This is a genomic window from Lacticaseibacillus suibinensis (genome assembly GCF_003946175.1).
In the GTDB taxonomy this organism is placed as follows: domain Bacteria; phylum Bacillota; class Bacilli; order Lactobacillales; family Lactobacillaceae; genus Lacticaseibacillus; species Lacticaseibacillus suibinensis.
Map to the genome: position 1 here is coordinate 115,215 of NZ_RHOK01000003.1, position 56,839 is coordinate 172,053.

At 54.0% G+C, this 56,839-nt stretch carries 51 protein-coding genes and 1 riboswitch (1 of these 52 running past the window's edge); of the genes, 40 read left to right on the forward strand and 11 right to left on the reverse strand.

The window, feature by feature from the left end; translation table 11 throughout:
* From EKM90_RS02445 to EKM90_RS02455, 3 genes are all read left to right on the forward strand, one after another.
* Nucleotides 1–275: the 3' portion of a VanZ family protein gene (locus EKM90_RS02445; RefSeq protein WP_125579468.1), read on the forward strand. It extends 880 nt beyond the left edge of the window; the window shows 275 of its 1,155 coding nt (coding positions 881–1,155); the start codon falls outside the window, past its left edge; its stop codon occupies nucleotides 273–275.
* 176 nt (nucleotides 276–451) lie between these two features.
* The gene (gene glmU, locus EKM90_RS02450; RefSeq protein ID WP_125579469.1) at nucleotides 452–1,852 is read left to right on the forward strand and encodes a bifunctional UDP-N-acetylglucosamine diphosphorylase/glucosamine-1-phosphate N-acetyltransferase GlmU; all 1,401 of its coding nucleotides are present in this window, start codon (nucleotides 452–454) and stop codon (nucleotides 1,850–1,852) included.
* Between the two features lie 227 nt (nucleotides 1,853–2,079).
* Nucleotides 2,080–3,048, forward strand: coding sequence for a ribose-phosphate diphosphokinase (locus tag EKM90_RS02455; protein WP_125579470.1), 969 nt, complete (start codon nucleotides 2,080–2,082; stop codon nucleotides 3,046–3,048).
* Nucleotides 3,049–3,090: 42 nt separating this feature from the next.
* On the opposite strand, the gene mscL is transcribed toward EKM90_RS02455, so the two are convergent.
* From mscL to EKM90_RS02470, 3 genes are all read right to left on the reverse strand, one after another.
* Complete coding sequence (gene mscL, locus EKM90_RS02460) at nucleotides 3,091–3,462, reverse strand: large-conductance mechanosensitive channel protein MscL (RefSeq protein ID WP_125579471.1); 372 nt, start codon at nucleotides 3,460–3,462, stop codon at nucleotides 3,091–3,093.
* 234 nt (nucleotides 3,463–3,696) lie between these two features.
* A complete protein-coding gene (locus tag EKM90_RS02465; protein WP_125579472.1) occupies nucleotides 3,697–6,426 on the reverse strand; it encodes a YhgE/Pip domain-containing protein in 2,730 nt (909 codons plus the stop codon).
* 205 nt (nucleotides 6,427–6,631) lie between these two features.
* Nucleotides 6,632–7,642, reverse strand: a complete 1,011-nt coding sequence (locus tag EKM90_RS02470; RefSeq protein WP_125579521.1) for a YdcF family protein — start codon at nucleotides 7,640–7,642, stop codon at nucleotides 6,632–6,634.
* 121 nt (nucleotides 7,643–7,763) lie between these two features.
* On the opposite strand from EKM90_RS02470, the gene EKM90_RS02475 reads away from it, so the two are divergent.
* Nucleotides 7,764–8,207 (forward strand): NUDIX hydrolase, encoded by a 444-nt coding sequence (locus EKM90_RS02475; protein WP_125579473.1) that lies wholly within the window; start codon nucleotides 7,764–7,766, stop codon nucleotides 8,205–8,207.
* On the opposite strand, the gene EKM90_RS02480 is transcribed toward EKM90_RS02475, so the two are convergent.
* Together EKM90_RS02480 and EKM90_RS02485 are read right to left on the reverse strand one after the other, a co-directional pair.
* Nucleotides 8,208–9,557 (reverse strand): HD domain-containing protein, encoded by a 1,350-nt coding sequence (locus tag EKM90_RS02480; protein WP_125579474.1) that lies wholly within the window; start codon nucleotides 9,555–9,557, stop codon nucleotides 8,208–8,210.
* 2 nt (nucleotides 9,558–9,559) lie between these two features.
* Nucleotides 9,560–10,366: a lipoyl protein ligase domain-containing protein gene (locus EKM90_RS02485; protein WP_164507820.1), complete on the reverse strand. Its 807-nt coding sequence runs from the start codon at nucleotides 10,364–10,366 to the stop codon at nucleotides 9,560–9,562.
* A gap of 166 nt (nucleotides 10,367–10,532) precedes the next feature.
* On the opposite strand from EKM90_RS02485, the gene EKM90_RS02490 reads away from it, so the two are divergent.
* The 5 genes from EKM90_RS02490 to EKM90_RS02510 all read left to right on the forward strand — a co-directional run bounded on the left by EKM90_RS02490 (nucleotide 10,533) and on the right by EKM90_RS02510 (nucleotide 15,962).
* On the forward strand, nucleotides 10,533–10,979 hold the full coding sequence (locus EKM90_RS02490) for a DUF1934 domain-containing protein (RefSeq protein ID WP_125579476.1): 447 nt from the start codon (nucleotides 10,533–10,535) through the stop codon (nucleotides 10,977–10,979).
* 50 nt (nucleotides 10,980–11,029) lie between these two features.
* Nucleotides 11,030–11,662: a DNA-directed RNA polymerase subunit delta gene (rpoE, locus tag EKM90_RS02495; protein ID WP_125579477.1), complete on the forward strand. Its 633-nt coding sequence runs from the start codon at nucleotides 11,030–11,032 to the stop codon at nucleotides 11,660–11,662.
* Nucleotides 11,663–12,357: 695 nt separating this feature from the next.
* Nucleotides 12,358–13,956 (forward strand): CTP synthase, encoded by a 1,599-nt coding sequence (locus tag EKM90_RS02500; protein WP_125579478.1) that lies wholly within the window; start codon nucleotides 12,358–12,360, stop codon nucleotides 13,954–13,956.
* 368 nt (nucleotides 13,957–14,324) lie between these two features.
* Nucleotides 14,325–15,617 carry a UDP-N-acetylglucosamine 1-carboxyvinyltransferase gene (locus EKM90_RS02505; RefSeq protein WP_125579479.1) on the forward strand — a complete coding sequence of 431 codons (1,293 nt, stop codon included), beginning with the start codon at nucleotides 14,325–14,327 and terminating at the stop codon, nucleotides 15,615–15,617.
* Nucleotides 15,618–15,710: 93 nt separating this feature from the next.
* Nucleotides 15,711–15,962 (forward strand): type B 50S ribosomal protein L31, encoded by a 252-nt coding sequence (locus tag EKM90_RS02510; RefSeq protein ID WP_125579480.1) that lies wholly within the window; start codon nucleotides 15,711–15,713, stop codon nucleotides 15,960–15,962.
* 142 nt (nucleotides 15,963–16,104) lie between these two features.
* Here EKM90_RS02510 and EKM90_RS02515 read toward each other — a convergent pair whose 3' ends face one another.
* Nucleotides 16,105–18,822 carry an ABC transporter permease gene (locus tag EKM90_RS02515; RefSeq protein ID WP_164507822.1) on the reverse strand — a complete coding sequence of 906 codons (2,718 nt, stop codon included), beginning with the start codon at nucleotides 18,820–18,822 and terminating at the stop codon, nucleotides 16,105–16,107.
* Nucleotides 18,823–18,833: 11 nt separating this feature from the next.
* Complete coding sequence (locus tag EKM90_RS02520; RefSeq protein ID WP_125579482.1) at nucleotides 18,834–19,538, reverse strand: ABC transporter ATP-binding protein; 705 nt, start codon at nucleotides 19,536–19,538, stop codon at nucleotides 18,834–18,836.
* 130 nt (nucleotides 19,539–19,668) lie between these two features.
* Between EKM90_RS02520 and EKM90_RS02525 the strand changes: the two genes are divergently transcribed.
* The 9 genes from EKM90_RS02525 (at nucleotide 19,669) to EKM90_RS02565 (ending at nucleotide 26,801) form a co-directional block, all read left to right on the forward strand.
* Complete coding sequence (locus EKM90_RS02525) at nucleotides 19,669–20,310, forward strand: TetR/AcrR family transcriptional regulator (RefSeq protein ID WP_164507823.1); 642 nt, start codon at nucleotides 19,669–19,671, stop codon at nucleotides 20,308–20,310.
* Between the two features lie 55 nt (nucleotides 20,311–20,365).
* Nucleotides 20,366–22,024, forward strand: a complete 1,659-nt coding sequence (locus EKM90_RS02530) for a MutS-related protein (protein WP_125579484.1) — start codon at nucleotides 20,366–20,368, stop codon at nucleotides 22,022–22,024.
* Nucleotides 22,021–22,434 carry a hypothetical protein gene (locus tag EKM90_RS02535; protein ID WP_125579485.1) on the forward strand — a complete coding sequence of 138 codons (414 nt, stop codon included), beginning with the start codon at nucleotides 22,021–22,023 and terminating at the stop codon, nucleotides 22,432–22,434. Before EKM90_RS02530 ends, EKM90_RS02535 begins: the two co-directional genes overlap by 4 nt.
* Nucleotides 22,435–22,792: 358 nt before the next feature.
* Entirely contained in the window at nucleotides 22,793–23,458 is a 666-nt protein-coding gene (locus tag EKM90_RS02540) for a hypothetical protein (RefSeq protein ID WP_125579486.1), read from the forward strand.
* Nucleotides 23,459–23,551: 93 nt separating this feature from the next.
* Nucleotides 23,552–23,923: a GntR family transcriptional regulator gene (locus EKM90_RS02545; RefSeq protein ID WP_125579487.1), complete on the forward strand. Its 372-nt coding sequence runs from the start codon at nucleotides 23,552–23,554 to the stop codon at nucleotides 23,921–23,923.
* Complete coding sequence (locus EKM90_RS02550) at nucleotides 23,916–24,782, forward strand: ATP-binding cassette domain-containing protein (RefSeq protein WP_164507824.1); 867 nt, start codon at nucleotides 23,916–23,918, stop codon at nucleotides 24,780–24,782. The genes EKM90_RS02545 and EKM90_RS02550 overlap by 8 nt, the downstream gene beginning before the upstream one ends.
* A complete protein-coding gene (locus EKM90_RS02555) occupies nucleotides 24,772–25,431 on the forward strand; it encodes a hypothetical protein (RefSeq protein WP_125579489.1) in 660 nt (219 codons plus the stop codon). Before EKM90_RS02550 ends, EKM90_RS02555 begins: the two co-directional genes overlap by 11 nt.
* Nucleotides 25,428–26,132, forward strand: coding sequence for a hypothetical protein (locus EKM90_RS02560; RefSeq protein ID WP_125579490.1), 705 nt, complete (start codon nucleotides 25,428–25,430; stop codon nucleotides 26,130–26,132). The genes EKM90_RS02555 and EKM90_RS02560 overlap by 4 nt, the downstream gene beginning before the upstream one ends.
* Before the next feature lie 12 nt (nucleotides 26,133–26,144).
* Entirely contained in the window at nucleotides 26,145–26,801 is a 657-nt protein-coding gene (locus EKM90_RS02565) for a hypothetical protein (protein ID WP_125579491.1), read from the forward strand.
* Between the two features lie 79 nt (nucleotides 26,802–26,880).
* On the opposite strand, the gene EKM90_RS02570 is transcribed toward EKM90_RS02565, so the two are convergent.
* Nucleotides 26,881–27,513 (reverse strand): SMI1/KNR4 family protein, encoded by a 633-nt coding sequence (locus EKM90_RS02570; protein WP_125579492.1) that lies wholly within the window; start codon nucleotides 27,511–27,513, stop codon nucleotides 26,881–26,883.
* A gap of 98 nt (nucleotides 27,514–27,611) precedes the next feature.
* Here EKM90_RS02570 and EKM90_RS02575 point away from each other — a divergent pair, with 98 nt between their 5' ends.
* The 8 genes from EKM90_RS02575 (at nucleotide 27,612) to EKM90_RS02610 (ending at nucleotide 35,595) form a co-directional block, all read left to right on the forward strand.
* Nucleotides 27,612–28,370 (forward strand): hypothetical protein, encoded by a 759-nt coding sequence (locus tag EKM90_RS02575; RefSeq protein ID WP_125579522.1) that lies wholly within the window; start codon nucleotides 27,612–27,614, stop codon nucleotides 28,368–28,370.
* A gap of 59 nt (nucleotides 28,371–28,429) precedes the next feature.
* The gene (locus EKM90_RS02580) at nucleotides 28,430–29,818 is read left to right on the forward strand and encodes a UDP-N-acetylmuramoyl-tripeptide--D-alanyl-D-alanine ligase (RefSeq protein ID WP_125579493.1); all 1,389 of its coding nucleotides are present in this window, start codon (nucleotides 28,430–28,432) and stop codon (nucleotides 29,816–29,818) included.
* 144 nt (nucleotides 29,819–29,962) lie between these two features.
* Nucleotides 29,963–30,805, forward strand: coding sequence for a helix-turn-helix domain-containing protein (locus EKM90_RS02585; RefSeq protein ID WP_125579494.1), 843 nt, complete (start codon nucleotides 29,963–29,965; stop codon nucleotides 30,803–30,805).
* Between the two features lie 438 nt (nucleotides 30,806–31,243).
* Nucleotides 31,244–32,740 carry a DEAD/DEAH box helicase gene (locus tag EKM90_RS02590; protein ID WP_125579495.1) on the forward strand — a complete coding sequence of 499 codons (1,497 nt, stop codon included), beginning with the start codon at nucleotides 31,244–31,246 and terminating at the stop codon, nucleotides 32,738–32,740.
* A gap of 668 nt (nucleotides 32,741–33,408) precedes the next feature.
* Complete coding sequence (gene acpS / locus EKM90_RS02595; protein ID WP_125579496.1) at nucleotides 33,409–33,765, forward strand: holo-ACP synthase; 357 nt, start codon at nucleotides 33,409–33,411, stop codon at nucleotides 33,763–33,765.
* Nucleotides 33,766–33,767: 2 nt separating this feature from the next.
* A complete protein-coding gene (gene alr, locus EKM90_RS02600) occupies nucleotides 33,768–34,901 on the forward strand; it encodes an alanine racemase (protein WP_125579523.1) in 1,134 nt (377 codons plus the stop codon).
* An 86-nt stretch (nucleotides 34,902–34,987) separates the two neighbouring features.
* The gene (locus tag EKM90_RS02605; protein WP_125579497.1) at nucleotides 34,988–35,230 is read left to right on the forward strand and encodes an antitoxin; all 243 of its coding nucleotides are present in this window, start codon (nucleotides 34,988–34,990) and stop codon (nucleotides 35,228–35,230) included.
* Nucleotides 35,231–35,241: 11 nt separating this feature from the next.
* Nucleotides 35,242–35,595 (forward strand): type II toxin-antitoxin system PemK/MazF family toxin, encoded by a 354-nt coding sequence (locus EKM90_RS02610; RefSeq protein WP_125579498.1) that lies wholly within the window; start codon nucleotides 35,242–35,244, stop codon nucleotides 35,593–35,595.
* A gap of 98 nt (nucleotides 35,596–35,693) precedes the next feature.
* On the opposite strand, the gene EKM90_RS02615 is transcribed toward EKM90_RS02610, so the two are convergent.
* Nucleotides 35,694–37,619, reverse strand: a complete 1,926-nt coding sequence (locus tag EKM90_RS02615) for a DUF3800 domain-containing protein (protein WP_125579499.1) — start codon at nucleotides 37,617–37,619, stop codon at nucleotides 35,694–35,696.
* Between the two features lie 142 nt (nucleotides 37,620–37,761).
* Nucleotides 37,762–37,807, forward strand: a riboswitch (PreQ1 riboswitch).
* A 7-nt stretch (nucleotides 37,808–37,814) separates the two neighbouring features.
* Here EKM90_RS02615 and EKM90_RS02620 point away from each other — a divergent pair.
* Complete coding sequence (locus EKM90_RS02620) at nucleotides 37,815–38,318, forward strand: QueT transporter family protein (protein ID WP_125579500.1); 504 nt, start codon at nucleotides 37,815–37,817, stop codon at nucleotides 38,316–38,318.
* Between the two features lie 54 nt (nucleotides 38,319–38,372).
* Here the strand turns inward: EKM90_RS02620 and cbpA are convergent, their stop codons facing one another.
* Both cbpA and EKM90_RS02630 read right to left on the reverse strand, forming a co-directional pair.
* Nucleotides 38,373–39,038, reverse strand: a complete 666-nt coding sequence (gene cbpA, locus EKM90_RS02625) for a cyclic di-AMP binding protein CbpA (protein ID WP_125579501.1) — start codon at nucleotides 39,036–39,038, stop codon at nucleotides 38,373–38,375.
* Between the two features lie 148 nt (nucleotides 39,039–39,186).
* Nucleotides 39,187–40,164, reverse strand: coding sequence for an L-lactate dehydrogenase (locus EKM90_RS02630; protein WP_125579502.1), 978 nt, complete (start codon nucleotides 40,162–40,164; stop codon nucleotides 39,187–39,189).
* A gap of 325 nt (nucleotides 40,165–40,489) precedes the next feature.
* Between EKM90_RS02630 and pth the strand changes: the two genes are divergently transcribed.
* From pth to lysS, 13 genes are all read left to right on the forward strand, one after another.
* Entirely contained in the window at nucleotides 40,490–41,047 is a 558-nt protein-coding gene (pth, locus tag EKM90_RS02635) for an aminoacyl-tRNA hydrolase (protein WP_125579503.1), read from the forward strand.
* 138 nt (nucleotides 41,048–41,185) lie between these two features.
* A complete protein-coding gene (gene mfd / locus EKM90_RS02640; protein WP_125579504.1) occupies nucleotides 41,186–44,698 on the forward strand; it encodes a transcription-repair coupling factor in 3,513 nt (1,170 codons plus the stop codon).
* Nucleotides 44,688–46,262, forward strand: coding sequence for a polysaccharide biosynthesis protein (locus EKM90_RS02645; RefSeq protein WP_125579505.1), 1,575 nt, complete (start codon nucleotides 44,688–44,690; stop codon nucleotides 46,260–46,262). The genes mfd and EKM90_RS02645 overlap by 11 nt, the downstream gene beginning before the upstream one ends.
* A gap of 22 nt (nucleotides 46,263–46,284) precedes the next feature.
* Nucleotides 46,285–46,548 (forward strand): RNA-binding S4 domain-containing protein, encoded by a 264-nt coding sequence (locus tag EKM90_RS02650; RefSeq protein WP_125579506.1) that lies wholly within the window; start codon nucleotides 46,285–46,287, stop codon nucleotides 46,546–46,548.
* A 69-nt stretch (nucleotides 46,549–46,617) separates the two neighbouring features.
* Entirely contained in the window at nucleotides 46,618–46,989 is a 372-nt protein-coding gene (locus EKM90_RS02655; RefSeq protein WP_125579507.1) for an FtsB family cell division protein, read from the forward strand.
* Between the two features lie 86 nt (nucleotides 46,990–47,075).
* The gene (locus EKM90_RS02660) at nucleotides 47,076–47,564 is read left to right on the forward strand and encodes a S1 domain-containing RNA-binding protein (RefSeq protein ID WP_125579508.1); all 489 of its coding nucleotides are present in this window, start codon (nucleotides 47,076–47,078) and stop codon (nucleotides 47,562–47,564) included.
* A gap of 300 nt (nucleotides 47,565–47,864) precedes the next feature.
* Nucleotides 47,865–49,160 (forward strand): tRNA lysidine(34) synthetase TilS, encoded by a 1,296-nt coding sequence (gene tilS / locus EKM90_RS02665; protein WP_164507825.1) that lies wholly within the window; start codon nucleotides 47,865–47,867, stop codon nucleotides 49,158–49,160.
* Nucleotides 49,161–49,176: 16 nt separating this feature from the next.
* Entirely contained in the window at nucleotides 49,177–49,716 is a 540-nt protein-coding gene (hpt, locus tag EKM90_RS02670; RefSeq protein ID WP_125579510.1) for a hypoxanthine phosphoribosyltransferase, read from the forward strand.
* A gap of 74 nt (nucleotides 49,717–49,790) precedes the next feature.
* The gene (gene ftsH / locus EKM90_RS02675; RefSeq protein WP_125579511.1) at nucleotides 49,791–52,070 is read left to right on the forward strand and encodes an ATP-dependent zinc metalloprotease FtsH; all 2,280 of its coding nucleotides are present in this window, start codon (nucleotides 49,791–49,793) and stop codon (nucleotides 52,068–52,070) included.
* Nucleotides 52,071–52,221: 151 nt separating this feature from the next.
* On the forward strand, nucleotides 52,222–52,773 hold the full coding sequence (locus tag EKM90_RS02680) for a hypothetical protein (RefSeq protein WP_125579512.1): 552 nt from the start codon (nucleotides 52,222–52,224) through the stop codon (nucleotides 52,771–52,773).
* Nucleotides 52,774–52,948: 175 nt separating this feature from the next.
* Nucleotides 52,949–53,848 (forward strand): Hsp33 family molecular chaperone HslO, encoded by a 900-nt coding sequence (hslO, locus tag EKM90_RS02685; protein WP_125579513.1) that lies wholly within the window; start codon nucleotides 52,949–52,951, stop codon nucleotides 53,846–53,848.
* The gene (gene dusB / locus EKM90_RS02690) at nucleotides 53,838–54,854 is read left to right on the forward strand and encodes a tRNA dihydrouridine synthase DusB (protein WP_125579514.1); all 1,017 of its coding nucleotides are present in this window, start codon (nucleotides 53,838–53,840) and stop codon (nucleotides 54,852–54,854) included. Before hslO ends, dusB begins: the two co-directional genes overlap by 11 nt.
* A 64-nt stretch (nucleotides 54,855–54,918) precedes the next feature.
* Complete coding sequence (gene lysS / locus EKM90_RS02695) at nucleotides 54,919–56,406, forward strand: lysine--tRNA ligase (protein WP_125579515.1); 1,488 nt, start codon at nucleotides 54,919–54,921, stop codon at nucleotides 56,404–56,406.
* Nucleotides 56,407–56,839: the final 433 nt, after the last annotated feature.

A 56,839-nucleotide genomic window follows, 5' to 3' on the forward strand; every position in this document is an offset into this window, starting at 1 on the left:
GTTTTGGCCGGTTGCTGTGGCGAGAATTTCTCTTATACGGGGTGGCGCAATACAGTGTGTTCGGCTTCATGCAGATTTTTAACGAAATCTTTGTGAAGTTCCACCGCACGGAAGTCAACTTCGCGCTGCTCGGTCTGTTTGGCCTCGTGGCCGCCTTCATCGTGCTCAATTTCTTGTGGGAGATGGTGACGCGCGATAATCATTATTTCTATGATGTCTGGGCGAAAACCAAGCAGGTCAGCACCATTCAAACGGACCCGCAAACTAAGGCGTAGCACTGTCAGCCACTCGGTAATCCGGGTGGCTTTTTGTTTACCTGATCAAATTGGTTTAGCCAAATGAAAACTGCTGAAAGCCCGCCACCAAGCGGTCTATCCCACTTCGTCAGTTGCTCAAAAGGCGGCAGTGGGCTATGATAAACGAGAATGTTAGTAGGATAGGAGCGAACATTATGTCGGGAAAATACACCATCATCTTAGCGGCCGGTAAAGGCACGCGGATGAAGTCGAAGCTCTACAAGGTTTTGCATCAAGTCTGCGGTAAGCCGATGGTCGATCATGTGCTGACCGAGGTCGAAAAGACCCAGCCGGATCAGATTGTGACGGTTGTGGGCCATGGCGCCGAAGCTGTTGAAGAAACTTTGGGCAAGCGCAGTCAGTATGTCGTGCAAGAAGAACAGCTGGGCACCGGCCATGCCGTTTTGCAGGCAGAGCCGCTGTTAGGCAATAAAGAAGGCATGACCCTGATTGCCAGCGGCGACACGCCGTTGTTCACCGCTGCGACTTTTGAGAAGCTGTTTGCCTATCACATGGATAAAGGTGCCAAGGCGACGATTTTAACCGCGACTGCGCCGGATCCATTCGGCTATGGCCGGATTATTCGCAGCGACATTGGCACGGTGCAAAAGATTGTGGAACAAAAAGACGCCACGGCCGAAGAAGCGCGGGTCAACGAAATCAACACCGGCGTGTATGTCTTTGATAACCAGGCGTTGTTTGCCGCTTTGCATGAAGTCAAAAACGATAATGCCCAAGGTGAATACTATCTGCCAGATGTGATTCAAATTCTCAAAGCCAAAGGTGACGTCATCGCTGCTTACCGGATGAAGGATTTCTCCGAATCTATGGGGGTAAATGACCGCGTGGCTTTGGCCGCTGCGACTAAGGTGATGCAGGCCCGCATCAACAAGCAGCACATGCAAGCGGGAGTGACTTTGATTGATCCTGACACGACTTACATTGATGCCGACGTTGAAATCGGACCGGACACGATTATCGAACCGGGCGTGTACCTCAAAGGCCACACCAAAATTGGGGCGGATTGTAAGATTGGCACCCATTCCGAGCTGATTAATGCCACTTTGGAAGATCGCGTCACCGTTACCAGTTCTACCATCGAAGATTCCACCATGCACACCGGCTCGGACATCGGCCCGAACTCCCATTTGCGGCCAGACTCCGAGATCGGCGAAGGTGCACATCTTGGTAATTTTGTCGAAATCAAAAAAGCCACGATTGGGCCACGCACCAAGGTCGGGCATTTGACCTATGTCGGCAATGCCATTTTGGGCAGCGACATCAACGTCGGTTGCGGGGTGGTCTTTGTGAACTACGATGGCGTCAAAAAGTGGGAAGCCAAGGTTGGCAGTCATGCCTTCATCGGCTCCAACTCGAACATTGTGGCGCCTGTCACCATTGCCGACCACAGTTTCATTGCCGCCGGTTCAACCATCACCGAGGATGTGCCTTACCACGCCATGGGCATTGCCCGCGCCCGTCAGGTCAACAAGGCGGACTTCTGGCAGCGGACGGCGATTGCTGATGATCCAGAATGGAACCAACCAGATAAGTAATCAAAGCCACCAGTCGCGTTGCGGCTGGTTTTGCTTTGCCATTTTCTGCAAATGCCGCACTGATTATTGCGGTGGTATCTAAAAAATAGGTCAACAAACGCAAATAAAATTGCGATTGATGGGTGGAAAAGCCCGTTCACGCCTCAATGTTCTGGTATAATCAGACTGTAAATGGGCTCAAAAGTCAGTGCTGTGTTCATCAATAAATTAATATCATGGAGGAAACCATGCCTTACTCTGATCCGAAGTTGAAGATTTTTGCCTTGAATTCGAACAAACCCCTCGCGGAAAAAATTGCCGCTGAAGTGGGTGTTGAATTAGGGAAGTCGTCAGTGACTCGCTTTTCCGATGGGGAAATTCAGATCAACATCGAAGAAAGTATTCGTGGGGATGATATTTATCTCATCCAGTCGACTTCCGCGCCAGTTAATGACAATCTGATGGAACTTTTGATCATGATCGATGCCTTGCGCCGGGCTAGTGCCCACACCATCAGTGTCGTGATTCCTTACTATGGTTACGCCCGCCAAGACCGCAAAGCGCGCTCGCGTGAACCAATTACCGCCAAGCTGGTGGCCAACATGTTGGAACGTGCCGGTGCCACCCGTGTCTTAGCGCTGGATCTGCATGCGGCCCAAATCCAAGGGTTCTTCGACATTCCCGTTGACCACTTGATGGGTGCGCCACTGCTCGCTGATTACTTCATCCGTAACGGCTACACCAATGCCGACACCGTGGTGGTTTCCCCTGACCATGGTGGCGTGACCCGCGCCCGGAAGCTGGCCGAATTCCTGAAAGCCCCAATCGCCATCATCGACAAGCGCCGCCCGCGGCCAAACGTCGCTGAAGTCATGAATATCGTCGGCCATGTCAAAGGCAAGAAATGTATCATCATTGATGACATGATCGACACCGCCGGCACCATTACTTTGGCCGCCCAAGCGTTGAAAGACGCCGGCGCCATTGAAGTGCAAGTTGCTGCCACCCACGCCGTCTTCTCTGGCCCTGCGGTTGAACGCCTGCAAAACAGTGCGATTGAGCGCGTCATTGTCACTGACTCAATCAACCTGGCTGAAGATAAGAAGATTGATAAACTGGTGATTGTTTCGGTTGGACCGCTAATTGGCCGGGCCATCACCCGCATTCAAGAAAACAAGCCGGTGTCACCGTTGTTCGAAAACCGGTTCACCCGCTAAAGCGAATCAAAGAGCCGCGCAGTTGCGCGGCTCTTTTTTTGCTTAGGCCTGTTTTTCTTTGGCCAATAAATCGCGAATCTCAGCCAGCAGTTCCTCTTGGGTCGGGCCAGCAGGCGCTGGCTTTTTCTTCGGCAAAATCTTGTTGGCCATGCGCACCAGCAAGAACACGATGAACGCAATGACCAAGAAGTTGAGAATGTCGTTGATGAAGGCCCCATATGTAAATTTGGCCCCGGCGACGGTGACGCTCAGCTTGGCCAAGCTGGCGCTACGCAGGAATAAGCCAATCAATGGATTAAGTAAGTTATTGGTTAGGGACGTGATCAACGCAGTGAACGCGCCGCCAATAATGACCCCAACTGCCATATCCAGCACGTTGCCGCGCATGATGAAATCACGAAAATCTTTTAACATTGCCATCTTCCTCCTTATTCGCTTTACTTATATTCTAACAAAACGATGAGGCTGAGACAAAAAGCGGTTTTAGCCCAGAGTATAAGCCAGCCGCCCGGTAAAACCTGAACTTAGGTTTTGCCGGGCGGCTGGCTTATACGGCTAGGGCGTTGCATTTTGGCTCGTACTGTTCTGGAATAGTCGTGCGCACGTGGCCGTTTCTAATGGTTCTCAGTCACTCGTTGGGTTTCATCGTTATTCAATGATGTCACTCTTGCGGGTGATGTGGTGCATCTTGTTGATCCACGGGCGAATCGGCTCTTTCAGGAACAGGCCGGCTAAGAAGAATACCAGGCCGAACGCCGCCAGCGCCAGCAGGTCAAGGCGCATGTTCGGCCAGTAGATGCCGCCAACCGTTTCCCGCAGCATATTGACCGCGTAGGTGAAGGGCAGCCAAGGGTTGATCATCTGGAAGAATTTACCCGACAAGACCACTGGGAAGTTCCCGCCGGCGCCGGAAATCGACAGCACCAGAATGATGATGCCCAGCCCTTTCCCAATGTTACCGAACAGGGAAATCAGCGCGTACAAGATGGAGACGAACACCACCGACAGGAGCATGGCCAGCAAAACATACAGCGGCTTATTCACAACGTAGGTGCCAATCAGGTAGAGGTTCCCCAGCGCCGCAATCAGCGCTTGCCCCATCCCCAGCCCGGCAAAAGTGAGCCAGCGGGCGATGTACTGTTGCTTCACCGTGGCTTGGGCCAGCTCAGCAGGCAGCTTGTATTCCGTGATCAAAATCGCGCCTAGCAGTAGTGCGCCGACCCAGATACACAGCGCTAAGTAGAATGGGGCACTTTGCGACCCGTAAGTCGGAATCGGGTAGAGGTGGGTTTCGTTAATCGTGACGGGCGCTGCCAGAAAATCCGCTTCCTTGGTGGCATCGCGGCGCAGCAGCTTCAGTAAGGCGCTTAAGTCGATGGACTTTTCTCCCTTTTTGATGGCGGCGGCTCCGGTTTGAATGGCCTGCTTCAAGGTTGGCCAGTCGTTTTGCTTGAAGTTTGCGGCCAGCTTCAACCCAGATTCGAGTTCCGGCATTTTCGCATTGGCCAAGGCCAAGCTGTTGGTGAGATCTTGCTCAATGCCAGGCAGGTCTTGCTGGATAAAGGCGTTGGCTTGAGTCAACTTGGTTTTAAGCGTCGGGAAATCATTCTGGTACAGGTCAGCGACGGTGGTGATGCCGCTAGTGATCAGCTGCATGTGGCCATTCAGTAGTTCATTGGCATCGGTCAATTCGGTTTTGAGCGCTGGCAGTTGTTTTTTGGCAGTGGCCAGGAAGGTGTTGGCCTGAGTCAGAAGGTCTTTGGTGTTCGCCAGTAGCGCGGGTAGTTGCGGCAAAATCTGACTGTTGATCTGCGCCAAAGTGACGTTGGCGTCTTGCAACGCGGCGGTCAGAGCCGTCAACACTTGCTGCACAGATTGGCCAAGCTGGAGCTGTTGCAAGCCGGCGGCAGTTTGGGCAAATTGGCTCGCGGCAGTTTGCAGCTGGTCGAGCTGACTTTGCAGCTCCGCAGTGCTGGCCGTTTTCACGAGACTGGCAAAATGGGTGGCTTGCTTTTGAATGACGGTGGCCCCAGCGGCTAAGGCATTCAGGCGGCTGATGGCATCGGCGAAGGAGACGCTTTGGCCATTCAGTTGGCCTGCCGCGGTTTGCAGCTGCGTCAGCGTCTGCGCCAGCTTGGTGGCAGTGGTGGCCACTTCGCCTTGGCGGCTGGCCAACGCGGTGAGCCGGTCAGCAATCGCGGTGCGCGCCGCGGTGTTGTCTGGGTCGGCGTCCAGTCCGGCCAGCTGCGTTTTCAAGTTGGCCAGATCGGCAGCCAGGCTGGTGTTGGCGGCCTGAATCAGGGTGAGGCCAGCGTCAGTGGCGTTTTGAATCAAGGTCAGCGCCTGCTTGATTTTCGGCAGCACCTCGTCTTTGGTGGTGGCCACCGCGGTTTGGGCGTGCTGGCCAAAGGCGGTGAGCGCCGGCAACGTGCCGTCAACCGAATTGATGACGTTAACGCCTTGGCTGGTGATGGTGAGCGACTTGGTGACCGCTGATTCTAGTTGGTCGAAGTTTACCACCACCGTGTTCAGCTGCGCGCCAGCGTTTTTCACTTCTGGCAGTTTGCCTTTGACCTGGGTGGCGAGCTGGCCGGCTTCATCGATGGCTGGTAAGAAGCGCTGCGAGGCCACCAGCTTTTGGGTCATGGTGTTGACCTCAGGGAGGTAAGTGGCCATTTCGTTGGCGGTTTGGAGCTTGGCTTTCAACGTCGGCATCTTGGCTTGCAAGGTGTCGACTTCATTCAGATACTTTTCAATGGTTGGCAGTTGCGCGTCGGTGCTGGTGACCAAACTGGTGAAACGTTTGATCATCGGCAGGTTCTCATCCAGCTTGACGCCGGCTTGATTGAACACCTTACCCAATGTCGAGGCGACTGTGGTCACAAACTGTTTGGAGATGGTGCTTTGCAACGTGTTCGCGCCGGTATCGGTGATTTTCGGGGCAATGGCGTTGATTTTCTGGTTCACATAATAATCGAGCTGCGGCTTTTTGATTTTGCCTTGCACGAAGCTCATGAGATCGCGGGAGAAGGTTTTGGGCACCACAATGCTGGCATAATATTTGCCACTTTTGACCCCTTCAACCGCAGTTTGCTTGGAGTCCACGAACTGCCACCCGAGCTTGTCATTGTGCTTGAGCTCGGTAATCAGTTCATCGCCGATGGCCACCTTTTGATTCTGAAAAGTGGTGGGCTGATCGGCGGAGTACACCGCGACTTTCAAGTCATGCGTGTTGCTGTAAGGATCCCACAAGGCCCAGACGTTAAACCAGCAATAAAGGCTGGGAATGACGACTAACGCCAGAATTAAAAGGAACGCAAACGGACTTTTTAAAATGCGCCGCCAATCAAGGACGAACAGCCGACCAATGTTTTTCATAAAATCCTCCAATAACTTATTCTAGGGCAGAGTATAGCATTATTTATGCAGGGCTAGAATGCAAGATTCACGAGCTTGGCGCCCCCAAAGTGAACAAAAAAAGAACCTCAGCCAGACTGGCTTAGGTTCCAGATTGTAGCTTGCTGTTATCATGATAACGAAAAAAACGTTGGCCGTCTTGATACAATTTTCCGGATTTGTCCAATCAGCGCACGCCGGCACTAATGCCGACCATGATCGCCATCACCGCAATCAAGCCGATGATGATGATGTGGCGGCGTTTGTGCAGCACCACGAAGGCGAGATACTCGCGAATCACCGCATTGGGCAAGAAGTAAAAGGAAGTGGCGGCGCCGACGCCGTTGGCATCAAGCCCGGCCGCCCGAGCAAAGACGCCGGCCCGGAACAGGTGGTAGTTGTTGGTGAAGAAGGCTGCCTTCACCGGCTTGGCGCCTTCGCGCTTGGTGATCAGCGCCTTGGAAAACTTCATGTTCTGATAGGTGGTTTTGGATTGGTCTTCCAGCAACGTATCGGTTTCGGGGATGCCATGATCAACTGCCCAGGCGCGCATCGCCGCGGCTTCCGACAGTTTCTCATCTTCGCCTTGGCCGCCGGAAAAAATAATTTTCGGAGCGGGCCGATTTTTGGCCACTTGCTTTTGATAGAAGGTGACAGCGGCCTGAATGCGGGCGGCTAACAGTGGTGAGACCTTGTCCCCGTTGATTAAGCCAGCCCCTAGGACAATCAGGTAGTCGCGATTGTGCCGCGGCCGCCAGAGATTGTAAAGCACTAAAATGGTTAAGAAATTGTACAGCGCCAACAGCTCGTAACCGATGCTGAGGGTGAAGAAGAAGGTCAAGGCGTCATACAACGAATCGGGAATCCACTGGCGGCCAAAGGTGCCTGCCACTTCCAGGAGTAGCAGTCCCACCGCAATGCCCAACGTCAGCATGTTGCCCAGCGAATGGCCTTCACGCCGCCACACCAGCCAGGCATTCCAAAGCAGCCAGACCAAGTGCAAGGCGAACAGTAAAATGATAATGCCCACCGCAATCACGAATAGCGTGCCAGTGACGGCAATCAAGAGCCGGTTGCCGGAAGCTAAAATCGCAAAGGCCAACGTCGCCAGAAAGACGATGGCGAACCAGTTGAACAGCATCCCGTTGTAGAGATGGCGTGGTTCCTTGAAAAAGCTGAAGCAGAAAAGCGCGCCCATGATGAGGGCTGGCAACCAGTACCAAAGCGCAAAGTTCGGCACAAAATCACATCCTTAGTGGCGATTAGAAGCAGGTTCAAGTATAATGAGGAAAATATGAGAAAAGGACGGCTAGTTGATCATGGCAGATCCGGTATTCGGACGCAAAGACCCCAAGCTAGATTATCACACGCGAATCGGGGTGTACGGGGTCATTCCTGACGCCAGCGGCAAACGCCTGTTGATTTTGCAGGCGCCCAATCATGCCTTGTTTTTACCCGGCGGAGAAGTGGAGCCAGGCGAAAGCGATGAGGAAACGCTGAAGCGTGAGCTGTTAGAAGAGTTCGGGGTGAAAGTCACCATCGGGGCCAAGCTGGGCCGCGCGGCCGAGTATTTCTACTCTCATCACCGCAATACCGCTTATTACCACCCGGCCACGTTCTATGCGTGCAGTGACATTCAGCGCGTCGCCGCTCCTTTGGAAGACTTCAACACTTTGATGCTGATGCCCATTGAACTGGCGGCAGCGGAACTGAAGCGGCCCACCCATCGCTATGGCGTGGCGCAATGGCTCAAGCAGCGCTGATTATTTGAACGCGGGATCAATCAGCGTGTCATTAAGAATATACTGCTGAAATTTAGCGTAGGTGCCGGCGAATAAATCGTCGGCATTTTTGCTGAGCATGACTTTGGGAAAATAGAACCGCTTATCCCCGGTGGCTTTACCGCTAATCGCGGCTACCAGCGGCGACAAGGTCGAAAGCTCTTCCAAAGTCCCATCGGCTTGGATGATTTCGATTTGGGTCTTGGGATTGGCGACGCTGGGATCGTATTGATCATAGGGTAAATCGAAGCTGTCATTTTCCGCGGTGTAGTAATCTGGATCAAACCCAGCCTCACTGACCAAAGCGCGCAGCTGCGGCAGCAGCGCGGCGGTTTGATCAGTGATGGCCACGGATTTCAGCGGCCGCCGGCTCAAGAAGCGGCCAGCCAAGTCTTTCAGCACCGGATCGGGATAATCCAGCCAGTAGGTGAAATAGGTGTTCAGCACACCATCATCAAGCCGCAGGTAATCCTTTAAGTCGAATTGATGCTCGAAGAATGGAATCAGTAGCCGCGGGTTGTAGCGCGTGTCGAATTTACCGGCTTCATACAATGTCTTGGCGCGCTGCAGCAGGTGGGTCAAAATCATTTCCATGGATCGCGATACTGGGTGGAAGTAAACCTGTTGGTACATCTGGAAACGACCCACAATGTAATCTTCCACAGCGTGCATGCCGTTGGCGTCAAAACCGATGCCGCCTTGATAAGGCCGCATCACCCGCAAAATGCGGGCCAAATCGAAGTCGCCGTATTTGGTACCGGTGAAGTAGGCATCCCGCAGCAGATAGTCCATTCGGTCGGCGTCGATTTGACTAGAAATCATTTGCACCACTTGCGGATTAGGGTAAGTATGGGCAATCACGCTGGCCACCTGCTCGGGGAAGTCTGGCGCCACGCCGCGCAGAATTTTGTTCACCTCAGTGCTTTCGTCGGTCAAAATCCGGCGGGTGATGGCTTCGTGGTCGGTGGCAAAAATGTGCTCAAAAGTATGTGAGTAGGGTCCGTGGCCGATATCATGCAACAAGGCCGCGCATAGGGCCACCAGCCGCTCGTTGTCATCCCACAGTCCATCGCCAGGGGTTTTGGTGGGGAAGTTCACCGCAAAATTATCGCAGATTTGACGCGTGATTTCATAGACGCCCAAGCTGTGCGTGAAGCGGGTGTGCTCAGCGCCTTGAAAGACGTAATCTGCTACGCCGAGTTGCTTGATGCGGCGCAGACGCTGGAACTCAGGGGTGTTGATCAAGTCCAAAATTACCTGATGCTGCACATGGATATAGTTATGGACGGGATCGCGAAAGACTTTTTCGCGGGGAAGCATTTTAATCGCCATATTTATTCTCCTTCAAACTGATTGCGGGCTTGCATGTCGGTTAAGGCGGCTGTCAGCGCGGATTGATAGGCAGGGGTGGCAAGGACAGGCGTTAGGGACACCGAGTCCGTGGGTAGCGCTGCCGTGAGCTTAGCGCTTAAGCCTTGCGGGGTGAGCGGGGCGGCAAGGTGGGCCTTTAAGGTGCCCATTGTTGCTGGCAACACCTGCGGAAAGCGGTGGCGCGGATCGGCTTGGCCTTGGCCAGCCTGATAAAAGTCGGCCATCACCTGCCCGCGCGCCGCCTGATCGCCGCCAACGGCCAGGTATGCCATCACCACGATGCCGCGACTGGTGCGACGCTGAGCTAACCCGGCGATTTTTTGCCCGCCTAGGCTCAGGTCAAAAGTGCCCGGACAATAGGAGTGGCGCACCTCGCCTACCGTTAACGGCGCCCCCACCGCGGTAGTCAGCCAGTCCGCCATGAGCTGATAGGCTTCAGGAATCGTGGCGGCGTCAGGGGGTAAGAACAAGCTGACGTTCAGCACCTGCTCGTCGCAGACAATGCCTAACCCGCCAGAGTTGCGAACAAAGAAGGGGTAGCCCGCTGCTTGCAAGGTCTTCAGCGCTGCAGGGAGCTGTGGCAAGCGCAAATCCTGCATCCCCAAAATCACCGTGCGGGCCAACGTCCAGTAGTGGACGAACACCGCAGGTAACCCGGCTGGCCGGCTCAAAAGGGCATTGGTATGGGCAAAGCTCAAAAGCCGCTGGTCAGCGGTGAAGTGTTGGTTTAACACGCCGATTGGCCCTGCCTGGGTCAGTACTTTGTCCATCCGCTCGCCCCCATTCATACCCTATTATATGCAAGTTCGGCGTGCCATGCACCTTTCCCAAGGAATTGGGCGGTTGCGCCACCGGCAGAAAACATGACGCTGGCGTCAGTTTTAAGCCAAAAGAGGGTCTTTACGTTATAATGGAGAGCAGAAAGGGCTGATTCGAATGGATTTATCACACGGCGTCCCGGTGCAAGTGCACCTTGAGACTTTTGTCACCCAAGAGGCGGAAACGGAGAACCATGTGTTCGATGAGCCAGGCACAGTCGTTCAAATGGGGGACACACTGTACATTCGCTATCGTGAAGTGAACGAAGAAGAACATACTGACTATCCGGTCACACTGAAGTTGCGGGCCGATGGTTCTGTCCAGTTGTCGCGCGGCTCCAGTGAAGATGATACGCATCTCCGGCTGCATTTTGCCAATAATCGTCGCATTCTGACGCGCTACCGCACGCCTTATGGCATCATTCCGGTGGAAACGGTGACGCCGCGCCTCGATGTGCGCCTGACCACTGATCCGCTGGCTGGCGAAATCTATATCGAGTACGAATTGTTCGGCAACGGCGACCATCTGGGAAATTATCGGATGCGATTGCTTTTTAACGCTTGAGCGCGTATTATTCAGAATAGACTGTATTAAGCAGAAAGGGCGTGTACCGGTTGAAACTTGATGTATTTGCCGATGCGAATAAATCAGAACTGTCCATGATCGAGGTTGCTCGCGGCATTCTCGAAGAAAAAGGCGACACGATGGGTTTTGCGGACATCGTGAACGAAATCCAGACCTTCTTGGGCAAAAGCGATGAGGAGATCCGTGATCGGTTGCCGCAATTCTACACTGACCTGAACGATGATGGCAGCTTCATCTCCTTAGGCGATAATGTCTGGGGCTTGCGGGCTTGGTATCCATACGATTCCGTTGATGAAGAAGTCAACCACCCAGAAGACGAAGAAGACACCCCACGCCGCGCTAAGAAGCGTAAGAAAGTCAACGCCTTCTTGGCTGACGTGGCCGACGATGATGATGTCATCGACTACAACGACGATGATCCAGAAGATGATGACTTCGACGCCGATGATGACGATGAAGACACCAGCGACGACTTCGACAATGGCGTTGACGCTAACGGCGACGACGATGACGACGAGCAAGAAGACAACCTGCCCGACGGCATCGAAGGCCAGCTGGCAGAATTCAGCGACGACGATGAAGAAGATGACGATTCAGACGACACCGACACCCCAGACTTCTCCGCGGATGACGATAGCGATGATGACTCAGACGAAAATTAATCATCTGAAGGCGGCCTAGTGCCGCTTTTTTTATACCAATTTTCGAAAGGCTTCTAGGCTGAGGCCATTACCGGAAACGTGCTAGCACTCAATTCACGTCCTTTTCAACTAGCGGATTAACGTCTTTGAGCGTTTGAAGCGTTGATTGATGTGCTACTTAACTCAATAAGAACGATTGAGTATGCGTCGTCAATCAAGCGAAGGCAATACTGTTATGAAGCAGGTGAGGGTGGGGCGGCAGAGGGACGCGGTGGTCCAGCCGCGAAACAGTTAGCCCACGAGGTGACTGCGTAGCAGGCAGCTCCTGGGCTAACTGGGGGCAACAGGGAGCCAGCGTTGAGCGCGATAGCGTGATGCTGGCTCGCTGTTGAGGCTGGAGACCGCATTTTGGCTCCAGCCGACCCCGCAGCAGGACCACGGCGCCGCCCCGCCCTCACCTGCGGCTGCCAGGAAAGTTTTTGGCATCCAGCGCCACAGCCGATAGTTGCGCTGCGATTGGCAATGCTAGGCTATCCATCCGGCTAAAGGCGGCTGACCTCCACAGCCTGTGCTTGACACGTACCTTCCTTCCAGTTACTATATTGCTTGGGCGCCTTACAGAAAACGTAAGGCCAGACGGTTTCAAGCTCCCTGTTCGATTGAATAGGGGGCTTGTTTTTGTTTTTTCCCGAAAAAATTCACAAAGGAGTTTTCTCATGACCAAGTATATTTTTGTCACTGGTGGGGTCGTGTCATCACTAGGTAAGGGGATTGTTGCAGCCAGCCTTGGCCGCCTGCTGAAAAACCGCGGCTTGAAAGTCACGATTCAAAAGTTCGATCCATATATCAACGTGGATCCCGGCACCATGAACCCTTATCAGCACGGGGAAGTGTTCGTGACGGATGACGGCACGGAAACCGACCTGGACCTTGGCCACTACGAGCGCTTCATCGATATCAACCTGAACAAGTACAGCAATGTAACGACCGGGAAGATTTATTCTGAAGTGCTGAACCGCGAACGTCACGGTGAATACCTGGGCGCAACGGTGCAAGTGATTCCGCATATCACCAACATGATCAAAGAGAAGATCATGCGTGCGGCGACCAAAACCGACTCTGATGTGATTATCACCGAAATTGGTGGGACCGTGGGGGATATCGAATCCCAACCATTCCTGGAAGCCATTCGTCAGATGAAAAAAGATGTCGGCGCGGAGAACGTCTACTACATTCACGCAACCTTGGTGCCTTACCTGCGCGCCGCTGGGGAAATGAAGACCAAGCCAACGCAGCACTCGGTTAAGGAATTGCGTAACGTCGGCATTCAGCCTGACATGCTGGTGCTGCGGACGGAACAGCCGGTCACCGAAAGCATGAAGAAAAAGATTTCACTGTTCACGGATGTGCCAGTGGACTCAATTATCGAATCGCGCGATGCCAAAATTCTGTACTCGGTGCCGCTGGCAATGCAGGCGCAAGGCATGGACGAACGGGTGGTGGAACACTTTGGTTTCGACACCCCAGCGGCGGATATGAGCGACTGGACCAACCTGGTCAGCCGGGTGGAAAACCTGCAGGATACGGTGCACATCGCCTTGGTTGGGAAGTACGTGGAACTCAAGGATGCGTATATTTCCGTTACCGAAGCGCTGAAGTCTGCTGGGTACTTCTGGAATGCGAAGATTGATTTGAAGAAGTACCAAGCCGAAGACATCACAGAAGATAACGTCAAGGAGCTCCTCGGCGATGCTGACGGAATCTTGGTGCCAGGCGGCTTTGGTGATCGCGGTCTGGAAGGTATGATTACCACCATCAAGTACGCCCGCGAAAATGATGTGCCATTCTTCGGTATCTGCTTAGGGATGCAAATGGCCTCCATCGAATTTGCCCGCGATGTGGCTGGCTATAAGGATGCCTTCACCACGGAAGTCAGCAAGGATATCAAGGATCCTGTGATCGACATCATGGCCGATAAGAAGAACCTGGAAAACTTAGGCGGCACCTTGCGCCTCGGCCTCTATCCATGCGTGCTCAAGCCTGGTTCAGTGGCAGCGGCGGCTTACGATAACGCCAAAGAAATCGACAAGCGTCACCGTCACCGCTACGAATTCAACACCGACTATCGTGCGGCGCTGGAAGCCAAAGGTTTGGTCTTCTCTGGGACCAGCCCAGACAACCGGTTGATGGAAATCATCGAATATCCGAAGAACAAGTTCTTCGTTGCCCCGCAATATCACCCTGAATTCCAATCTCGGCCAACCAAGCCAGAAGGTCTGTTCAAGGCTTTCATCAAGGCGGCTGGCAATTACTAAAAGAAATTTCTTACTTGGAAAAGTGCGGTGCTTCGCGCTTATCATCAGGCAAGGTTAGGGCTAACGCCAAAGTGTCAGCGAATCGCTGGCACTTTTTTGTTAGAGTGCTAATGGCAATTTGCTGAAAACGGCGGTGTGACGGGAGATTGCGGGTTGTTTTTTGCGCGCGAGTTCATTAGAATATAACGGTGAATGTAGTTTTGAAACCTTCACGCCTACCAGTTAACGAAATTTTCATTTCGAAATAATTTTCGGCCGAATTCGACGCCTGCGCCGAATTTCGTGTGCCGCTTTCAGTGGCCCAACGCAAAGCGCCAATTTTTGCGGTGGTTGCTTCTAGTGAACGTCTTTTAGTGAGGAAAAAATTCATGAAAAACATGCTGATTCACGGAGGCAAAAAGCTCTCCGGCACCGTCGTGATTGGCGGGGCGAAGAATAGTACCGTGGCGCTTATCCCAGCCGCGATTTTGTCTCGCACGCCTGTCACGCTCGAATCTGTTCCTGAGATTCAAGATGTCTACAACCTGATGGCCATTTTGGAAGAAATGAACGTCAAATCGCAGTTTTCTGATTGCGTCCTGCATATCGATCCCACCCAGATTCAAGATGTGCCGCTGCCCAATGGTAAAATCAAAAGCTTGCGCGCCTCCTACTACTTCATGGGGGCCTTATTAGGCCGCTTCGGCCGCGCAGTGGTTGGCTTGCCAGGCGGGGATGATATCGGCCCGCGACCCATTGATCAACATATTAAAGGATTTGAGGCGCTAGGCGCTACCGTGACCAACGAGCATGGTGCCATCGCCATTCAAGCGCCCAAGGAAGGCCTGCATGGCGCTCGGATTTTCCTGGATATGGCGTCAGTGGGGGCCACCATCAACGTGATTTTGGCGGCGGTCACCGCCAAAGGCCACACCGTGATTGAAAATGCGGCTAAGGAACCTGAAATTATCGACCTGGCCACTTATTTGAATAACATGGGCGCCACTGTGCGCGGTGCGGGGACGGACACTATTCGCATCGAAGGGGTCGCGGAGCTGGCTGCTCATAACGCCCACACGATCATTCCCGATCGGATTGAAGCCGGCACCTACTTAGCGATGGCCGCCGCAGTGGGCGATGGCATCAATGTCAAAAACATCATTTCGGAACATTTGGACGCCTTTTTGGCCAAGCTGGAAGAAATGGGCGTGGTGATCGACGTCGGCGAAGATAATATTTTCGTCTATCCTTCCGGCGATTTGCGCATGGTGCAGATCAAGACCCTGCCTTATCCGGGCTTTGCCACGGACTTGCAGCAGCCAATTACGCCGCTGATGTTGAAGGCCCAAGGGGAAGGTATCATTGTCGATACCTTGTATCCCAAGCGGGTGCGCCACATTCCAGAATTGGAACGGATGGGCGCCAACATCACCGTGGAAAATGATGTGATCATGCTGCACCATGCGGATCATTTGGAAGGCTGCGAAGTCACCGCCGAAGAAATTCGCGCCGGTGCTTGTCTGATGACTGCCGGGCTGATGGCAGAAGGCGACACGACCATCACCAAAGCGGAGAATATTTTACGCGGCTACGATCGTGTGATTCAAAAATTGCGCGGGTTAGGCGCTGATGTGGAGCTGATCGACAGCGAAACACCAGCCCCAGTCCAAGCCGAAAACTGATTGCAAGTTTGGCTTTGGCATGATAGAATGCTAGAGTTGTGTACTGAATTATCTCTAGGTCAGGCAATGACTTAGGGCAAAGGAGAAGATATCATGAAGCAAGGCATCCACCCAGAATATCACCAGGTAGTGTTCATGGATTCCTCAACCGGCTATAAGTTTATTTCCGGTTCGACCAAGAACTCAAGCGAAACCATCGAATGGGAAGACGGTAACACCTACCCACTCGTCCGCGTTGAAATTTCTTCTGACTCCCACCCGTTCTACACGGGCAAGCAGAAGTTCAGCAAGGCTGACGGCCGTGTTGATCGTTTCAACAAGAAATACGGTTTCACCAACAAGTAAAACATTTCCCGGCATGTCGCGGTTTGTCTGCGACATGCCGGTTTTTGATTCACCAAAAAATCCACCCTCACCAGTCATTGAATGGCATTCATTGACTGGTGAGGGTGGTCGTTTTTGTTTTCAATGCCATGAAGCGGACGGTTTAATCCACCGACTTCAAGGCTTCAAGCATGTCGACACTTTGGATTTTGTGATTCATCATGAGCATCACCAGCAGTGAGAAGACAAGCGTGAGGCCAACGGAAATCCCGATGTTGAGCCAGGTCAAGCCTGGTGCAACCATGGCCGTGGCCGGTGGCAATAGCGCCATGATGTAAGCATGGAACGCGTAGCCAACGCCGATGCCGGTGACAATCCCGACCCCCGTTAAGATGTTGGTTTCCCGGTAAATGTACATGAGCACTTCTCGGGGGTAGAACCCAAGCACTTTCAGGGTGGACAGTTCGCGGACGCGTTCGGAGACGTTGATGTTGGTCAGGGTGTACAGCACGACCAACGACAGCAGTGACGCACTGAGCACCAACACGAGAATTAAGTTATTCAAATTACTCAAAATGTTGGTGATGGTGCGTTTGGTTTCTTGCGATTGCACGGTTTGCACCGCGGCGGCCTTGTGGTTGAAGCGAGCGGCAAAGTGGTTAACCGCTTTGCTGGTGCGGTGTTTCAGCGTCACCAGGTAGGCGTTTGGGCTGACCTTCGTGTGGTAGACCTGCTGGTAGTAGTGTTGGTTCATGTAAACATAGTGGCCGGCATACATCGTGGTAATGGCGGCGACTTTAATCTTGTGCGCGGTACCGTCGCTAGCTTTAATCGTGAAGGCATCACCGGCTTTGACGCCTTGCAGCTTGGCGAGTTTCTGCGAAATGTTGGCACCTTGATTGCTGAGCGTGAGTTTTTTGCCGGTTTGCGCATCTCGGAGCTTGATGTACCGATCCAGGGCACTGACGCTTTGAGGTACCATCAAGGAGATGTTTTCGCGGGAATCAGAGGCGCTGGTGGTGGCGTAAACATTCTCAAAATAGGCGGCGGTTTCGCGCTTGACTTGCTTGGCAGTGGTCACGGCCTTTTTCGCCGCGGTGACCTTGGCGGCTTGGGCCTCAGGGTTGTAAACCGCCACCAGATCATACTGGCTGATTTGGCCAAATTGCCGGTCAATGATGGTGTTGAGGGAATCGCGAATACCAAAGCCAGTAATCATTAAGGCGGTAGCGCCGGCCACCCCGATAATGGTCATCAGCATGCGCCCTTTGTAGCGAAAGAGATTGCGCGCGGTAACTTTGTGTGAGAAACTCATACGCAGCCACAGCGGGGTGATGCGCTCAAGCAAAATGCGCGAGCCGCTGGCCGGCGGCTTTGGGAGCATCAGCTCTGCCGTGATCGTTTTGAGTGAAGCATGGGCCGCAAGCCAAGACGCTAGCACCGTCGAGAATAACGTCAGGGCAAACCCTAAGCCAATATAGCCGGGATGCAAGGCCAGTTGTAAACTGACAAAGTTGAAGTTGGCGGTGTAGGCACGGAAAATGATCCGCGGCAGCACCAGCAGGCCTAACAGGCTACCCAGCACCGTGCCGGTGACTGCTGTGGTGACACTGTACACGAGAAATTCGCGCATGACTTCGCCTTTGGTATAACCTAAAGCGCGCAGCGTGCCCATTTCGATGCGTTTTTCTTCCACCATGCGCCGCATGGTGGTGAAGCTGACTAGAATGGCAATCAAGAAGAAGAACGCGGGGAAGGATTTGCCCAGGGCGTCGATGCGGGCGGCGTCTTCGCCATAGTTATTGTAGCCATCGTTGTAATCGTTGCGGGTCGCCACAGTCAAGGTGACCTGGCTAAGTTGCCGCTTGGTGTTTTTGGCGGTGGCAACTTTGGCCTTGGCTTGTGTGAGCTGCTTTTGCTTCGTGGTTAAAGCGGCTTGCTGCTGGGTGAGCGCAGCCTGCTTGGCGGTGAGTTGCGCAATGGCGGTGGTATTTTGCGTGGCCTTGGCCTGGGTCATTTGGCGAGTCAGCTGGGCCTGGGCGGCGGTCAAGGTGGCTGTTGCGCGTTGCAAGGCAGCCGTGTTGGTCTTAATTGCATGCTCAGCGGTGGTGATCTGGTCGGTTAAGTCACTGCGTAGGCTGGCGACCCGGGCCTTGTTGCGACGGTTCAGCGTTTTTTTCAGTTTGTTCACCAGTGTGGTGGCATGATGCTCATACGCCGTTGAGTAGGCGACGCCTTTGGTGGTGCTGAAGGCTAGCCGCGCGACATTGGGCTGGCTGGCCGTAAATGCGGCTTTCGTGGTGTAAGCAAAGCCGGTTAAGGTCCCATTGCCCAAACTCGTTGAGCCGATTTTGTCCTTCTTCAAGTATTCCGTTGAGGTGGCAAAGCCCACCACAGTGAAGGTGCGGTGCTTGAGGCCTGTCGTGGCGCCGGCTTTGCCAGCGGCCAAGGTAATCTTGTCGCCCAGCTGATAGCGGCCGCGCAAGCTGTCGCTGAGCACGATTTGCTTGGCGGTGTTAGCTTGATGGCCTTTGGTGAGGGTCAACTGGGACAAGGTCTGGGGGTTGCTTTGAATGCGCAGCACTTGCGTTGTGTCTTTGACCAAAACGTCGGTGGTATAGCCAAACTCGGCCTTTTTAATGCCACTGAGTTGGCGAATAGTGGTTTGGTCTTTGGCGTCAAGGCTGACCGTTGAAGTGACTTTGGCGTCAGCCAAGTGTTCTGCTTGGTAGGCCGTTTGCGCAGTTTGGCGCATGTTGGGGCCGGTGACATTGAGGCCAATCAAAACGAAGACCCCCAGCATCAGTAACGCCGACACCGAGAAATAGCGTGCGCGAGACATTTTGAACTCGCGCCCAATATTCTTATTTATCATTGTCATGAGGCGGCCTCCTACCATTCCAGCTCAGCCACCGGGGTCGGCTGGGCGTTGCGGGTATCGGCCTTGACCTGACCGTCGGCGATTTCAATCACATGGTCTGCCATCGGTCGGATCATGGAGTTGTGCGTGACGATGATGACGTTTTTGCCGGATTGCCGGGCGAAGTCTTGGAACAGTTGTAAAATCTTTTTACCGGTTTTGTAGTCCAACGCCCCGGTGGGTTCGTCAGCCAGCAAGAGGGCGGGATTTTTGGCCATGGCCCGGGCGATGGCCACGCGTTGCTGTTCACCACCGGAGAGCTGGGCCGGGAAATTTTCCGTGCGTTTTGCCAGCCCCACGGCCTTGAGCGCCTCGTCAGCTGGCATCGCCTGATCGGCAATTTCAGCGGCCAGTTCGACATTTTCCCTGGTGGTGAGGTTTTGCACTAGGTTGTAAAACTGGAAGACAAAGCCGATTTGTTTGCGACGATAAGTGGTGAGGCCACGTGAATCGAGGTCGCCCAGTTCGATGCCGTTTACGTTGACTGACCCGCTGGTGAGGTGATCCATGCCGCCAAGCACGTTCAGGAGCGTGGACTTGCCGGCGCCGGAAGCGCCTAAGATGATGGTGAGTTCGCCTGGCGCGATGTCGAAGCTGATGTTTTGGTTGGCGGTGACGGCGTGGTCGCCACTGCCATAGGTTTTGGTTTCGTTTTTCACGGTGATGAAATTCGTCATTGCATTTTTCCTCCAAGCCGTTAATAATGAACAACGTGTTAATCAAATTACCCTCATATTAAACAACGGCTCGTGGCCAGTTCTATGCACAGATTTTAAAAAGCTGTTCAGTAAAAGGAGAAAAGATAACATGCCTACGCATCAAGAACGGGTTGCCCAAACGGAAAAGGCGATTATGTCGGCGCTAGTCGCCGTTGGTCAAGCCAAGCCCTTGAATCAAATTACCATCAGCGATCTCACTCGGAGTAGTGGGATTAGTCGCGGGACGTTTTATTTGCACTATTTAGATAAAGATGATTTGGTGACCAAAATGGAAGCCGCACTCACCACTGAATTTCAGCGTCTGTTAGACGGGGGCATCGAAGGCACCATGAATCCGCAAGACTTTACTGCCGGTCGGCCTTATCCGGTGATTGATCAGATTGTGGCCTTGGTCGCGGCCAATCGGGCTTTGTTGGCCTTTTTATTTGGTTCGAATGGTGATCCCGGATTCGTGGCTTTGCTAACTGACAAGTTGCAAACGGCCATTCTTGGCGAGCTGTACCGCGTGAAAGGGACGCCGACGTTTCGCCGCGATCTGCCTAAGCCCTATGCCTTAAGCTTGGTGACCAATGCCATTATGGCTGTGGTGCGAACCTGGCTGATTGGTGAAGATAGCCTGCCCCCGGCTGAATTGGCGCAAGTCATCATGCGCGCCTTGTATTTATCCCCGTATGACATGTTGGGTATTACCAGCCGCGGCGCTAATTCTGAGGATGGCCGGCAAAATTGACAGTATCAGTGGCAGTGTTATTCTGAGTGCAATAATGAAAAGTGAGGCTGGGCGAATGGACAATACTTGGTGGTGGCTATTGGGATTAGTGGCCCTTTTATTTGGCGGCATGCTGCTTAGTGCCTGGCGAGCGCGCCAGCAGCTGCAAACGCGGCTGTTGATGTCGTGGGGCCAATTACCCGGCCGTACGCGGCAAGACAGTGAGGCGAGTTTACAGGAGGCCTATGCGGCACAGCGCCAGCTCCATCCGCAAGGTAGCACCATTGATGATTTGACCTGGCACGATCTCAATTTGATGCAGGTGTTTCAGCGCGTTAATCTGACCGAATCAAGTGTGGGGGCAGAGGCTTTGTACGCGCAAATGCGCGGATTTGATTTTGGCCAACCGGCAACCGATGAACAGCTGATTGCCTTTTTTGCCCAAAACCAACCGGCCCGCATGGCGGTGCGCACCGCTTTTGCGCACCTCGGCAAGGTCGATCACAACCAGTCGCAGCAATACCTGCTGAATGCCGATCACCATGTGCTACCGGGTAGCTGGCAGTTTCGGGTGCTGGGTTTATTGCCGCTGGTTGGCGTCGCCCTGATTTTTGTGCTGCCGCTGGCCGGTGTGCTGCTTATAATCGCCAGTTTGCTGTTTAACCTGGTGTACTATCAGCTGCGCCGTAACGCGTTGGAGCTTGAGCTCAATGCCATGCGCTATCTCGTGCAGACCATCGCTGCGGCGCACCAGCTCAGTGGCATTAACACCCCGCGGCAAGCTGCTTTGAAAGCGGCCTATGCGCCGCTCAAGCAGATCACGCGGCATGCGTTTGTGTTTCGCACCCACACCGGCACAGAATTAGAAGTGGTGATGGATTATCTCGGCATTTGTTTTATGCTACCGTTTATTGCCTATAATTCGGTGCTGCAGACGTTGACCGCGCAGCGGCAAGCGGCGCTGACGCTGTGGCAGGAGTTAGGCCAGTTGGAAGTGGCAATTGCCATTGCCAATTTCCGCCAGGCCAGTCCCGTGGTCTGCCAGCCGAGTTTTCAGGCAGACGCCGTTGAAGCGCAAGGGCTGGTGCATCCCCTACTGAAAAAGCCAGTGGCCAATGACCTGGACTGGCGCCAAACCGCGTTGATCACCGGCAGTAATGCTTCAGGGAAGTCCACTTACGTCAAAAGTGTGGCCATCAACTGTGTGCTGGCGCAAACGATCAACACTGCCACGGCCAGCAGTTTTGCCTTGGCCCCTGGGCATGTGGTGACGGCGATGGCGGTGCAAGATGACATCACAGCGGGCGATAGCTATTTCATCGCCGAAATCAAAGCCATTCAGCGCGTGCTGAAGCTGGCTGCGCAAGGCCAGCGAGTGTACGGCTTTATCGATGAAATTCTCAAAGGGACCAACACCATCGAGCGCATTGCCGCTTCTGCCAGTGTCGTGCAATGGCTCAGTCGCACCAAGGCCCGGGTGATGGTAGCCACGCATGACAGTGAGCTGACCGAGATTTTGAAAGCCTTGGTGATCAACTGGCATTTCCAAGAAACTGTGACGGCTAGTGGGGTGACCTTCGACTATCAGCTGCATCAAGGACCTGCGACGTCGCATAACGCAATCGCGCTGCTGTCGACCATGGCTTATCCCCAGCCGATTATTCAAACCGCGCATGATTTGGTGGCAGCGTTTGAGCAGACCCGCAGTTGGCCGCAAGTGGAGCAGGCAGAATGAAGCAGGTGGTGGTGGGCCTCGGCGCCGTCCTAGCCTTATTGATGATTGGCCTGGTGCCGCTTAGTGCCATGATTGCCGTGCAGTTAGGCGTGTTAAGTTGGCTGGGCTATGCTTGGCGGGCGGCCTTTTGGTACATGGTGGTGGCAAACGTCGCCGCTTTTGGGCTCGGCTTATTCACCGATGGGTTAAGCAAGACTTTGATGCGCCTCCAGCCCACTTGGGGGCGGCAGCAGCTGGTGATGCTAGGGCTGGATATCGGCCTGAACGCAGTGGTGTATGCGGCGGTGGCCTGGGGGTTTCAACTGCAACTAACCGCCAGCTTAATCTGGCTGCTGGCGGCGGTGGGCACCTTGGTGGCTTGGTTGATTGAGCTCGGCATGACAAAAATAACAGGTGAGGCTGAAGTTTGATTGGTTGTGCACAAACTAATTGTCAAAATCTTAAAAGATATATTAGGCTGAGCTAACCATCAAATCCGCAATTATGGTGGCATAACCCAATAATCCCAGCAGTGGATACTGGCTTGGTGCATTAAATAAATTATTTTTACGAAAACTGAACTCAAATTTCGCTAATAAGTTATATGATTAAATCATCGTAAGGCAACAGGAAATCAGCCTTATGCTTACACACTAACTTACACTCCCAAAAAAGTTCCCCCAAACTTTTCCACCAGCAATGGTGGTTTTTTTTTGCCCTCGAATGAGGCGGCACGATTTGCAGCGCAGGGGCGGGGTCTGTACACTAGAAGAAAAGGAGTGGGCATTTATGCAGCGTTTATTGAAAGGATTGTATGGCCTGAATTTGCTTGGGGCAGTGGGCTATTATCTCGTGTGCCTGCCAGCTTTGCTGAGCGGGCATCCAATCTACCCTGGCCAAAAGGGACTACTGGCCCAGGTGGCAGCTGGCGTCTTACTGGCGTTTTTGCCGCTGCTCATCGAGCACGGCTTTAAATTTCGCTTTCCGCTGGTGCTGAAGGTGATTTATGAATGCTTCATTCTCGGTTCAGTACTGCTGGGGACTGGGATGCAGTTCTACAATATTCCGTATTGGGATAAGTTCCTGCATCTCTTCTCGGCTTCACTGCTTGCCGGCTTAGGCTTAGCGCTGTACAGCGCCCGCACCCCAGTGGCAAAACGAGCAGCGATTGATCCGCTACTGATCTCAGGTTTTGCGTTTTGCTTTGGTACCACCATCGGCGTGTTCTGGGAGTTTTATGAATTCACCTTTGATGGGTTGCTGGGCATGAACATGCAGCGCTTTTTAGCTAACGGTGTGCCGTTGGTCGGGCGCGCGGCGCTGATGGACACAATGGGCGATTTGTTCGCCGATGTGTTTGGCGCTTTGGCGCTGGCGGTTTGGGCCTATGTCATGCTGAAACGCGACCACAAATGGCTGCAGCCGTTTACCTTTACTAAATTAACGACGAAATAAAGATTGACACCGCATTCATGGCGGTGTATTTTTATGCCGTGGGTTAGTTGCTCATATAACTAACCAATTAACCAAGAGAAAGGAAGGCCGTCGATGCATTTTGATGCGAATAGTGTGATGCCACTGTATCAACAAGTCGCCGATGCGTTCACGGCTGGCATTCTCAGCGGGGCGTTTCCAGAAGGTGACCAAATCCCCTCCACGACCGAAGTTTCACGGCAATATCAGTTAAACCCGGCCACGGTGCTGAAGGGGATGAACCAACTGGTCGCGGCTGGTCTAATTGAGAAGCGGCGCGGACTCGGGATGTTCGTGACAACTGGCGCCCAGACTAAGCTGAAAGCGCAGCGCCAAAGCGCATTTTATTCACAAGAAGTCGCCACGCTCCTAAAAGCCGCTAGGCAACTTGGAATCAGCAAGGCGGATCTGCTCGCCGCCATTGAAAGAGGGTATGGGCATGAGTGAAATTACGATTAAACAGGTGACCAAGCGTTACGGTGCCAAGCAGGTGCTCAAAGGCGTCGACCTGAACCTGGCCGCTGAACACATCTATGCGTTGCTGGGGCGCAATGGGGTGGGGAAAAGCACCCTGCTGCGCATGATCAACAATCGCACCTTGGCCACCAGCGGCAGCATCACGATGGATGGTCGGTCCGTGGTGGACAATGAAACCATTCAGAACCGGATTTATCTGATGAACGATTCGGTGCTGTATCCGATTGACAAAACCGTTAGCTGGCACTTTCACACCGCGCAGCTGATGTTTGGCGGCTTTGATGAGGATTTGGCGGCCCATCTGGTGCAGACTTTTCACGTGGATCAGACCCGGCAGTTGCGCCAGTTGTCCACGGGTTTCAAAACTATCGTGAAGTTGATCATCGCGCTGTGTGTGCCTTGTGATTATATTTTGCTAGACGAACCTGTTTTAGGGCTTGATGCCCCGAACCGAGAACAGTTCTATCAGGAGCTGCTCGCTACCTACGCTCAGCGGCCGCGGACTTTCGTGATTGCCACGCATTTAATTGAAGAAATTGCGACCTTGGTGGATCATGTCTTCGTGCTTGCCCATGGCGTCGTCACCATCGACGAGGCGGCAGAAACGCTGCAAGCGCGCGGCCGCGCCGTCAGCGGCCCCCACCAGGCTGTGGCGACCTACTTAGCCGAAACGCCGATTCTGTCGCAAACGACGATGGGCCAACTGACCACCGCCTACACCATGAACGTGCCTGCCGCGCCGGTTCCGCCGGCGGTGCAGGTGACGGCCCTTAATTTGCAGCAATTGTTCATTGCCTTAACGCGAGAGGATGAGAGCGATGCGGTTTAAACAGTTGCTGGTGTTGAGCTTAACTCAGCTCGGCAAAATTTTAGGTGGCGGCATGCTCTTTGCTGGTATTGGGGCGCTGGTTCTGGGCTTGGGCCTGGGTAGCGAGGTGATGCCCGGACGGTACTTGTTATGGTTCGTGGCGTTATTTGGCGGCTTGTTTGCCATCGACTGGACAGCCGGGTTTGCCTTTCAAAACGGCATTAGTCGGCGCACCATGTGGCGGGTCGCTATGGTCGTGATGCTGATATTAGCCACGATCGGCAGCTTCGGTAGCTGGCTAGTGCTGGCGCTGCTCCACTTAACCGGGCAGCCAGTCGTGGCCGGGGGCTGGTTAACGTTGAGTGTGATGTGGTTGCAGCTCGTGGTGTGCCAATTGGTCGGACTGGCGATTGGGGCCTGGAATTTGAACCGCCGCTTTGGTTGGGCGATGCTGGGACCAGCGTTTTTGCTCCTGTCCCTTTGCGGCGCACTGCCTCAAATCGTCAATCAGGCACCGAGCGCACCGATGCTGCATGCGCTGTGGTGGACTTGGCGCCAGCAGTGGCCACTGGCGTTAGGTTTACTGGTGGCAAGTGTCGCTGGGACGCTGGCGACCCGGTTGATTTACCGGCGTTTGGAAGCGCCGCTGTTGCCGGAGGTGGGTCAATGAAATTTAAAGTTTTGTTGAAACTGCAAGCACGCATGGCTTTGCTGATGTTTGGCACCATTTTTGGCTTTGTCACCATCGGGGCAGCAGTGATCGTGCTACTGCTGCATCCTGATGATCCAGCGTTCAGGAAAGTGATGTTCAGCATGCTGATGGGGTATGCCGTGGTGTTTGGGTTGCTGGGGGCCTCATTGATCACCATCAATGATGGCTTAAGCTTTGCGTTTCAATATGGGGTGGCCCGCCAGACTTTGCTGAAAAGTACGCTGGCTACCTTTACCTTAGTGGGCGGCTTAGCGCTAGTCCTGGTGCCGGTGGCAGAAACTCTCAGCCAGCCAGTGGTCGGCTTTGCTTGGACGCTGCTGCCAGGTTTGCATCCTGGGCCACTTCAGCTGGGCTTGTTGTGGCTACTGGTGATGACAGTGTGCAGCATAGAGGGGTGGCTATTTCTAGTCACCCTCAGACTGCGGCCCGCTCACCGCTTCAAAGTTGTCATGAGCGGTCTGGCCGGGGTGGTGATGGTGATCGCCCTGCTGATTGCGGCGGTGATGTTGTCGAAGCAAGTGGCGATGGTATTGTACCAAGTGGGTCAATGCTTGTGGGGCACCCCGTGGCATCTGACCCGGCTGCTGGGGCTGGTGACGGCCATTGGCGTTTGGGGCTTGTGGCGTAGCTTGCGGACCAGTGAAGTGGTGGCGCGCTAGGAGGAAAGTAGCATGAAACTACGGTCAGTGTTACTGATACAACTTAAGCATGGCGCAACGCGTTATCTAGTGATGGGTCTTGGGGTTGCCGGTTTTGCGTATGCGAACAGTCAGACGGCTCAGGTCTTTTATACGTTTCCTTGGTTATTGATTTTGCTCAGCGCCATTTTGACGCCCTTACATACGGCGCGGCTGGGGGTTCAATATGGGTTGAATCGGCGGCACATGGTCAGTGGTGAACTAAGCGTCGCCCTTGGCAGTGCCATGTGGTTCACTGCGGTACTTTGGGTGACCGCTAGTTTGATGGCGCCGCGCACGGTGATGTTTTACATCGATCGCTATGGGGCCTACGACCTGCGCGGCGTGTACCTATTGCTTGGCACGCTGGCAATGACGCTCACCGGCGCTCTACTGCGGGCTTATCACAACAGCCTGAAGCTGGTCGTCCCTTTAGCACTGCTTGGCGGGATGATCAGTGCCGAAACTTTTCCCGGCGCTAAGCCGGCCGGGCTGCTGGCCAAATTCTTATACCGGCCAGCTACCCCTAGTGGCCAGCCTTGGATGAGCATATTGCTGCTCGCCTTACTTTGTCTCGGGCTGGTGGGGCTGATGCTTTGGGCATACCGGCGCTTTGAATTGCGACCAAGTGAAGTGGCACGGCCAACCTAATGAGGGCGTGAGCGGCGCTGGTTGCTGACCTGAATGCATCAAAAAAATCGACTCGGTCACGGGTCGATTTTTGGTAAACTCATTTGATTGCTAGCGCAGCTTGAATTTTGGCGTCAAATTGCCGCCATCGGTAATCACGAGCAAACTGCACTTCTTCTTTGAAGGCTGCTGAGGTCGCCAATTCAGCCTGGTGACTGAAGTAAACAAGCCAGCCGCCATAATCATTGGCAGGTAAATTTAGCCGCGCGTAGGTCAGTACGGCGGGTAGTGCCTTTTCGTCGGCCAACAACGCGGCATGGCCAAATGCTTGCGGCGAGGGGGCATCATCCAACTCGGGCGAACGCCAGATCAGCTGGCGCCAAAAGCTAGTCCAATCCGGCGCTAAGGTCAGCCATTGGTCGACTTCAGTATCGATGTACCGGATGCTAGGCGGGTTTTGCGCCAGATCAAAGCAAAAGTACCGCGCCTCGGTTTGGGCAAAGGGCACCAAGTTCGCCGGCAGCGGCGCCTCAAGCCGCGGCCCAATGGTGGCGAAGGCGTGAATCAACGCCCCGTCGATGGCATCACTGGTAGGCTCTGGTGTGGGGAAAAAATACCGCCGCGGCCACTGGCCGGTAGCGACCAGGGCATAATAGTCAGCAGGAATTGCGGCCAGTTGCGGGATGGTGGGCAAGCCAGCTGGCGGCGTCACTAAGTCAGGCCATTTGAGCATGATTATCGCCTCATTTCAATGTCTATCTTACCAAAGGTGGAAGGCGCGCAGGGTGGTTTTGAAGTATAATCGGAAGGTAAGGAGAAGGAGTCATGACGATGCGGAATACTTTGGTCTATGTCCATTATGAACCACTGGCGAATATGTTCTTAACCGCCGGCATTTCGGCAAGCGATGTGCTGAATTCAGCGCCGACGCCGTTTCGCCATTTACTACTTTTACCGCCGGTGGATGAGGATGAATTCATCGATCCTCACACCGGCTTCAATGAGGTCAGCGGCGAAGAAGCGGTCAAGACGTTCATGCGCAGCAAAGCCGCCCGCACGCGCAGCTGGCTGGATTACCGCCATGCCAATTACCTGCGGGAACTGTTGCCGACTGAAATTGCGGAACTGCTTTACCTTGGGTTCACCAAGACCCATATCACCCCGCCTTATTACTATAAACTGCAAAATCAGCTGGTGTTCTTGCCGATGCCTAATGACATGGTGACGATGTATTTCCGCACCACCAAGCGTTTCAGCCAGACGCTGGCGACGGCGATTGTCCGACATTTACGGCTGGCCGCCAATGATCAACCGTTTTGGCTCCGCCTGCGCGCCCAGCATTTCCCGGCGGTGTCGACGACGGTGTTGGCCGATTTGTTCCCACTGTTTGAAGAAGGCGTGCTGCTCGACTTCAGCCGGGGGCTGTTCAGCCGTGATCAAGTTAAAATTCCGCTTTACCAGGTGCAAAATCGCTTCGTCCCTGAACAGCCACTTGATCAAGATGGCCTTAAACGCGTCGGGGAGCTGAGTTTGATTCGCGAAACTAACCAGTGGCAGCTGCGGCTGCGGGAAAAAGTAGCAGAGCGCTGAGCATTGCGCTACAATATGAACGCTGTGAATTTTAAGGATCAACGCTAGGAGAGTAAGTCATGAAAATGAAGTTAAGCGAAATCGCTCGGGTTGTGGGGGCCGAGTATTCGGTGCCAGATTCTTTGGCGCCGACGGTGACAGGCGTCGCGTTTGATACGCGCAAGCTCCAACCCGGCGATTTATTCATCCCGCTGCAAGGTGAGCGTGATGGGCACACGTTCATTTCAAATGCGGAAGCCAAAGGCGCTTGTGCGACTTTTGTGGCCGCCGACCACGCACCAGCTGCGACCCGCCTGCCGCAACTGGTGGTCGAAGATCCCTTGGCCGCGCTAAATAAGCTGGCGCGGTATTACCTGCTGATGAAGGTTAATCCCAAAGTGGTGGCCATTACTGGCAGCAACGGGAAAACCACAACCAAGGATATGACGGCGGCGATTTTGGCCACCCAGTATCACGTCATTAAGACGCAAGATAATTACAACAATGAAATCGGGGTGCCGATGACGATTTTGGCCATGGACACCAATACCGAAGTGCTGGTCGTTGAAATGGGCATGGATCGCCCCGGCCAGCTGCATGAACTGAGTAACCTCGTGGCGCCTGATGTGGCAGTGATCACAATGATTGGCGAAGCGCACATCGAGTTTTTCAAGACGCGGGATAAAATTGCCGATGCCAAAATGGAAATCACCGATGGCCTCAAGGAAGACGGCTTGTTCATTTATAACGGCGACGAGCCGCTGCTACGCGAGCGGGCTGAACAAGTGACCCAAGAGCAAAAAACCTTTGGCCTTGAGCCGGAAAACATGCTTTACGCCCGCGACATTGAAGCCGGTGAAACGCACACCGAATTCTCCTTGTCCCGCTGGCCAGATTTGCGGTTCTCGATTCCGATGATGGGCGAATGGAATGTGGCCAACGCCTTAGCCGCAATTCTGGTGGGCCGCCGCTTCCATGTGAAGCCAGAAGCCATCCAAAGTGCCTTGCGCGATTTTCCGGTCACCAAAAACCGCACGCAATGGGTGATGGGGGATGCCGGCGAGTCGATTTTAAGCGATGTCTACAACGCCAATCCTACGGCGATGAAGGCAGTGCTGGGCGACTTCGCGAAATTTCCATGTCAAGGTCGCCGCATTGCCGTGCTGGGGGATATGCTTGAACTGGGTGAAGCGTCGGCCGCTTTGCACGCCAGCGTCGCCGAAGCTTTGGATCCTAATCAGATTCAGGAAGTCTATCTCTACGGGGATGAAATCGTCAGTCTCAAGCAGGCCTTGAGTGAAAAATATGCTCCAGAGCATGTGCATTATTTTCCGAAGGCTGAACAGCGCCGTTTGATTGTGGCGTTGCAAGATACCGTGATGCATGACGACTTGGTCATGCTCAAAGCCAGCCATGGGTTGCACCTGGAAAATGTGCTCCAGGCGCTAATTGACGGCACGAGTGAATAAGCAAAAAGCGGCCAGCGTGCCGCTTTTCTTGTACTCAAGCGTTGGTTGATAGGCAAAATCCTGCGTGCCGGCTAGACTGAAAGCAACCTCAAAGCAAGAGGCACCGGCCAGACATCACCGACCGGCAACAAGGAGGAATTTCACATGCAAATTTTCGATGCGCAACATATTGGTCAACAAATCGCAACGGCCCGCAAAGCTAAAAACATGACGCAAAGTGCGCTCGCCGATCAGCTCGGCGTTTCCTATCAAGCGGTTTCCAACTGGGAACGGAGCCAGAGCCTGCCTGATATCGATAAATATGCTCAGCTGGCTGAAGCCCTAGACCTGGATTTGGCCACGCTGATTGGCTCTCAGGAAGGCGCGCACACTGTGGTCGTCATCAACGACGATGACGCCGCAGTTGATAGCACCACGTTAACTGCCGCCGCGCCAGTGATGAAGCCCCAAGCCGTCGACGCCAAAGCGGCCAAAGTTGACTTGCCGCTGGATAAGCTAAAAATGGTGGCGCCATTTTTGAGTGAAGCCACCTTGGTCCAGCATTTGGCAACGCAAAAGCACGAAGCTGGGTTTAAAGACGCGTTAGTGCAACTGGCGCCTTTCATTGGCCGGGCGAATATCGAACCGCTGGTGGCGGATTTGGCTGTCACCAAGGAGGCCGATCAGGCGCTGTTATTCAAACTAGCGCCATTTCGCACTTATGATGCTAATGACGAAACTGCGAAGGCCATCTTGGCGCAAACGCACAGTCTTAAAGCGGTGAAGAAGTTGTTCCCATTCCTAAGCAAACCAACTTTGGATGACTTGTTCACGCAAGCGGCCCAGGCCGATTCACTGGATAAAGGACTTACCGCGATGGCGCCGTTTGTTTCTGAAACCGCGGTTGCCGCGCACGTTAAAGCCTTGCTGCAAAACGGCGACAGTCAAGCGGCGCGCGCGTTCATGCCCTTTCTGTCTGATGCGGGGTTGCTAGGGTTGATGAACTAACGAGTTTAGCTAAGGCTAGTGCGGCGTTTGGCTGCTGTACTGGCCTTTTTTGATGCCGCCGAGCCCGGACTGGCGGTGAACGTCGGCTGATCTCCACAGCCTTAGTTGCGCTCCGGTCGGCCAACGCCGGTGCAGTTTGATCAGTCTGTAGCGCTAGCGCGTACAGACTGACATGCGGCAGCAGCTACGCCCCGAGCCTTAAAGCCAAAACCTGGCTTTAATGCTCGAGGCTAGGCTATCTGACCGGCTAAGTACGGCCGACCTCCGCAGCCTGCTTACAGCCTTGGTTTGTGTTCACTGCTTATTCGTGGTAAGCTATTTGAGATGCTTTTCAGAAAAAGGCATGTCAGAAACTAGAATATTTACAAAGTCAGGGCCCCTTACACTACGCTCTGGTTTGTAAAAGAGCGTGTGGTGAACACACAAGGAGGAACTTGCTTGAAATTTAAAGAATTAGGTCTCGATCACGATTTGCTGAAAGCTATCTCACGGTCTGGGTTTGAAGAAGCAACACCGATTCAGGAACAAACCATTCCGCTGGTACTGCAAGGCAAAGATGTGATTGGCCAAGCGCAAACCGGGACGGGGAAAACTGCCGCCTTCGGTTTGCCGATCTTGCAAGCCATGGACTTAAGCGATCGGTTTGTCCAAGCACTGGTCATTTCCCCGACCCGTGAACTCGCGGTCCAGACGCAAGAAGAACTGTACCGCCTCGGCAGCGACAAGCACATCAAAGTCCAAGCCGTTTATGGTGGGGCTGATATTCGGCGCCAAATTCGCGGTTTGGCGGATCACCCGCAAATCGTTGTGGGGACGCCAGGGCGGCTACTTGATCACATCAACCGCCACACCCTGAAGTTGGCCAACTTGAAGACGTTGGTGCTGGATGAAGCGGATGAAATGCTCGACATGGGCTTCATCGAAGACATTGAAAAAATCGTGGAACAGGCACCAGAAGGCCGTCAGACCTTGCTGTTCTCAGCCACGATGCCGCAACAGATCATGAAGTTGGCGAACAAGTTCATGCACGAACCGGTCACCGTTAAAATTAAGTCCAAGGAATTAACCGCCGACACTGTGGAACAATACTATGTGCGCGCGAAGGATTATGAAAAGTTTGATATCATGACCCGCTTGTTCGACGTTCAGTCCCCAGAGTTGACCCTGATTTTTGGCCGGACCAAGCGGCGGGTGGATGAATTAACTCGCGGCTTGAAAGCCCGTGGCTACCGCGCTGAAGGCATTCACGGTGATTTGACCCAGCAAAAGCGGATGAGCGTGCTGCGTCAGTTCAAGGCCGGTGAGCTTGATTTTCTCGTTGCCACCGATGTTGCGGCTCGTGGTTTGGATATCAGCGGTGTGACGCACGTCTACAACTACGACATTCCCCAAGATCCCGACAGCTATGTTCACCGCATCGGCCGGACTGGTCGGGCCGGGAAGAAGGGCGTTTCAGTAACGCTCGTGACCCCGAACGAAGTCGAATACCTGCACTCCATTGAGGATTTGACCAAGAAGCGGATGCTACCACTGAAGCCACCGACAGAAAAAGAAGCCTTCATCGGCCAAGTTTCAACTGGGCTTGAAACCATCAAGGGTCAGATGACCGATACTGACGACTTGGAAAAGTATCAGCCAATGGCCGAAGGGTTGCTGGAACAATACAGTGCCTTGGATCTGGTCTCGGCATACCTGAAGGCCGTTTCGCCTGAAGATGCCTCTGCGGTGCCAGTTAAAATCACCCCAGAACGGCCGTTGCCTCATCACGGTCATGGTCGTGGCAATTATCGTGGCAACAACAGTCATGGCGGCTATCGCGGCAACAACCGCAATGGTCACAACAGTGGTCGCGGCAAGCGCGACTTTGACAAGAGCCGGCGTTTTTCTGAAAAACGGTCGGAACGTCAAGGCGCCAAGCGCAGTTTTAAGAAGTAACCGAAAGCTCGTCTCTGCGGAGGCGAGCTTTTTTGTTCTAAGGCAGTGCGGTTGGCCTTCGCTACCTGTAGTTGCGCTCCGCTGGGCAACGCCCGTGCGCTTAGCCTAGCGTTAGCCCTCGTCGCAAAAAGCGCGCCAATGGCTAACGCTAGGCTAAGCGACGGACTAAATGCGCCCCGCTTCGCAGCCTCTAGTTGCGCTGCGGTTGGCCAATGCCGGAGTGGATAGCTACGACCAAGGCCTCGCCGTCCAAGTACGACGGTAATGCCTTGGCCTAGGCTATCCATCCGGCTAAGAGCGGCCACCCTCCGCTACCTGTAGTTGCGCTCCGCTGGGCAACGCCCGTGCGCTTAGCTACGCATTAGCCCTCGTCGCAAAAAGCGCGACAATGGCTAACGCTAGGCTAAGCGACGGGCTAAATGCGCCCCGCTTCGCAGCCTGTAGTTGCGCTGCGGTTGGCCAATGCCGGAGTGATTAGCTACGGCAGTTGGCCCGCCACCAAAAAGCGGTGGCAAACCAGCTACCTAGGCTAATCATCCGGCTAAGAGCGGCCACCCTCCGCTACCTTTAGAATTCATGCCACGATGAACAATTTTCAACCCGATGCGCCAGACATGAAGACCCTTCAGGCTTATAATGAAAACAACACATGAGAAAGGGTGGGCGCGATGATTGCTGGTTTAGGCATCGACCTAACCGAACTGGCGCGGATCGAAGCCGCGCAGAAGAAGAATACTGGCTTTGCAAAAAAGGTGCTGACCCCCAACGAGTACGCCCAATTTGCCAAGTTTAGTGGCGCACGGGCAGTCGAGTATTTGGCGGGGCGTTTTTCGGTCAAAGAATCCTACGCCAAGGCGTATGGTACTGGCTTAGGCCAGGTTCAGCTGCAGGATGTGGAAACGCTCGATGATGACAAAGGCAAACCCGTCATCACCAAGCATCCGTATCCAGGCCAGGCCCTAGTGTCGATTTCGCACACCGCCACCTTAGTGATGACAGAAGTGATTTTGGAGGCTCAAGCATGAGTATGGTAACCGCAACCCTGCGCCCTAGTCGCGTGGAAATCAATGAAACAGCAATTGCCCATAACGTTCAGCACGCCATTGCCGGGCTACCTGATCACACCGCGCTTTTCGCGGTGGTTAAGGCCGATGCTTATGGCCATGGTTTGTTGCGGGTGGCGCGAATTGCCCAGGCTGCCGGTGCTAGCGGCTTTTGCGTGGCCGTCCTGGATGAGGCGCTAGCGCTGCGCCGCGCCGGCTTTACGCTCCCGATTCTGGTGCTTGGGATTATTGAGCCAGAATATGCCCCGCTTGCCGCAGCTAATCATATTGCCGTGCCAGTGGGGGATGCGTCTTGGCTGAGACACGCCGAAAAGGGCCTGACTGAGGAAAATCTGCCCCCTTTGGCCATCCACTTGGCGTTGGATACTGGCATGGGCCGCATTGGTTTTCGCACGCTGCCAGCGCTGCAGGAAGCGCTGAGTGTGATTGCCGGGCAGCCGGCCTTTCATATTGAGGGGTTGTTTACGCATTTTGCCACCGCTGATGAGCCGGATCCGACTTACTTCAAAATGCAAGTTGAGCGCTTCAAAACTTTCCTCGCTGCGTTGCCTGAGCGACCAAAGTACGTGCATGTGGCCAACTCCGCCACGAGCCTGTGGCATGCCGCGTGTGACTGCAACCTGGTGCGCTATGGCGTGGCCATGTATGGGCTGAATCCTTCAGGCCGGGCGATTGCGGACACCCCGTACCCGTTAGAGCCGGCGTTGACGCTGAAGTCTTCGTTGAGCTTTGTGAAACAGATTGAAGCCGGCGAAGCAGTGTCTTACGGGGCCACCTATCACGCTGCCCAACCTGAGTGGATCGGCACCGTGTCGTTGGGCTATGCGGATGGTTGGCAGCGGCGCCTGCAAGGTTTTCACGTGTTAGTTGACGGGCAGGCCTGCGAAATCGTTGGCCGCGTCTGCATGGATCAATTCATGATTAGACTCCCGCATGAAGTGCCAGCTGGTACGCCGGTGGTGCTGATTGGCCAAAGCGGCGCCGCCAGCATCTCGCTGCAGGATGTGGCGGATTATGCCCACACGATTCACTATGAAATCGCCTGTGGGTTAAGCGAACGCCTGCCGCGGGTGTCGGTCGCCCCCTTCAACGCGTAATCAGCAAGCAACCGCCTCAAATGGGCGGTTGTTTTTTCTTATCCCTGTGATACGATGAAATAAATTGGAGAACAGGGGGTCTTGAAATGGACGCAGGGGATTTAATCAAGTTGGACCAGCCATTAGCCGAGTTACTTGACGCGTACTGTCGGGGCAATGGCGTCGACGAACAAACCGTCGTAGCACTAGCGCTGCGCCGTTTTTTGACCGATGACGATCCTGCATTAGCCGCTTTAATCGCTGGCTATGTTAAAATGGGAGCGTTGAATGCGCAAATCGCCAACGAATTCACGGTTTGCGAAAGTGAAGCGTTGACCGAAAGTTGGTAAAGGAGGGGGCTATGGTCGTTGTTAAACGCGGAGACGTCTTCTTCGCCGACCTATCGCCAGTCATTGGCTCGGAGCAAGGCGGGATGCGCCCGGTTTTGATCATTCAAAACGATGTGGGTAATCGCTACAGTCCCACCGTGATCGTGGCGGCGATCACCTCCCGCATTGCCAAACCCAAGATGCCCACGCATGTTGGCCTTTTGGCAGAGGAAGATGGCATCGAGCGCGATTCGGTGATTTTGCTGGAGCAAATTCGCACCATCGATAAGCAGCGCCTCCAAGACAAGGTCACGGCTTTGACCCCGGCAAAAATGAAAGCGGTCGATACGGCCCTCGCCATTTCGGTAGGACTGAAGGTCGTCTAAACATAGAACACATCACATCTCGCTGCGGCGAGATTTTTTTATTTGGGAAGAATCAAAAACCGCCTACCACACAATGAAGTGCGGTAGGCGGCAGCGGTCTAGCGAACGCCGGCGAGCAGCGTGGCAATGTTATTCAAAGCATCGGTCACGATTTGCATGGCATCGGGGTCGATTTTGAATGGTGGTAGCGTCTCATCCGTGTAATGCAGGATGGCGGCGGTGCGCGCAATCATGTCATACCAGTTCTGGAATGGCATTTTGTTGATGGCACCAGACACCGAGGCTGGGGCAATTTGGAGCAGTTGGTTGATGACCAGCTTCGTTTGGGCGAAGGTTTCGTCAGGCACCTCGGCCATGTCCGCCGCCTTAGCGGCTAAATGCGCCATGCGGTCAGCGGCATTAAGGACGGGGTTATTAAACGGTTCGCTTTGCGTGTTTTGACTTGGGCGATCGTCCAAGAGGTATTTCTGCAAGCCCACCATAGCAAAGAGTTGCAGCTGATCACCGAGTTGACCGCCGATGTTCGGCAACTTGTGAATCCCGGTGGAGGCGACTTGGTCGGGGCCAAAAATCATCGCCGCATGACTGACAAAGTCGCTGTATTGAACACCAATCGTGGTTTTGGAATCCGTGGTCCGGAACATGAAAATCACTTCGCGGCCGGTTTGGGCTTTGACGTAGGCATGCAGCATCCGCGCTGCCATGGCCAGTTGTTCGTCGGTGATTTCACTGCGCTGGTCCATGACCACCCGCACTTTGGTTGGCTTGCTTGGCAAGGCATCCAAAATCCGGAGTAAAGCAGCGACATACGGGTACAAAATGCCAAAGCTCAGGCTGAAGTTGCCAGTATCCGAAAGCGGGGAGTACACCGCGTAGGTTTGCGCGCCGGCATTTTTGGCGTGGCGCAGCATCGCTTCCAGCTGGTCGCGGGCTTTGCCACGGGCCTTGACTTCATCGCCAGGCTGCCAGCCGAACGGATACAGCGTCTGCATGAACGGTACCAACGCCTGAGTGTCATCGGGATCAACCACAGTCGCGCCGATCGACATGTTCCGCTGGTAGTCAGACCCGCCGCCGAATGATTCGTCCATGTAAATCATAATGGTCGTTTCCTGGCGGACAGGGTGAATATCAGTGTGATCAATCGTTTGAACGGCGGTTTGACTGGTTGGTTCCGGTGTCGGGGTCGTGGTAGCCGACTGAGAGGCCACTGGTTCGGTGGTGTTGCGGGCAAGTTTAGCCGGACGGCGGCCGCGGCGTTGCCGTTCATGCTGCTGCTCGTTGTTTTCACGTTGCGCTTTATTCTCGGCTTTTTCCGCTGCCGCAGGCTTGGTTGCAGGCTGTTCAGTGGCGGGTTTGGTTTGTGCCTGGACTGGCGCCGTTTGCTTGGCTGCTTGCTGGCTGTTGCGCTGCCGGCGCCGGTTGGGCTTTTGATTGTCCTGAGTTTCTGTTGCCGGACGCACAGGTTTAGTGCTGGTGGCGGCGGTTGCCGCCTGGCTTTGCGCTTGGCGGTGTGTTGGCCGGTTAGCCGCTGGTTTTGCTTGCGCTTGGCTGCGCGGCTGGCGCCGAGGTTGCTTGTTGGTCTGCTTGGCTGTTGCGGATTCTGCCTCCTTGCTTTGGTCAGCGGAAGCCGCGTTTTGCTGTTGCCGTCCCTGCTTGGCTGGCTTAGCAGTTGACTTCGCCGCTCGTGGTTGGCGCGCCTGCTTTGGGGCAGGCTTTTCCGTCTGCTCAGGCTTGGCTTGCGCCTTGGACTTCGCGGGTTGGCGCTTGGCTGGGGCTTTGGCTTGCTGAGCGGATTCGGCTTCTGCCGAGTCGAAAATCGTGAAACTGTTCTTTTGTTGTTGGATCGGGTGTTCCTCGATGAACCGGTTGATCTTGAAGGTGATCGGCCGACTCATCGTAGTCTCTTTCAGTGCTTTACGCATGCTGGAAGGTGAAATGCCGATCTGCTTGGCCGCCTGAGTCAGACTGAGATGTTCTTGGGTCATGATCTGCTTCAGTCGGTAAGCTGTCGCTTCTGTCATCTTATGCCTACTTTCTTTGAGAAGATTGTGGTCAAGTTTGACCACTCCCTTTTATTGTACGGCATCGCGTGCGGGATGCACACAGAATTTTCTGAAAAGCGCGACTGACGGTGGACAGCCGCGTTATTTCGTGGGAAACTGGAGCGTCGTGGTTCGCAATCCATCCCACGCTAAAAAACTAGGAGGCATTATTGTATGAAGAAAAATACCACCAAGGCTTTGGTCACCAATGCGTTGATCGTTGCCTTGTACGTCGTCTTATCCTGGGCCCCAGGGGTGTTTAATCTCGCCAGTGGCGCTATTCAATTCCGGCTGTCGGAAGCCCTCAACCATCTGGTGGCCTTTGACCGGAAATACCTGTTCGGCGTTGTGGTCGGCGTGATTGTCTATAATGCGTTGTTCTCGCCGATGGGCTGGCTGGACGTGTTGTTCGGTGGCGGTCAAAGCTTGCTGGGCCTCGCCGTAGTGGCTTGGGCCGGTCAGCACCTGCCAAAGGTCTGGCAGCGTCAGGCCTTGGCTATCGTCATGATGACAGTCAGCATGTTCTTAATTGCCATTGAGCTCGTTTGGACTGCACATCTACCATTTTGGGTCACCTATGGCAGTCTGATGCTGTCTGAACTCGTGATCATGGCGATTTCGGCACCAGTGATGTATGTGATCGATAAAACCGTGCATTTTTCCAGATATGTGAATTAAAACCAAAAAGCAGGCGTCTACTTCCGGCAAGGAGGTAGGCGCCTGTTAGATTCACTAGATTTCTTCGTCAATGCGCAACGGCTGACCGCTTTGCAAATCATCGATCTCCGCTACTCGGAAGCCTTTGCGTTCAAGGCGGGCGACGCATTCGTTAAGCGTATTTTCATCAATACCGGCTGGCAACGTGAATAGGGTGCGGCGGACGATTTCGTCCTGCTTAGCATCGAGCGTCAAACAGCCGGAAATGGACACGTATTTAGCCAAAATCTTGCTCATCGCCGCCAAGTCGCCGCGGGCCCCAGTGGACATCACGGTTAAGACGTATGAGCCGACATCAATGTTCCAAGACTCGGACAGCATGGCCAAAAGCCGGGCGTGGGTCAGGATGCCATAGAAGTTGGCATTTTCATCCAGCACTGCGATGTAAGGCAGGTCTTTGATGTTGAAGAAGACCTTGAAGAACGGGGCATCAATGGGAATCGTTTTGGTGGCGTTTTTCAGCAGGTAAGTCACTGGCAACGTCATATCGCCGCCTTGTGATTTGTGGCGATAGATGTGCATTTTATAAATGTTGCCGCGGAAAATCTGCCCGCTTTCGTCGACAATCGGTACGCAGCGGAATCCAGAATCTTCTAGCGTCTTGAGCGCTTCTTCTAGCGTGACGGTTTCCTTAACCGTCGTCAACGCGTCCTTTTTCTGGATGAGTGATTTGATGACCATGATGTTTCCTCCAAGCTCCCCAATTTGAACATTAAAACTTTCTCATTCGTCCATAATACCACAGACCTGCGCTGCTGACACGTGCTACTCAGACGACGTGATGCCATAAAAAAAGCGCCGTGCCGAAGCACAGCGCTCATCAGTCGAATTACTGACGGGTTTCGATGTCGTTCTTGGCGAACGCATCGGTGATAACCTTCTTCAGTTGACTTGCTGACTTGTCCATGGATTCTTGTTCGTGGTCGGTCAAAGGAATTTCCAGAATGTTCTGGATCCCGTTGGCGTTGATCACAGCAGGAGAACCGATGAAGATGTCATGCTGACCATATTGGCCGTCCATGTAAACGGACAGTGGCAATACGGCGTTTTCGTCGTTCAAGATGGCCTTAGAAATCCGGGCCAGGGCAGTTGCGATACCGTAGAAGGTCGCGCCCTTCAGCTTGATGATTTCGTAAGCGGCGTCACGAACGTTTTCGAACATGTCAACCAGCTTGCTTTCATCGATTTCTGGGTGTTCCTTAACCCATTCAGAAATCTTGATCCCACCGATGTTGGCGTGTGACCAAACAGGGAATTCGGTGTCACCGTGTTCGCCCATGATGTAAGCGTGGACCGAACGAGCGTCAACGCCGACCATTTCAGCAATGGATTGACGGAAACGAGCGGTATCCAGAGAAGTACCGGAACCAACCACGCGGTTCTTAGGGAAGCCAGACAGCTTCCAAGTAGCGTAGGTCAGAATATCAACAGGGTTAGCAGCAACCAAGAAGATGCCGTTAAAGCCAGAGTCAACGATTGGGTCAACGATGGACTTCAAAATCTTCAGGTTCTTGTTAACCAGGTCAAGCCGGGTTTCGCCAGGCTTTTGAGGGGCGCCGGCGGTGATGACAACTAAGTCAGCATCCTTAGCGTCGCTGTATTCAGCAGAGTAAATCGTCTTTGGCGTGGTGAATGGCAGCGCGTTGCTTAAGTCGATCGCGTCACCTTTCGTCTTGTCTTTGAAAATGTCAACGATCCCAATTTCCTGAGCGATGCCCTGCAAAACCATTGCATAGGCGTAACTTGAACCAACGGCACCGTCACCAACAAGAATTACTTTTTGGTGATCTTTTTTAGCATTTGCCACGGTGATATCATCCTTTCATATGTGCAGTGTACAATTCATCTTGAAGTATAACACAATTGCTCATGGATGCACGCCTTTCCAGAAAATTTATCCGAGTTACCTTTTGACTTACCATTTCCGTAAAAGCCGGTCTTGCGGCGTTTCGTGAAACTGTTCACCAAGCCAAAAACAATGAAAGCAACCGTTTTCATAAGCAATTGGATATCATTGATTAAGCGTTTTCAAAGCCCTATTTTCGCAAGTGCGTTGCCGCCTTGCCAGGTCTGGTATACTGGATACCGGAAAAGGAGGTCGCAAGTTTCGTGGCCCCTTGCAGGAGGTAACTATGAAAATGATCGTCGGCCTGGGCAATCCAGGCAGTCAGTATGCAAAAACCAAGCACAATATCGGGTTTATGGCCGTGGACGCCTTAGCCGAAAAGTATGACGTTACCATTCGCAAACAGGAGTTTAATGCCTTAACCGGCAGCACCTTTGTTGACGGCGAGAAAGTCCTGCTGGTGAAGCCGCAGACCTTTATGAATGATTCGGGTCGGGCGGTGGGCCAACTCAAAGCCTTCTATCAATTTGCGGCCGATGAGATTTTGATCATCCAAGACGATATGGATATGACCATGGGCCGCTTGCGGCTGCGTCAACGTGGTTCCGCCGGTGGGCACAATGGCATCAAGTCCATCATCAACGTGTTAGGCACGCAAGACTTTTACCGGGCCAAAATCGGCATCCAGCATCCAAAGCGGCAAAAAGTCGTGGATTGGGTGCTGACGCCTTTCAGCAAGGATGACCAAATTGCGATTTTGACCGGCATCGACAAGCTGCAGGACGCTGCGGATGACTGGATCCACGGGCTGGATTTTGCCCAATTAATGAACAAATACAACTGAGTTTGTAAGGAAGCCTTAACGGCGTTGCCGGGCTGACTTTGAACGTGCGATAATGCAAACAGAATAATTGCTTAGGGGGCCACCATGCCAATGGTGGCCTTGTGGGCGTGGCATCGTTTTGCCTTTAAAGGAGTAGGTATGGATCTCATTGAAATGATGGCGCAAACGCCAGAGCTAACAACGCTATGGCCCGGCCTGGATGCTGGGCGCCATTTGGTCACGGGGCTCGATGGTTCGGCCAAGGCGTTGTTCTTAGCGGCAGCGCTGCGGCAAACCAAGCGCCAATTGATGGTGGTTGAAAACAATCGGTATCATGCCGAAGAATTAATTGCCGACCTCACTGCCTTAGTGGGGCCTGATTTGGTGTGGTCCTTTCCGGTTGAAGACGTGCTGGCGGCAGAAATTGCCGTCAGCTCGCCGGATACGGTGAATGAACGCATCAACACCCTGAACTGGCTCGCCAGTGGCCAGCCCGGGCTAGTAGTCACCAGTTTGGCCGGCATGAAACGGCTGCTGGTGCCGCAAGCCACCTGGCAGGCAGCAACATTGACCTTGGACCTGGATTCGGAAGTGGATCCTAAGGCGCTGGCCGCCACTTTGGTCGCAATGGGTTATCAGCGCGATCAGCTGGTCACGGCGCCAGGCCAGTTTGCGATTCGCGGCGGCATTATCGATGTTTATCCACTCAACCAAGACGATCCCATTCGCATCGAGTTGTTTGATACCGCAGTGGATTCCATGCGCCGCTTTGCAATGGACACCCAGCGCAGCATTGAAAACCTGGATCACGTCACGATTACGCCAGCCACGGATTTGATTGCTGGCCCTGAGGTGCTCAAGGCCGCCGGGGCGACGCTCACGGCGCTGGGCACCAAGGCCAAGGCGAAGGCCAAAACGAAAGAAGCCAAGCAGGCCATGACGAATGGCCTGCTGGCGACAGCAACGCAGCTGGCCAATGGCGAACGGCCCGAAGCTCTTGCCTTGTACATGCCAGCGCTTTACCCAGAGCCGGTGCGCTTGGTGGATTATCTGCAAAAAGATGCCATCATTGTTTTTGATGATTACACGCGGCTGTTAGATGCCGATGTCAATTTGGTGCAAGAAACCGTCGACTGGTACGCGGGCCTAGCAGAAGGCGGCCGCATTGCGGGTGAGCAGCCGAATGTGACCTTGCAAGCCTTGGATCATCACCAGCGGCGCGCCCATTTGTATCTGAGCTTATTCCAAAAAGGAATGGGTAATGTCCGCCTGAAGTCTCTGACGGCGCTGCCAAGTCGCAACATTCAGCAGTTCTTCTCCCAGATGCCGCTACTCAAAACCGAATCCGACCGCTGGCGCAAGCAACATTTAACCGTGGTCTATTTGGTGCAGGAACAGGCCCGAATCGATAAGCTCAACCAGACGCTGCGCGATTTTGAAATCGATAGTGTCATCAGTCCCAAAAACGACTTGCTGCCGCAGGTGCAACAGGTGGTGCAAGGGTCGCTGGCCAATGGTTTTGAGCTGCCGAGCGCGCACTTGGTGGTGGTGACCGAGCATGAGCTCTTTAACGCCAAAGTGAAACGCCGCGCCCGCCACCAAACACTGGCGAACGCGGAACGGTTGCGCAGCTACACCGAGCTGAAACCTGGCGATTACGTTGTGCATGTAAACCACGGGATTGGCCAATACACCGGCATGCAAACGCTGGTGGTGGATGGGGTCCATCAAGACTACATCACCATTGTCTATCAAAAAGGCGATCAGCTTTTCATTCCGGTGAATCAGCTGCATCTGGTCCAAAAGTATGTTGCGGCGGATGGCAAAACGCCGCGCATTAACAAACTCGGCGGCAGTGAATGGCAGAAAACCAAGCGCAAAGTGGCCGCCAAGATTGAAGATATTGCCGATGATCTAATCAAGCTCTACGCCGAGCGCGAAGCAGAACCGGGCTTTGCCTTTGCACCAGATGATGACTTGCAGCGCGCCTTTGAGGCAGAATTTCCTTATCCGGAAACCCCAGACCAGTTGCGCGCCAGCAAGGAAATCAAGCACGACATGGAGAAGTCGCGGCCGATGGATCGCTTGCTGGTCGGGGATGTCGGCTTCGGCAAAACTGAAGTGGCGCTGCGGGCGGCGTTCAAAGCCGTCGAAAACGGCAAGCAGGTGGCCTTTTTGGTGCCGACCACGATTTTGGCCCAGCAGCATTACGACACGATGGTGGATCGCTTCAGTGATTTTCCGGTGAAAATCGGGATGCTGTCGCGCTTTCGCACCAACAGCCAAATCAAAGCCACCTTGGCGGATTTGGCCGCCGGGCAGTTGGATATTGTGGTGGGGACCCATCGCCTACTGTCCAAGGACGTGCACTACCATGACCTTGGCCTGCTCATTGTGGATGAAGAGCAGCGCTTTGGCGTGAAGCACAAGGAAAAGCTCAAGGCGCTGAAGGCGAATGTCGACGTGCTGACCCTGACCGCCACGCCGATTCCGCGCACGCTGAACATGTCGATGCTTGGCGTCCGTGATTTGTCGGTGATCGAAACGCCGCCGACGAACCGTTATCCGATTCAGACTTTTGTCATGGAGCAAAATGCCGGGGCCATTCGCGAAGCGATTGAGCGAGAACTGGAACGTGGTGGGCAGGTCTTTTACTTGCATAACCGGGTATCAGATATCGAACGCACCGTCGCGGAAGTGGAAGCCTTGGTGCCCAGCGCCACGGTGGGGTATGCCCATGGTCAAATGTCCGAAACCCAGCTAGAAAATGTCATTTACGATTTTGTCCACGGCAACTTTGATGTGCTGGTCACCACCACCATTATCGAAACTGGCGTGGACATGCCGAATGTCAACACCTTGATCATTGAAGATGCTGACCGCTATGGCTTGTCGCAGCTGTACCAGTTGCGGGGGCGGATTGGCCGGTCCAGCCGGGTGGCGTATGCGTACTTTATGTACAAGCAAAATCGCGTCTTATCCGAAGAAGCCGAGAAACGGCTTGCGGCGATCAAGGACTTCACCGCGCTGGGCTCAGGGTTCAAAATTGCGATGCGCGATTTGTCGATTCGCGGCGCCGGCAATTTGCTGGGCAGCCAGCAGCACGGCTTCATTGATGCCGTTGGGTATGATCTGTACACCCAGATGCTGGGCGATGCGGTGGCGGCGAAGCAAGGCAAAAAGCGGCGGGCCGTGGTCGATGCTGAAATTGATCTGGACTTGGAAGCTTACCTGCCGGATAGCTACGTGGCTGATCCGGCGCAGAAGATTGAGCTGTACAAGCGGGTGCGCGAGTCGGCGACGGATGAGCAGGAAGCCGAGCTGCAAGGTGATTTGATTGACCGCTTTGGCGATTATCCTGAGGCGGTGGCGAACCTGCTGGCGATTGCGCATCTTAAGCGTTTTGCCGATCAGGCCCAAGTGGCGAAGATTACCCGCAACGAGCAGCATCTGCTGATTCAGTTCACGGCTAAAGCCAGTGGGCAGGTCAGCGGCGAAAAGCTGTTCAGTGCCTTGGCCCACACTAAGCTCAAGGCCCAAGTGGCCAACGACGAGCTGCTGACGGTTAGCTTACAGATTCCTAAAACCATGGCGCCAGCGGCCTGGCTGGCGGAACTCACCGCCTTTTTAAAGGCACTGGCCAGACAACAGGAGGCAGGCGATGGAGAATAATCAATTCAAACATGCCATGCGCGGCGCCTGGGTGCTGAGTTTAGGGGCGTTAATTGCCAAAATTCTCAGTGCCGTGTACCGGGTGCCGTTCCAGAACCTGGTTGGCGATACCGGGTTTTACGTGTATCAGCAAGTTTACCCGTTGTATGGCATCGGTATGACCTTTGCGTTATCAGGGTTTCCGGTGTTTGTGTCCAAGCTGGTGGCTGAAGCCCCGGATTTTGAAGCCAAAGCCGCGGTCATCCACCGCGCGCGGGTCATCATGACTTGGCTGGGGCTGGGGATGTTTGGCGCGTTAGAGCTTGGCGCAGGCTTGATTGCCAAGTTGATGGCTGACCCTGGCCTCACGCCGCTGATTCAAAGCGTCGGGTTGATGTTTTTGACCATGCCGCTGTTGTCCACGGCGCGCGGCTATTTCCAAGGCACTTTTGATATGACGAAAACCGCCGTCAGTCAAGTGGTAGAGCAAGTGATTCGCGTGGCGGTGATTTTGCTCGCCGCTTGGTTTGCCGTGCAAGGCGGCTGGGATGTCTACAAAATGGGCACCTGGGCGATGAGCGGCGCCTTTTTCGGCGGGCTCGGCGCGCTGCTCGTGGTGTGGCCGGCCTATCACCGCGTCTTTCGCAAGCGGCGTTTTGCGTTCAGCGGCTTTGACCAATATGCTCAGCTGATGACCCGGTTTGTCCGGGAAGGCGGGGCGATCACGCTGTTTGCTGCGATGCTGATTTTGCTGCAGTTGGTGGATTCTTTTACCGTGACTCGCGGCTTGGTGGCTAGCGGTGTGACCCCAGCGGCGGCCAAAGCCTTAAAAGGGGTGTATGACCGCGGCCAACCGCTGGTGCAACTCGGTCTGGTGGTGGCCACTTCGTTTTCGGCGTCACTGCTGCCGGCGTTGACGCGGGCGGTGGCCCAGGACCGGCGCACTGCCTTTCGCCGCACAGCGCGGCAGCTGGTGCACTTTAACTTTGGCCTTTCACTAGCCGCCGCGGCTGGGCTGATTGCCTTGATGCCAGCGGTGAACCGGCTGCTGTTTGGGAGCACGGCGGAAACGCCAGCGCTGCGAATGTATGCGCTGAGCATTGTGCTGGTGGCATTGATTAATGCTGACAATGCGATTTTACAAAGCCTCAATCATTTGCGGGTGACGGCGTATGCTTTGGGGGCCGGTTTTTTGGTCAAGTTGATCAGCACGGAATGGTTCACCTTCCGGCATGGAACCTTAGGCGCCGCCTTTAGTACGGTGCTTAGCCTCACTGTGATTTTCGTGGTGCTGCATTTTGCACTGCCGGCGGTGCTGCGTGGGTTTGATCCGCGGGCGTTTAATCTCCGGTTATGTTTTGTGGTCGGGGTGATGAGCGTGGTGGTCCATGTGGTGGCCACCCACATGCCTTTTGCTACCCGCGGGGATGCCTTAATTTTACTGGTGGTGACGATCAGCTTAGGGGTGTTGCTGTTTGTGGTTTTGGCTAGTTGGGTTAAGCTGTATACCGTACGGGAAGTACTCACGATTCCATTTGGCCGGCGCTTCATGAAAGCCTGGCGCAAACTTACCCAGCACAGTTAGGTCGATAGAAAGGATTATTGTTATGCGTTTAGATAAATATTTGAAAGTATCTCGAATTATTAAGCGGCGGACGGTCGCCAAAGAAATCGCCGATAAAGGCCGGATTTCCATTAACGGCAAAGTCGCCAAATCTAGCAGTGATGTCGCCCTGGGGGACGAATTGACCATTGTGTTTGGCAATAAAACCTTGACGGTGAAGGTCCAAGGCCTGAATGAAATCACCAAAAAAGAAGCGGCCGGCGATATGTACACGGTGGTCAGCGAAACCTACAAGGAAAGTTATTAAACTGTAACACGGTGGCAGCGAATACTTTGCTATACTGGCAGTAACTAGACAAGCAAGGTGGGTCTTTCGATGCAGCAAAAAATCAGGCCGCTTCATCCCCAGTCAACTAAACCCGCAGCGCCAGCCAAATCAGTCAGTACGCTCCGGGTGCATAAGCGCCGCTTGGGGTTGATGTTGGCGGCGCTCCTGTTGGTCTGCGGCTTTGGGAGCTATCAACTGGTGTCAACGCATAACGCGATTGAAACGCGTTCGCAGACACTGTCGACGGCGAAGGCAACGCTGAAGCAGAAGAAAACCGAAACGGCAAACTTAAAAGTGAAAATCGATCAGTTGAACAACGAGGATTACCTCGCCAAACTGATTCGGGAACGTTATTTGATGTCGAAAAAAGGCGAAGTGGTCTTCTCCTTGCCGACAACGCAAACCGACACGCAGAAATAGCCGCTAAACCGAGCGGCTGCTGTTGCGTGCCGGTTTTTGCGTGGTATACTTAGAGGCACAATTCAATCAGGAGGACATCTTTTTATATGGCAGTTGAAGTTGGCGAAAAGGTTGCGGGTAAGGTTACAGGCATCACGAATTTCGGGGCCTTCATCGATTTAGGCGAAGGCAAGACCGGTTTGGTGCATATCAGTGAAGTCTCTGATGCTTACGTCAAGGATATTCATGATGTGCTCAGTGTCGGCGACACGGTCACCGTCAAGGTGATGTCGATCAAGGAAGGCAAAATTGGCCTGTCCATTCGCCGCGCGGTTGAAAACGAAGGTGTTGGCCATGCCCACACCGAACATCGGCCTCATGAGACGCACCATGACGCCGGCCGGCCAGTGCATAACGGCGGTCGACCAGCGTATGCTCCGCGAGGCGCACGGCCAAGTCGCCCAGGCAAAGATGCGCCGAAGGATGACTTTGACTCCATGATGTCAGGCTTTCTCAAGGAAAGCGAAGATCGGCTGAGTAGCCTGCGGCGGAATACCGAAGGCAAGCGCGGCGGTCGCGGCGGGCGCCGTAGCTAAGCCCGTTGCCGCAGTTGGAACTTGGGGCTGAGACAAAATGCGGTTTTAGCCCAGAGTATAAGCCAAAGGGCCTGTAAAACCTGAACTTAGGTTTTGCAGGCCCTTTGACTTATACGGCTAGGGCGTTGCATTTTGGCTCGTACTGTTCCGGAATAGTCGTGCGCCCATCTTTATCTCAAATTATGTCTCAATCACAAGTTCTTTTTTAGTTCATGCGACAAGGTGTCAGAATCCGACTTTAGTAGGACGTTTTTGCCAGTCTTGGTATGGTAGTGTAAATGGCACGCGAAGGAGGCCATGATGGACACAATTGAACGCTATTTGGCTCCATTTGCGTTGCCGGCGGGCACCAAAGTCGTGGTCGCAGTGTCTGGTGGGGTTGACTCCATGGTGCTCATGCACCTTCTAGCGCCGTTGCAAGCGCACGCCTTACAGCTCACCGTGGCCCAGTTTGACCATCAATTGCGGCCGGAAAGCGCCCAAGAACAGAAGTTGGTGGCCACCACTGCCGCGGCGCTGCACCTGCCGTTTCAAGCGGGCACCTGGCCGGCGGCTCAGCATCCGCAAAGCGGCTTGGAAGCGGCGGCGCGGCAAGCACGTTACGCTTTTTTGACCCAAGTCGCCCAGAACGTTGGGGCGCAGGTCCTGATGACGGCACATCACGGGGATGACCAAGTCGAAACCGTGCTGTTCCGCCTCGCCCGCACCGGCCATTTGCCGGCACTGGTGGGGATCAAGCCTGATAGCTGGCGGGGCCGGTTGCGGGTGGTGCGGCCATTATTGACCGTCCCTAAAGCTGAATTGTTGCGCTATGCGCAGCATCACGGCATTGCTTACGCCGAAGATGCCAGTAATCAAGATTTGCAGTACAGTCGCAACTTGATCAGGCAGCAAGTGACGCCGATTTTGAAACAGGTCAACCCTAGCCTGGTGGCGCATACGACTCGGATGACCCAAGCCCTGGCAGCCACCGAAACGTTGGCGCAGCGCCAGGTGGCCAGCATGCTGCCGGCGCCTGGCGACACCGTTGACTGGCGCCTGTTTCTCACTGAGACCCAAGCGGTGCAAGCTATTGTGCTTGAGGCAGCGCTGGCTCGATGGCACATGGTGTTAACCCCACGAGTCGCGCGGCAAGTGCTGGCGGCACTTGCCGCCGATGGTAGTCGCCGCTTTGACTATGGCCAAGGCTTGCAACTGGAAGCGGCGTATCATGAGTTGCGGCGAGTGACGACTGAGCCGACGCCGCAGGCCGTTCTGCTTGAGACGGCTGAGCAGTGGTACCAAGTGGGATCATTGAAGTTAGGCCGGTTTGCTGAGCTCCCTGCTCACGCTCAAGCGTTGGCCGCTTTACCAGCGGGGCCGGTGTTGATTCGCACCAGACAAGCTGGGGATGAGCTGAAATTGGCCAATGGTCAGCATCAGCTATTGCGGCGTTATTTTATCAACCAAAAAATGCCGCAAAGTCAGCGCCAAACGGCCTTGGTGGCCGCCCGAAACCACCGTGTTTATTGGGTTGAGGGAATTGATCGCGGTCAATTGTTTCAAGGGTCACAAACTGATATACTGCAAACAGTATTGGCACTTCAAATCGAATGAAATAGGGGAGCAGGTCATGAACGACGACATACTAAAAGTCCTGTACAGCAAGGACGATATCGATGCGATTACCTCGCGGCTGGCTGAACAAATCAACCGCGATTACGCTGGCAAAAATCCATTGGTCATCTGTATTTTGAAAGGCGCGATCATGTTCATGACGGATCTCGTCCGCAAAATCGATGACTATGTCGAAATCGACTTTATGGATGTGTCCAGCTATGGCGACGAAACCGAGTCCAGCGGCGAAGTGAAGGTGCTCAAGGATCTCGATACCAGTGTGGCCGGGCGCGACTTGCTCATTGTCGAGGACATTGTGGATACTGGCCGGACGTTGAGCTATCTGATCAAAATGTTCCAAACCCGCAATGCCGCGTCCATCAAGATCTGCACCTTGATGGACAAGCCTGAGCGTCGGATCAAAACCGTGAAGGCCGATTATGTCGGCACCCAGGTCCCTAATGAATTCGTGGTCGGCTATGGCCTTGATTATGCCGAGAAATATCGCAATTTGCCTTACATCGGCGTTTTGAAGCCGGCGGTGTATCAAGAATAGGCAAAAGGTCTGACTCATGGTGTATGATTAAGATATAAGGGAAATGTTTCATCTAATGTTGCTGGAGGTTATGCATGAATAAAAAACAAAACGGGCTGTTCGGCAACACGCTGACCTATGTGATTTTGTTTGTGGCCTTGGTCGCAGGCTTTGCATGGTATTTGCGTGGTAATAGCGGCACCCAAACGCAAGAGTTGAGCTCCAGTCAGTTCATCTCACAGTTGAAGAAAGACGAAATCAAGTCTTTCAAGATTCAACCATCTGGCGGCGTTTATAAGGTCTCTGGGGAATACCGGAAGGCCAAAAAAGTCACCAACAGCTCGGCCAATGTCGGCCTGATGACGCAGTCTTCACCGGCCACGACGAAGTTCTCGTCTTACGTGCCGACGAACAACACTTACATGAAGACCATCGAATCCGCAGCGACGAAGAATAAAGTCACTGTCGATACGATGGAAGAATCCTCGTCGAGTGTGTGGGTCACCCTGCTGATTACGGTGCTGCCGCTGGTCATTTTCATGGTGTTCTTCTATATGATGATGAACCAGTCGGGACAAGGCGGCGGCAATGGTCGGGTCATGAACTTCGGCAAGTCGCGGGCCAAGCAGGCCGATAAGAAAGCCAACAAGGTGCGCTTCTCCGATGTCGCCGGGGAAGAAGAAGAAAAGCAAGAACTGGTCGAAGTCGTCGAGTTCTTGAAAGATCCGCGGAAATTCTCCCAGCTCGGTGCCCGCATCCCAGCCGGGGTGCTGCTCGAGGGTCCTCCGGGTACTGGTAAAACGTTGCTGGCCAAAGCGGTCGCTGGGGAAGCTGGCGTGCCATTCTTCTCCATTTCCGGGTCAGACTTCGTTGAAATGTTCGTCGGGGTCGGTGCTTCTCGGGTGCGTGATCTCTTTGATCAAGCCAAAAAGAATGCTCCTTCCATCATCTTCATCGATGAAATCGATGCGGTCGGGCGCCAGCGTGGCGCCGGCATGGGCGGTGGTCATGATGAACGTGAACAAACCTTGAACCAGTTGCTGGTTGAAATGGATGGGTTTACCGGGAACGAAGGCGTCATCGTGATGGCGGCCACCAACCGTTCCGATGTCTTGGATCCAGCCTTGCTGCGGCCAGGTCGTTTCGACCGGAAGATTTTGGTGGGCCGGCCAGACGTTAAGGGCCGTGAAGCCATTCTTAAGGTTCACGCCAAGAACAAGCCGCTGGCGCCTGATGTTGACCTAGGCGAATTGGCGCGTGAAACCCCAGGCTTTGTTGGGGCCGATCTGGAAAATGTCTTGAACGAAGCGGCCCTGGTGGCTGCGCGGCGGGGCAAAACTAAGATCGATGCCAGCGATATTGATGAAGCGGAAGATCGCGTCATTGCTGGGCCAGCCAAGAAGGACCGCGTCATCTCCAAGCGTGAACGTAGCATGGTGGCTTACCACGAAGCTGGGCACGCGATTATCGGTTTGGTGCTGTCTGACTCGCGGGTCGTGCGGAAAGTGACGATTATTCCTCGGGGCCGCGCCGGCGGTTATGCCATTACGTTGCCGAAGGAAGATCAGTTCTTGCTTTCCAAGAAAGATCTTACCGAACAAATTGCTGGCCTGATGGGTGGTCGGACCGCCGAAGAAATTGTCTTTGGCACTGAATCCACTGGGGCTTCCAACGACTTCGAGCAAGCCACCCAGCTGGCGCGCAGCATGGTGACTAGCTATGGGATGTCCGACAAGTTAGGCACAGTGACCCTTGAATCTGAAGGTGGCCAGCCATTTGTCGGCGGTAGCTACGGTCAAATGCCGGCTTACTCCCAGGCGACGGCTAAGGCCATTGATGATGAAGTCCGGCGCATTATTGCCGAAGCGCATCAACAGGCGCATGACATCATTGAAGCCCACCGTGAACAGCACAAGCTGATTGCTGAAGCCTTGCTGAAGTACGAGACCTTGGATGAAAAGCAAATCCTCAGCCTCTTCCGTGATGGCAAGATGCCAGAAACGGAACCTGAATTCCCAAGTGAAAAGGCGGCGACCTTCGAAGAAGCCAAGAAAGCCTTAGAACAAAAGGATAAGGAAAAGCAGGCTGAAGAAGGCAAGCCAGCTGCTGATCAGACCACTGATGATCAAGCGGATGCTGCTGATAGCGCTGAAGGCACCAAGCCTGATGCGGAGCCTTCAGAAACCTCTGAAACACCAGAAACACCAGAAACACCAGAAACACCAGAAACACCAGAAACACCAGAAACACCAGAAACACCAGAAACACCAGAAACACCAGAAACACCAGAAACACCGGCTAAGCCAACGTCGTCCAAGGATGAGGCGGACAAGCCAGCAGATGATCAAAAGCATGACGACGATCCGTCGGCGTAATGCCCAAAGCAGCCTTCCTAGTGAGGGCTGTTTTTTTGTCTTTCACAAAAACTTCACGTCCTTGCCGCAAGATTCACACACAATCACCACGGCCTGCCCAAGGGTCATCGCTATGCTTGAAAAGTTGAAACAGAGAGGGAGCGTGACGAGGATGTTTGAAGATTATGCCAGTGTGATGATTTATGGGGCGGATGCGCTAGGGCTTTTGGCGCTATTGATTTATGGCTTTGTCCGCCATGACCTACTGAAAAGCCGGCCGACTGCTGAGGCAAAGGCAACCCTGACGGCCCGCTGGGTGCAGCGGATGAAAGTGATGACCGCGCTGAGTGGCCAAGAGCCGCAGTATTTGCCAAGCCTTAGTCGCTGGCTGCGCGTGCTCGGGCTCACTGGCTTGTTCGCTGCCGCCGGGTGTGGGGCGTTTATCGCCGAGGCCAGTGGTTGGAATGGCACTTATTATAGTTGGTACATATGGTTGATTGCTTTAGCTCTGGGCATTTGGGCCACGCTGGCGTGGCGCAATTTTGAACGGCGGCAGCTGATGGCGACTGCCAATCTCAAGCACCGGCGCGCCGAGGACTATCAAGCGCTGGGACTTCACGTTGACGGCCGCTATGTCGCCCAACTGATGGGCACGGCCAAGTACTTGATTGCGGCGCAGGGCTTTTTCATGCTCAGTTGTCTGTTTGCCCTGATTTTGAATTAGTGTTGATTAAAGGCGTTCTGCGGAGCGCTTTTTTGTTTCTGCAAATGATGAAAAAGGCTTGCCGAATTGCTGGCGGCGCTGTCAGTGCCAGCGCTGATCCGTTGGCACCGGGTGGCATCAGCGCAGACTTTCTGGTATGATACTTGCGTTTATGAGGCAAAGGAGAGAGCTGAAAATGGCAGATCAATTGATCACAGCAGTTTCAAAAGACGGGGCGTTTCGCGTCTTCGCCGTCGATGCAAGCGGCGTGGTGGCAGAAGCCCAGCGTCGTCATGATACCTGGAGCGCGGCTTCGGCGGCATTAGGACGGACCTTGGTGGCGACACTTTTGCTCTCTGCGGCGGGTCTGAAAGATGACCGCGATTTGCTAACGGTGCGGCTGAAAGGCGACGGCCCGGTCGGCGGCATGGTGGTGGATGGCACCAGTCATGGCACGGTGCGCGGTTACATTGAGCATCCGCATGTCACTTTGCCGCTTAATGTCGTCGGCAAAATTGACGTCGGCCGCGCGGTGGGCCATCAAGGGCTGCTGGCGGTGACCAAAGATCTCGGCCTCGGCGAGCCGTTTACTGGCCAAGTGCCGCTGGTTTCGGGCGAACTCGGGGAAGACTTCACCTATTATCTGGCCCAGTCCGAGCAAATCCCGGCGGCAGTGGGGCTGTCGGTGTTTGTCAATGCCGACAATTCCATTCAAGTCGCGGGTGGCTTCATGATCCAGGCGCTGCCTGGCGCCAAAGACGCTGAGCTGGCCGCAGTGGAAACCAGTGTCAAAACCCTGCCACTGACCTCAGAGATGTTGCGGCAAGGGCTGACGCCGCTGCAAATTGCGCAGCGCGCGATGGGCGATATTCCGGTGAAACAAGTGGCGGCCAAGCCAGTGGCGTTTGCTTGCACCTGCAGCAAGGCCCATTTTGGCGCAATCATCGCCACCACGCCGCGGCGGGACCTCAAAGCCATGATTGAAGAAGATCATGGCGCGGAGGCCGTCTGCAAATTTTGCGGTGCGAAGTATCAGTATTCAGAAGACGAGTTAAAGGCAATGCTGAAAGCAAAGGATGAGAAGAATGACAACTAAGCCCTTAGAATGGCAAATCGGTAACGTGAGGATTCCTAATCGCGTTGTGGTGGCGCCGATGGCCGGCATCACCAATGCCGCCTTTCGCGTGACCGCCAAGGAATTTGGCGCCGGGTTGGTGGTGTGTGAAATGATCTCCGACCGGGGTATCATGTATCACAATAAGAAGACCTTGAGCATGCTGTTCGTGGATCCCCGCGAGCATCCTATTTCCATTCAGATTTTCGGTGGCACCAAGGAAACCCTGGTCAATGCGGCCAAATTTATCGACCAAAACACCGAAGCCGATATTATCGACATCAACATGGGCTGCCCAGTGCCGAAAGTGACCAAAACCGATGCTGGCGCGCATTGGTTGCTGGATCCGAACAAAGTCTACGAAATGGTGGCCGCGGTGGTGGATGCTGTCCACAAACCGGTGACTGTGAAAATGCGGACCGGCTGGGATGCTGACCATATTTACGCGGTGGAAAACGCTTTGGCAGCCGAGCGCGCCGGCGCGTCTGCCCTGGCCATGCACGGCCGCACTCGCAAACAGCTCTATACGGGTCATGCCGACTGGAACATTTTGAAAACGGTCAAGGAGCAGCTGCACATTCCATTCATGGGCAACGGGGATGTGCGCACGCCTGAAGACGCTAAGCGGATGCTGGAAGAAGTCGGCGCCGATGCAGTGATGATCGGCCGCGCGGCGCTGGGCAATCCTTGGATGCTCAAAGGCGTCGAGACTTATCTGCGCACTGGCGAACTGCTGCCAGAGCCAAGTCCGCGGGAGAAAATCTCCACGGCCAAGCTTCAGCTCCATCGGTTGGTCGATTTGAAAGGCGAAGGCCAGGCCGTACGGGAGTTCCGCAGTCAAGCGGCTTATTATCTGAAAGGCATTCCCCGCGCCGCCCGCACCAAGGCAGCGGCAATGAGCGTGGACACTGAACAGGAAGTCGACGATATTTTTGACCGCTTCGTCGAGGAAACCGAAGCCCGCCAAAAAGCCAAAGCCGCCGGGTAACGCGGTTGCTTTTTTCCCATGAGATTGGCAAAATGGCTAGTGGACATGAAACGGAGGAATAACGTTGGCTAAGGAACAAAATGAATTAAACGATCAGATGATCGCGCGGCGCCAAAAGATGGAGGCCCTCAAGGCAGATGGCATCGATCCATTTGGCCACCGCTTTGACCGCACCCATTTAACCCAGCAGTTGCATGACGCTTATGACACTACTGACAAGGATGACTTGGCGGCTCACCCCGTCGAAGTTGTCATTGCCGGTCGGATGATGGCTAAACGCGGCAAAGGCAAGGTCGGCTTTGCGGATCTCCGCGATCGCTCGGGTCGCATTCAAATCTACGCGCGCCGTGATGTTGTGGGCGAAGAAAACTACAAGATCTTTAAAAAAGCCGATTTAGGTGACTTCATCGGTGTGGCCGGCGACATGATGAAAACTGATGCCGGTGAATTGACCGTGCGCGCTACGCACCTGACATTCCTGAGCAAGGCGCTGCGGCCCTTGCCAGATAAGTATCACGGTTTGACGAATGTGGAACAGATTTACCGCCAGCGCTATCTGGACCTCATTGCCAATCCAGATAGTTTCGACCGCTTCGTTAAGCGGAGCAAAATCGTCAGTGCCGTGCGCGAGTACCTGGACAATTTGGGCTTTCTTGAAGTTGAAACGCCAGTACTGCATACTTCTGCCGGTGGCGCGAATGCCCGGCCATTTATCACGCACCACAATGCCTTGGACATTGATTTGTTCCTGCGCATTGCCCTGGAGTTGCACCTGAAGCGGCTGATCGTGGGCGGGATGGAACGCGTCTATGAAATTGGCCGGGTGTTCCGGAACGAAGGCTTAGACACCAAGCACAACCCGGAATTTACCGAATTGGAAACGTATGCCGCCTACTGGGACCTGAGCGATGTCATGAACGAAACAGAAGGCTTATTCCGCTTTGTGGCCCACAAGGTCTTAGGCACCGGTGCTATTTCCTATCAAGGTCAAGCGATTGATTTGGATGCGCCATTTAAGCGGGTGCACATGGTGGACGCCATTAAGGCGGAAACCGGCATCGATTTCTGGGCGCCAATGACCGATGAGGCCGCCAAGCAGCTGGCCGACGAAAAAGGCGTGCACTATGAAGCCTTCTGGAAGACGGGCCATATCATTAATGCGTTCTTCGAAGAATTCGTGGAACCAACTTTGACCCAGCCGACGTTTGTTTATGGTCATCCAATCGAAGTGTCGCCGCTGGCCAAGAAGAGTCAAAAGGATCCGCGCTTCGTTGATCGCTTTGAACTCTTTATGCATGGCAATGAATATGGCAACGCCTTTACTGAACTGAATGATCCCATCGATCAAAAAGCTCGGTTTGAGGCCCAAGCGGCCGAAAAAGCCAGTGGTAACGACGAAGCTCAGCCCATTGACAATGATTATGTTGAAGCCCTGGAATACGGCATGCCACCAACTGGAGGCTTGGGTATCGGGATTGATCGGTTGGTCATGCTCTTGACCGATGCCGCATCCATCCGCGATGTGCTTTTGTTCCCAACCATGCGGCCATAATCACCAAAGTAGGTCTCCTTGTGGGGAGGCCTTTTTTGTTGCCTGAACATTGGGTGCGGGTCATAGCGTAAAAAGTGGCCTAATTCGCATAAAAGGCAAACGAAAATTTGATGCTTTTAATGCTCGTTCGGAAACTACAAAAGGTTGAAAATTTTGTTGACGCTCTGCGGTTCTGCTGATATGATAAATACCGTTGTCAAGGCAACCACGGCGGGTTTTAAGCCATGTCACTGATAATTTTCAGTTGACGGCTTTCAAGCGTGGTGGTAAGATTTCATAGTTGCCTTTTGGACAAGGTAGTCCTTTGAAAACTGAACAAAGTTTCGTAAATGTGATAGGGCTTTTCGATGTAAATCGAAGAGAATTAAACATGAGCGAAGTCAATTCGCAAACAACAAATCGAGCTATTCAAATAACTCATTATATGAGAGTT

Excerpts from the sequence above, each read along its gene's own strand:
- EKM90_RS02645 (WP_125579505.1), top strand. The coding sequence starts at position 44,688 with ATGGAGAATAATCAATTCAAACATGCCATGCGCGGCGCCTGGGTGCTG.
- hslO (WP_125579513.1), top strand. The coding sequence starts at position 52,949 with ATGGCAGATCAATTGATCACAGCAGTTTCAAAAGACGGGGCGTTTCGC.
- EKM90_RS02550 (WP_164507824.1), top strand. The coding sequence starts at position 23,916 with ATGAGTGAAATTACGATTAAACAGGTGACCAAGCGTTACGGTGCCAAG.
- EKM90_RS02620 (WP_125579500.1), top strand. The coding sequence starts at position 37,815 with ATGAAGAAAAATACCACCAAGGCTTTGGTCACCAATGCGTTGATCGTT.
- EKM90_RS02500 (WP_125579478.1), top strand. The coding sequence starts at position 12,358 with ATGACCAAGTATATTTTTGTCACTGGTGGGGTCGTGTCATCACTAGGT.
- EKM90_RS02540 (WP_125579486.1), top strand. The coding sequence starts at position 22,793 with ATGCAGCGTTTATTGAAAGGATTGTATGGCCTGAATTTGCTTGGGGCA.
- EKM90_RS02525 (WP_164507823.1), top strand. The coding sequence starts at position 19,669 with ATGCCTACGCATCAAGAACGGGTTGCCCAAACGGAAAAGGCGATTATG.
- EKM90_RS02530 (WP_125579484.1), top strand. The coding sequence starts at position 20,366 with ATGGACAATACTTGGTGGTGGCTATTGGGATTAGTGGCCCTTTTATTT.
- EKM90_RS02545 (WP_125579487.1), top strand. The coding sequence starts at position 23,552 with ATGCATTTTGATGCGAATAGTGTGATGCCACTGTATCAACAAGTCGCC.
- EKM90_RS02560 (WP_125579490.1), top strand. The coding sequence starts at position 25,428 with ATGAAATTTAAAGTTTTGTTGAAACTGCAAGCACGCATGGCTTTGCTG.
- EKM90_RS02565 (WP_125579491.1), top strand. The coding sequence starts at position 26,145 with ATGAAACTACGGTCAGTGTTACTGATACAACTTAAGCATGGCGCAACG.
- EKM90_RS02650 (WP_125579506.1), top strand. The coding sequence starts at position 46,285 with ATGCGTTTAGATAAATATTTGAAAGTATCTCGAATTATTAAGCGGCGG.
- EKM90_RS02505 (WP_125579479.1), top strand. The coding sequence starts at position 14,325 with ATGAAAAACATGCTGATTCACGGAGGCAAAAAGCTCTCCGGCACCGTC.
- acpS (WP_125579496.1), top strand. The coding sequence starts at position 33,409 with ATGATTGCTGGTTTAGGCATCGACCTAACCGAACTGGCGCGGATCGAA.
- glmU (WP_125579469.1), top strand. The coding sequence starts at position 452 with ATGTCGGGAAAATACACCATCATCTTAGCGGCCGGTAAAGGCACGCGG.
- EKM90_RS02655 (WP_125579507.1), top strand. The coding sequence starts at position 46,618 with ATGCAGCAAAAAATCAGGCCGCTTCATCCCCAGTCAACTAAACCCGCA.
- EKM90_RS02610 (WP_125579498.1), top strand. The coding sequence starts at position 35,242 with ATGGTCGTTGTTAAACGCGGAGACGTCTTCTTCGCCGACCTATCGCCA.
- EKM90_RS02605 (WP_125579497.1), top strand. The coding sequence starts at position 34,988 with ATGGACGCAGGGGATTTAATCAAGTTGGACCAGCCATTAGCCGAGTTA.
- hpt (WP_125579510.1), top strand. The coding sequence starts at position 49,177 with ATGAACGACGACATACTAAAAGTCCTGTACAGCAAGGACGATATCGAT.
- EKM90_RS02555 (WP_125579489.1), top strand. The coding sequence starts at position 24,772 with ATGCGGTTTAAACAGTTGCTGGTGTTGAGCTTAACTCAGCTCGGCAAA.
- ftsH (WP_125579511.1), top strand. The coding sequence starts at position 49,791 with ATGAATAAAAAACAAAACGGGCTGTTCGGCAACACGCTGACCTATGTG.
- EKM90_RS02615 (WP_125579499.1), bottom strand. The coding sequence starts at position 37,619 with ATGACAGAAGCGACAGCTTACCGACTGAAGCAGATCATGACCCAAGAA.
- mfd (WP_125579504.1), top strand. The coding sequence starts at position 41,186 with ATGGATCTCATTGAAATGATGGCGCAAACGCCAGAGCTAACAACGCTA.
- EKM90_RS02515 (WP_164507822.1), bottom strand. The coding sequence starts at position 18,822 with ATGACAATGATAAATAAGAATATTGGGCGCGAGTTCAAAATGTCTCGC.
- EKM90_RS02480 (WP_125579474.1), bottom strand. The coding sequence starts at position 9,557 with ATGGCGATTAAAATGCTTCCCCGCGAAAAAGTCTTTCGCGATCCCGTC.
- EKM90_RS02575 (WP_125579522.1), top strand. The coding sequence starts at position 27,612 with ATGCGGAATACTTTGGTCTATGTCCATTATGAACCACTGGCGAATATG.
- dusB (WP_125579514.1), top strand. The coding sequence starts at position 53,838 with ATGACAACTAAGCCCTTAGAATGGCAAATCGGTAACGTGAGGATTCCT.
- EKM90_RS02470 (WP_125579521.1), bottom strand. The coding sequence starts at position 7,642 with ATGGGCGCGCTTTTCTGCTTCAGCTTTTTCAAGGAACCACGCCATCTC.
- EKM90_RS02485 (WP_164507820.1), bottom strand. The coding sequence starts at position 10,366 with ATGGACAAAGTACTGACCCAGGCAGGGCCAATCGGCGTGTTAAACCAA.
- EKM90_RS02510 (WP_125579480.1), top strand. The coding sequence starts at position 15,711 with ATGAAGCAAGGCATCCACCCAGAATATCACCAGGTAGTGTTCATGGAT.
- EKM90_RS02455 (WP_125579470.1), top strand. The coding sequence starts at position 2,080 with ATGCCTTACTCTGATCCGAAGTTGAAGATTTTTGCCTTGAATTCGAAC.
- EKM90_RS02570 (WP_125579492.1), bottom strand. The coding sequence starts at position 27,513 with ATGCTCAAATGGCCTGACTTAGTGACGCCGCCAGCTGGCTTGCCCACC.
- EKM90_RS02585 (WP_125579494.1), top strand. The coding sequence starts at position 29,963 with ATGCAAATTTTCGATGCGCAACATATTGGTCAACAAATCGCAACGGCC.
- EKM90_RS02465 (WP_125579472.1), bottom strand. The coding sequence starts at position 6,426 with ATGAAAAACATTGGTCGGCTGTTCGTCCTTGATTGGCGGCGCATTTTA.
- EKM90_RS02520 (WP_125579482.1), bottom strand. The coding sequence starts at position 19,538 with ATGACGAATTTCATCACCGTGAAAAACGAAACCAAAACCTATGGCAGT.
- tilS (WP_164507825.1), top strand. The coding sequence starts at position 47,865 with ATGGACACAATTGAACGCTATTTGGCTCCATTTGCGTTGCCGGCGGGC.
- EKM90_RS02580 (WP_125579493.1), top strand. The coding sequence starts at position 28,430 with ATGAAAATGAAGTTAAGCGAAATCGCTCGGGTTGTGGGGGCCGAGTAT.
- EKM90_RS02535 (WP_125579485.1), top strand. The coding sequence starts at position 22,021 with ATGAAGCAGGTGGTGGTGGGCCTCGGCGCCGTCCTAGCCTTATTGATG.
- EKM90_RS02680 (WP_125579512.1), top strand. The coding sequence starts at position 52,222 with ATGTTTGAAGATTATGCCAGTGTGATGATTTATGGGGCGGATGCGCTA.
- mscL (WP_125579471.1), bottom strand. The coding sequence starts at position 3,462 with ATGTTAAAAGATTTTCGTGATTTCATCATGCGCGGCAACGTGCTGGAT.
- EKM90_RS02475 (WP_125579473.1), top strand. The coding sequence starts at position 7,764 with ATGGCAGATCCGGTATTCGGACGCAAAGACCCCAAGCTAGATTATCAC.
- cbpA (WP_125579501.1), bottom strand. The coding sequence starts at position 39,038 with ATGGTCATCAAATCACTCATCCAGAAAAAGGACGCGTTGACGACGGTT.
- pth (WP_125579503.1), top strand. The coding sequence starts at position 40,490 with ATGAAAATGATCGTCGGCCTGGGCAATCCAGGCAGTCAGTATGCAAAA.
- alr (WP_125579523.1), top strand. The coding sequence starts at position 33,768 with ATGGTAACCGCAACCCTGCGCCCTAGTCGCGTGGAAATCAATGAAACA.
- EKM90_RS02490 (WP_125579476.1), top strand. The coding sequence starts at position 10,533 with ATGGATTTATCACACGGCGTCCCGGTGCAAGTGCACCTTGAGACTTTT.
- EKM90_RS02660 (WP_125579508.1), top strand. The coding sequence starts at position 47,076 with ATGGCAGTTGAAGTTGGCGAAAAGGTTGCGGGTAAGGTTACAGGCATC.